Below are 57,671 nucleotides of genomic sequence, written 5' to 3' on the forward strand. Positions count from 1 at the left end.
ACCATTTCTTAGTGCGGCAAAAATCCGTATTTGGGTTCCGGGTAAATAGCCAATGAACTCGGTCCATTTGATCAATAATTGACAGCAGCTTGTTTTTAACAGTTTTAGAATAGTTCATTTAGTGCCTCCTTGAAAAAAGATTTGTCTTTAATTTCAAGGGCCGCTTTCGCTACTTCTAAATACAATTCGTAGCGAAAGCGGCCGCACTTTTTCAGTCATCTGTCAACTATTTTTTAATAAAAAAAGACCTCTATACCATTTCTGATATAGAGATCTTATTCCGTCATCTTATCTTAATGACATTGTCATTTTCGAGACTTCTTTTTTTGTGAGTCAACGGGGACGTTTCACTTTGACTCATTTTGTGCTTACGCCTTTACCGGAACCCAGATCTCAGAGTAATATTCAGGATCCTGCGCTCCTTTTGGATATTTCTTTTCATCTGTATAGAATTCAATATTAAAACCTGCAGCTATCTCATAACTACTGGCAGGAAGCCACTCGTTAAAGACCTGTGTATTAACGCTCTGCAGAGCCTGTGGCATTGCACCTTTGCATGGGAACACAGCCCAGGTGTACTCCGGGATCTCTTTTACCTCATAGCCTTCTGACTTTGCCTTGTCTTCGTCGTAATCATCCGCGATCATGTAGCGGAACTGATCTCCCTTGATTTCATCATCAAGGCATACTCCGTATACGCCCATGATCTTGTTTGCGGGACTGGCAAATACCTCATCCCAAAACTTAGGTATTGTGCTGTAGCCATTACCATAATCGATAATCTTTGAAACTCCCATTACTTTAAATGCCGGTTTTTTCTCAATCCTGTATTCCATTGTTTTCCCTCCATCTAATGTCAGTTTAATGTGCAGCGGCGCAAAAGCTTTAATGCTTGCACCATTTTGTCTTACATCAGTTGGAGTATTTCCGTGAAATCTTGTAAACGCCTTGGTGAAGCTGTCTGCCGAGTCATAGCCATACTTCATGGCAAGGTCAATCACCTTGATGTCTGAAGAAGTCAGTTCTTCTCCTGCAAGAGAAAGCCTTCTCATTCGGACATATTCACCGACAGTGTATCCGCACAGCATGGAAAAGCCCTTCTGGAAATAGAATGCGGATGTGTTCACTTCCTGAGCAATCCTGCCAACCGTCAGATCTTCAGTGATATTCTCCTCGATAAACCTGATGGCATCTTCAATGATCTTTGTCCAGTTCATATGTAACCTCCAACTTGATTGTAACTATAGTATAGAGGTCTTGTACATACTTCTCCCGACAAAAAGTGCTCACTTTTGTCTGATCAGTCTGATCAAAGTGAGTCAATTTGAAACGTCCCCAGTGACTCAAAATGAGTCAAACTGAAACGTCCCCAGTGACTCATTTAGCTGGCCAGGTCTCTGCGGTTAAAGACTACAAACGCCATAGCTGCGCAGCAGACCGTGACTATAGCTGCAGTTACAAGTGCAGCAGCTTCTACTTCTATTCCAGAGAAAATCTCAGATGCGTTCGCGTAAGAGTACGGTCCAATAAAGAGATAATCCTTAAGGTCCGGAACAACTCGTCCCATTAGATCATAGACATAACAGAGCAGCACTATTCCAAGTCCCATACCCATCTTGCTCTTTCCGGAAAAAGCTGAGATTCCGAAGCATATTGCTGCAGTCTCGATGTTCATCAAAAACTGCCTGAGCATGAATGCAGTAAATTCCTGAGTAGGAACATTTTCCCCAAGATAAACAAAACCGCAAATGTAGAACACGGCGCAGATCACAGTAAACAGCGTGAGCAGGATAACCACGCATGCGCCCTTTGCTGCAAGAACCTTGCTCCTTGAAACCGGGAGCGAGAACAGAAACTCTCCGCTGTGCTTATCCTCTTCCTTGGACAGAATGTCGATCGCCAGAATTGCAGCAAACATGCCACTTCCAAGACCATGTACCGTGCCGACCTCCGTCGCAAAGAATCCTTCAATCGTAGCAATACTCAAGGTGCTCATACCAAATGCATCGGAAAATGCTCCCATGTTGGAGAACATATCCGCCATGTCCTTCATGTCTCCTTCCATGCTCTGATAAAGAAGGATGCAGACTAGCCCCATGGCTCCTACAGAAATACTCCATATCAGAAATGTCTTTAAATTAAGCTTCAATTCTCTAAGTAATATGTGTTTCATAGCTGCCTCCTTTCTTTAATCTTCATAGAACTTAAGGAACGTATCGTCATCAATTCCAACATCTTCAAGCATAGTGAGCCTTCCCTCTCTCATGATGGCCGCATGCCTGCAGTACTTGTTGACCTCAGTAAGTACGTGTGTGGACAAAAGACATGTCGCCCCCTCGTCCACGTATTCACTGACCAGTTCAAAGAACGTCCTCTGCATCAAAGGATCCAGACCACCGGTCGGCTCATCAAATATAAAGAGCTTTGGCCTGTGCTGCATCGCACAGACTATGCTGACTTTCTTTCTGTTTCCGTAAGAGAGCTGCTTGATCTTTTTATCCTTATCAACCTTTAATCGCTCACATAATTTCTCAGCCTCGGCAGAACAGTCAAGGCCTCTGACATCCGCTGCATACTTAATGACATCCTTAACCTTCATGGAATCGTAGAACCAGGCTTCAGATGGCATGTAGCCAACATTCCTTAGAATCTCCTCATGCTGCTTAATACTGTCCATTCCAAGTATCTTTATTTCTCCGCTGTTGATCTTAAGAAATCCCAGCATAGAGCGGATTGTCGTAGACTTTCCGGCACCGTTTGGCCCGAGAAACCCGAATATATCACCCTCTTCAATGCCAAGAGAGACATCTATGACTCCGCGGTTTTTTCCGTAGCTCTTTGTAAGGTTTTTAATTTCAACCACACTACTCATATTTTCCCCTCCTGTTTTTCATCATTTTCGTATCTCTAATTTATGATTAACACAAAGAAAAAGCGGGAACAATGGCTGTTCCCGCAAGGTGCACTTTAATTCCCCTAAGATTCACTTTTTATGTTCGGACTGGAATATCCGAAGGTCCTCATTGAGTCTTTTATCATCAATATAGCGCTTCGATTTATAGATAAAATAAACGCAGATGTAAGTCAGCATCAGATAAGCAGCAAAGATAATCGTTGCCATGGGCTTTCTGTCAAACCACCCAAATGCATATGACAGCGCGCTGTATGCCGCCGTGCATATCACCATTCCCAACAGCTCTTTTCCCCCAAGACTATCCGCCTCATCAAAGTTCCACAGAAGATAAACCTGGATGTATCCTATAACATAGCACGCAAGTATAATCTCCAGCATGTGCAGCATATCTGCAACAAAAGAGCCACCGATAATCCTCACCACACAGTAGAAGAACAATATTGCAAAGAAGTAGAGACAGGCCTTAAATTCTATGCCGATCTCTTTTGTGAGATAGAGCTCCCACAAGGTAACACGCGACTTGTCTTTCTTTTTATCACCCATCTCATCTTTCTCCTTTCAATAGTCTTCTGAAATCCACAGCGTATCTTCTTGATATCATGATGTGCTCTCCGCCTTCCATGGTTGCGTCGATCCTGTTGGAGGAAAGGCTCTTTAGTGCCCTCACCTTTCCAACATTAATGATCATGGATTTACTGCACCTGAAAAATGTCTCATCCTTAACTTCATTCATAAAGGAAACCAGTGTCCCTTCAATTCTGGCCACAACATCTGTCGTATATGCAAAGAGCTTATCGTCCACCGTTTCCAGATATAAGATGTCTCCCAGTTCAATGGAGACGCTCCCCGACTCTGTCCTGCCCCAGAGCTTACCGTCGCCGTCTTCCAATATTCCTATTATTCTCTCAACTGTAGGGTTTAGCTCCCTGTACCTGATGACAATGCTCTCTTCCCCTTCAGTGATCTTATGAATGTCAATATTCATGGCCGTTTCTCCCTATATCTAACATAACACAATGTAATCCTTGCAAAAAGACACATTTTTGTGGTATTATTTCGTCGTTTTGAGATTTAGAATTCGAGGAAAAAAACATGGGAAGAGTTTTTAAAAATATACGTAAAATCGACACCGTTCTGTGTATCGCATGGATACTGGCCATTATATCTGCATTCTTTGTTCACCCGGGCAGAGAGTACCTTGGCTACATAGATTTCAGGTCCCTCGGCATCCTCTGGGGACTTATGGTTATCATCCAGGGCTTTAAAGAGAATTCAGTATTTGACAGGATTGCGGGATTTCTTTTATCCAAAGTGACAAAGAGCTGGCAGCTATCAGCAATGCTCATCTTCATGTGCTTCTTTGGAAGCATGCTCATCACCAACGATGTGGCGCTCATCACCTTTGTTCCCTTTGCTCTGATGATACTTCATGACTGCGGACGAGAAGACATGATGATCCCAACCGTTGTTCTTCAGACAGTTGCAGCAAACCTTGGAAGCATGCTGACTCCCATCGGTAATCCCCAGAACCTGTATCTGTACGGACTTACAGGCATGAGCCTTATCCACTTTGTCATGATCATGCTGCCCTTTTCTCTTGTCTCTGCAGTTCTCCTTGTTCTCGGCCTCCTTATCATACCGGGCAGGGAAAAGAGCCTTAAGAAGAGCAACAATTCTTCCATCATCAGTAACTTTGGAAGCAAGCGCCAGATAATCATCTATGCAGTGCTTTTTGCGATAGCTCTTTTAACAGTAGTAAGGCTCCTTCCCTGGTACGTATTTGCGATCATCGTTCTCGTAATTGTTGGCGGAATGGATTACAAGATTCTCTTCCGCGCAGACTATATTCTGCTCCTGACCTTCATCGGATTTTTCATTTTCACCGGAAATATGGGCAGAATTGAAGTTATCAGTTCGTTCCTACAAGAAGTCTTGATTGGTCGCGAGTTTGGAATATCCGTTGCACTCAGCCAGATAATCAGCAATGTTCCTGCAACTCTTATGCTCTCCGGCTTTACTATCAACTACAAGTCACTGCTTATCGGAGTTAACGTAGGCGGCCTTGGAACACTCATTGCTTCTATGGCTTCGCTTATTTCTTATAAAGCCTACAGCAAGGAATACAAAGAAAACAGCGGAAAGTATCTCCTGGTTTTCACCGCAGTGAATGTAGTGTTCCTGATTGCTCTGGTTCTGACATACGTAATTATCAGAAGTTTATGACCCTTCGTAAATTAGTTTCTGATTTTTGTTGACGAAGGCAGATAAACATGTTACAAATGTAAGTGGTTAGTTTCCCAAGCACAATTTTGGAGGTAGAGAGGGATGTTGAATAGGTGATATTGATTCAGTAAGTAATAGCAGTAATTGACCCGCGAGGGTGTTATTTGCGTTGCGCGAATCGTATCATTCTATTGCAGATCTTTTCTAATTCCGGATAGGTGCTTTTTTTGTGCCATAGCTTAAATACCAAAACACCGGGATAATTAGATTTTGAGATAGACAAGGTCCGTTTGCGTAATGCATACGGATCTTTTTTATTTTATATTTCGACTTACTTAGGAGGACATCATGGAAAAGACAGATTCAAATGATCTAGAAATTAGAAAGCCCCTGTGGACAAGGGACTTCACAATAATAACCGTGGGCAGCGTAGTCTCCATGCTGGGAAACAGCATGGCGGGATTTGCCCTTAGCCTTATGGTGCTGGATTACACCGGCTCCACAATGCTCTACGCGATCTACCTTATGACCTACACTGTTCCGCAGCTCATTGTTCCTATTATTTCAGGCGCAATATTGGACAGGTTCTCAAGAAAAAAGATGATCTACACCCTGGACTTTATGATGGGCGGCTTATATCTGCTGCTTGGAATACTGCTCTCCCACGGGTGGTTTAATTTCCCGCTCTTTGCGCTGTTTAGTTTAACGGTAGGATCAGTAAACAGTATCTACATGGTTGCTTACGACAGCTTTTATCCGCTGCTTATATCTGAGGGAAATTATTCAAAGGCATATTCCATAGCCAGCGTCCTTGAGACTTTTGCCATATTCATGGTACCGGTAGCGACCTTTTTCTATAAGCTCTTTGGTATGGGACCACTTCTTATGATCAACGCAGTTTGCTTTTTAGTGGCTGCAACTTTGGAAACCCGGATCAGAGCTGAAGAAAAATACATTGAGAAACAAAAGAAAAGCATTGAAGGTGATGATCTTTCAAAAGTCTCCAGGGTTCTTGTCGACATTAAAGAAGGTTTTAGATATCTCTTTTCCGAAAAAGGACTTATGGCGATTGCCATTTACTTCCTGTTCAGTTCCATGGCAGGAGGCGCATCGAATGTAATCTGCCTTCCCTACTTTAAAGGGAATTTTGAAAACGGCGAGTATCTGTTCATGATGGTATTCGGTATGAGCTTTGTGGGAAGAGCTCTGGGCGGCGCTTTCCATTACAAGAAAAAGCTTGATGCCGGCAATAAGTTTTATATCGCGCTTTTTGTTTACATCATGATCGGAATATTTGAAGGACTCTATCTCTATACCCCATTACGTGTTGCGATGATACTGAGTTTCTTTGTGGGCGTCGGTGGAGTTACGAGCTATACCATAAGAATCTCATCTACACAGAGCTATGTTCCCGATGAGAACAAGGGAAGGTTCAACGGCGCATTTCAGGTGCTATCAACTTCAGGCTCACTTATCGCCGAACTTCTTGCCGGGTCTCTTACACTGGTTATGGATCAGCGAGCAGTACTGCTGCTGTTTGAACTTGCCAGTGTTGTTGCTGCCATCCTGATCATCGGCGGAAACAGAGAACACGTTAAAAAGATCTACAACAGAAATATGTAATCCTTCGAAAGGAGGCACTGATGTCTAAAAAACTACTGATTGAAGCAGAAAATATAGAAGTAACTTACGGCGAGCAGACAGTTCTCAACTTTGAGAGGTTCTACCTCTACGAAGGCGAGAAGGTCGGGCTTGTCGGAATAAACGGTGCAGGTAAGACAACGCTCTTAAAGGTATTATCGGGAAGCATCGAGCCTACACGAGGCAAGGTTTCCCAGTACTGTACTCCCTTTTATTTTGAGCAGTTTGGTGACGGGCTAAGCTATGACGATGCCGACTACTCAGAAGCCGGTAAGCTTGGCGTCTCAGACCAGCTCTGGCAGGAGAATGTCAGCGGCGGTGAGAACACGAGGATACGACTTTCACAGCTCTTTTCCAGTCAGAGGGCCGTGGCCTTTCTCGATGAGCCAACCTCTAACCTGGACAGCGCGGGAGTGGAGCTTTTGAAAAAGAGACTTTCCGAGATCGAGACTCTTGTCCTGATAAGCCATGACAGAGCACTCTTAAACGCAGTCTGTGACAGGATTATAGAAGTTTCCTTCGGGGAGCTGAATTTCTTTGACGGTAACTACGATGACTATCTTGAGCAGAAAGCTCTTTTGAAAAAGAGCCAGTACGCGGAGTATGAAAATTATCAGGCCGAGAAAAAAAGACTCCAGGGCGTTTATCTTCAGAAAAAAGCCAAGGCAAAAAGCGTTGTGAAAAAACCAAAGAACCTGACATCCAGCGAGGCCAAAGCCATTGCTCTTTGCGGAAACAGAAAGCCCGAGGATAAGGCGCGCAGTCTTGAAAAGAGTGCAGAGAACGTGCTCAAGAGGATCGAGCACATGGAGGTCAAGGAAAAGCCTAAGGAAGAGCCGGTTGCGAGACCTGACTTACGCCTGACCAATCCTCCGAGAAATCCTATCGTCATAAGAGGAGAACACCTCTCCTTTGGATATGATGAAAAGCTGATTTTTGATGATGCAGACTTTATAATTAAAAATGGAGCTAAGGTAGCTCTTGTCGGAGATAACGGCGCAGGAAAAACAACGCTTATTGAACTCATCAATAAGAGAGAAGGCATCTATGTTGTTCCCGGTGCCAAGATCGGCTACGCAAGGCAGAACATGAGCCAGATCGATATGGACAAAACGGTCCTTGAAAATGTCAGGGATGTCAGTATCCAGAAGGAAAGCATCGCACGTATAATTCTTGCGAGACTTCTTTTAACAGAAAGAGATATTCAGAAGAAGGCATCTGACTTATCCGGCGGCGAGAGGATGAAGCTGTCCTTTGCAATGCTCTTTGTGTCTGATGTGAATTTCCTGATACTGGATGAGCCCACCAACTACCTTGATATCCCTTCAATTGAAGCGCTGGAAAAACTCCTTATGGAATATGAGGGAACTCTTATCTTCGTTTCCCACGATAAAACTTTCGTGGAACATGTTGCTACTGAAAAGCTTTTGATTCAAGACGGAAAGATAATTAAAAGTGAATAACAAAGAATCTTTATACAGGAAAATATGGGTAGTTGCTCTGCCCATCATATTTCAGAATATCATCGACGCATCCGTTAACAGCGCGGATGTACTGATGCTTAACTATGTTGGCCAGGATGCCATAAGTGCCGTGTCCCTTGCAAACTCTCTTGTGGGAATTCTGTTTATGCTGCTCTACGGGATCGGTACAGGAATCGCAATGCTGGCAGCCCAGTATTATGGCAAAGGCGATCTTGTGACCATCGAAAAGATTGAGGGAATCGGCCTTAAGTTTTCCTTGTCGGTTGCTGCCCTGGGTGCATTTTTCTGCATGACGATACCTCAGAAGCTTATGTATATCTACACTTCTGATCCGGTACTTATAGAACTTGGTGCCAGGTACCTTCGCTTCATTGCCCCGGGCCTATTGTTCTGGGCTATAAGTGCAGTGTACATGGCTATCCTGAGGTGTATCGGCAGAGTCGGGACAAGTACAGTTATTGAGACTACTGCACTAATAGTTAATGTCTGCTTAAATGCTGTGTTTATCTTCGGACTTCTTGGCGTTCCAAAGCTGGGTGTTATCGGTGTTGCAATCGCTACTACATTGAGCCGCCTGATACAGCTAATATTCTGCATCGTAGTTTCTATATCCGGTGCCGAAGTGAAGCTGTCACTAAAGCCCATGTTTGAAAGACACAGGCTTTTGGAGAAGGATTTCTTTTCCATGGCTCTGCCGGCTATAGGAAATGACCTGTCCTGGTCACTGGCTTTTTCCATGTACTCCGTGATAATCGGTCACCTTGGAAATGACATGGTTGCAGCCTATTCCATTACAAATGTCGTGCGAAACCTCGGAACAGTCTTCTGCTTCGGAATGGCTTCAGCTACTGGCATCATAGTAGGTCAGATCCTTGGAAGCGGTCAGAGAGATGAAGGAATAAAGGCAGCACACACGCTCTTTCGCCTGACTATCCTGGCAGGAATCTTAGGCGGAATAGTTGTTGCTCTCGTCATGCCCTTTGCACTTACCCACGCTTCCCTCACTCCACAGGCTCTTGATTATCTGAAGTTCATGCTGCTCATCAGCACCTACTACATCATGGGAACTGCAGTAAATACCTGCCTTATCGCCGGTATCTTCAGAGCAGGGGGTGACAGCAAATTTGGATTTATCTGCGACACAATAGACATGTGGTGCTACGCTGTGCCACTGGGACTTCTTGCAGCCTTTGTCTTTAAGCTCCCGGTAAAGGTAGTGTTCTTCCTGCTATGCACCGATGAGTTTGTGAAATGGCCCTGGGTACTTAAGCACTTCTACAGTCACAAGTGGGCAAGGAATATTACCAGAGAAGAGTTGGACTGATTGCGTTCAAAAAGGTACTATATATTTCTTTTCGCACATATGATAACGTCATATTAGGAACATTTTATTTATGATATGAGCACGAAAAGGAGTATATCTATGAAAAAAAATATACGTACCGTTTTACTTGGAGAGCTTGTACTTTTCCTTGTAGTATTTTTTATCAGCACACTAGGAACCAGTTTTGGTTTTTCAGCTGTGACATGGTTTCTTGACTGGCCTTCTCTCATACTTGTTCTGCTGATTCTGATTCCCGGACTTATTATCATGGGAGAATGGAAAGATTTTTTGAAGTCATTTTCAGTAGGCATAAAAGATTTCAGACTGCTGGAGCTTAAGAACATTATTGAAGCAGTGGGAGCTGCACAAAAACTTACTATCTTTGGTGCACTCTTTGCCATCATAATATCAGCAATACTTCTTATGGGACATCTTTCCGATCCTGAAACAATAGGACCGAACCTGGCTGTCTGTTTTCTTGCAGGCTTCTATGCAGTTATCATCGAGTTTTTCCTTCTGCCGCTTAAGCTTAATGCTGAGCGCAAGATGAATGAAGAGATGGATATGGAAGATGATTGATCCTGGAATTACGAAAGAGCAATATCTTAATATAGCCCGTAATTTTGGCCTTACTACGAGGGAGCTTGAACTCGGATACCTTAAAGTGTCGGGGTTTTCAAATCGTAGAATTGCATATATGCTCGGAATTTCTGAACAGACAGTAAAAAACCATTTCACTCACATTTATGAAAAGGCTTGGGTTCCCGGAAGAAAGGAATTCCAGGAGCTTTTTAAACAGGATGGATAGTGATTATGAAGAGATCGGTTAATAGAGCTATCATAATAATTTTAATTGCAAATGTCATCCTGATAGTTGCTGCCATTTGCGGAAAAATACTGAGTAGATTCGTTTACGAAGACCATCTTGATGAGCCTTTGATCACAGTCGATGATACCGAGATAACTTTAAGAGAATTTGGTTATTACATATATGAAATAGAAGAGTTTGTCCAGAATCAGGCTCTTTTATATGATCCTGAGAATCCAAAGCACTGGTGGAATACTCATTTTTCAGCCGGCATGGATTCTCAGTTTGTTTGTGATTATGCCAAGAAGGTGGCAGTAAACACCTGTATATCTGATGAGATTTATTATAAAAGAGCTCTTTTAGAAGCAGTCGCATTAAGCAGCGCGGAAGAAAAACAAGCAATGGTCGAAGCAAAGATGATTTTTAGTGGTATGACGCGTGATCAGCTTGCAAGGACCGGACTTGATGAAAACATCCTCACCAATATGAGGATAAAACAAGCTATCGCAAAAAAGTACTCCGATAACCTTACAAAAACTCAGAGTTTTATTGGATACACAGAAGATCCGGATAAACTTGTTAACTGGGACGGAGCATATTATCAGGAAAAGATTTTACCGGAGCATAACGTTAAGACCAATGATAAGGTCCTTAATAGAATAACGCTTGGAAAAATAACAGTGAATTATGAGTAATTCTATTTGAATGTGTTAGAATTATTTCATGAAAACAAGAGAAGAAGCATTAAAATACGGATTATCTTTTCCGGATACTTATCAGGAAGCGCCCTTCCACGATCCTAACTGGCAGCTGGTGCGATATAAGTATAATAAAAAAGCATTCCTTTGGACTTATGAAAGAGAAGGTTTCATAAATCTCAATGTGAAGGTTGATCCCGAGACAGCTTTTTTCTGGAGAAAGGCTTACAGCTCAGTGATTCCCGGATACCATCAGAATAAGGAGCATTGGAATACAATCATCCTCGATGGAAGTATCCCGGATAAGGACATTAAGCTCATGATTGCTGAGAGCTATGACCTAATAGCAGATTCTCCGACTAAGAGAATTTATGATGCTGTTACCAGAATCCCAAAAGGGTGCGTTGCAACTTATGCGCAGGTTGCAGAAGAAGCTGGGGATAAAAAGATGGCAAGAGCCGTAGGAAATGCTCTTCACAAAAACCCTGACCCAAGCACGATTCCATGTCACCGTGTAGTAAACTCAAAAGGTGAACTTGCCGGCAACTATGCATTTGGCGGAGCCTGGAAGCAGGGAGAAATCCTGCAATCAGAAGGTGTCGAAGTAAAAGACGGAGTTGTTGATCTACATAAATATCAATGGCGAAATAAATAATAAAGCCCCTGACCTTACGGCAGTGTTCATAAGACAGTAACGCAAAATGAGCACTGTCGCGGTGGATTGGCAAAAAAAGAAGAAGTCTGAAAGGAACATACCTTCCAGACTTCCTTTTCTTATTAAAATAATGAGATGGTTTATGCCTTTACATCAACCTCGCCGCCTATTATCTTGGCAATCCTGCGTTGGGCGGCAACCATATCAACCACAACATTAATGGTAGGAACGTTTGGTTGGTTGAACGACCCTCCAAATTTGGAGGGTCATATTTGAAAAAGTCACTCCGCTCTCGGCAAGTCTCTTGCAATACTTCGCAGATCTGAAAATATCTATGTCATTATGCATGGTGAAATGATTGCTACGTGCTTCATACGGGCGCCTTTCTAAAAGTTTTTTAAGAATCGCCTTCGGGCTTTAGTCAGCCTTTTTTGCGGGACGCGTATTCATAAAAGGAATCATTTGAACGAGGCGTACCAATCTGACCACTATAAAGTGAACCACCAATGCACAAATCACAGTCAACACTATAGAGCAAATAATGAAGACACCTGATTTAAGCTTGGGCAATAAGGTATATACCATTTTGAATACTCTTCCGTGTAAGAGATATATTTCAAATGATATCTCACCAAGAAAAGAATTAATCTTATTTCCGTATGATACTTTTACGTTTGTCGCCAAAACAAATGCGGTAATTGCTACGCCAAGAATTACTTTAAGCAAATAATCACCGGCAAAGAACACAGGCTTAAACTTAAGGTATGCCATACCAAAGCACAAAGCTACCACCATAATAACGATTGTTTTAATAATCCATTTGGAGCTCATTGCCTCAATGAATCTGTCTTTGAATCTATACAGCAATATGCCCCACGCAAAACCGTAGCATTCTGTAGGCCATATTGTGTTTACAACGATACCTTTATGTTTCAGGAAATACATTGTTAAACTGAATGCAACTACCAACGCTATACAGATAGCATCGTTTAATACGTTTGTCTTAGTCTTAAATAAATGCGTAATCCAAAAGAAGAAGTAGCAGATTATCAGCCAAAGTACCCATCCGCTTACTCTGAAAATGCCTAATATGTTAGGCTGCTTATCTAAGAAGATGCATGCCAAAGGCTCAAAAATAGCAGCAATAACCCACGTTGTAATTAACAGTTTCGGTAAACGTTTGCGCCAAAACATTTTTAATGAAGACTCGCTTTTGGCATAGCTTAAAGCCAGTCCGTACCCTGAAGTCATGAAAAAGAAGGTCACGCCTATATAGGCAAAACTGCCTATCATGTCCTGAATACGGTTTTGATATGCGGCAGGAACGTGAACCAAAATAACAATAAAACACCAGAAGCCTCGCATTGCCTTTGAATTGCTCAAATCAAAGAAATGCGAAGAATCTTCCTTAATCTTGGCCTTAAACAAAATGTCAACAGCCAAAAACAGCAGAATACCCAACATAATAGCATAATCCATAACACCATTCTCCTTTTTTACACGTTTTTATAATCAACTTTTTCTTTTCTGATACAATGATATATTTTGCGCAAAACCCAGAACCATTCAAATCTTTTACATCTAAGTGTAAAATACCTGAATCCCGAAATCTTTCTGGCCTTATGGGAATCACATAATAAACGCTTAAACTTCGCCAGTCTCAACTGCTCATTGCAGAGTTGAACGCCCCTCCAAATTTGGAGGGTCGTATTTGTCGTTTGCACCGGTTTGCATAAAATCCTTCAGGATGCCGATCTCTTCGCCATTTTCATCAAGGATACCGATCCCGATAAGATTGGCGATAAAATACTCATCCGCAGACAGCACATCCATATCCAGTATGACGGATTGGGATTCATCCCTCTGAATGAACTCTTAGCACAAGAAAAGGCGTGACCAAAGCCACGCCTTCCCATTCTTAAATTCTTAAACATTACTGTCTTATGACGCTCCCAGCTTGGTCAAGGGCTTTTGTTTTATCCTCTTTTGGAGATTAGTTGAATCCACTATATGGTGTACTTAAAGAATGATGTTTATATGGGCATGCCATATGATCAAAATACAATAGTGGAAGATTATCCAGAGAAGAAAGCTTTATTGTGGCTGTTTTTCCTGAATCAAAACGAGTATCACTATAAGTGAAATCCGTTTCTTCAAGATAGCCTTGCTTTACTTCCCAGATTGTAACTGTGTTAAGATTTTCTACTTTACTTGAAAGAATCCCATTTATATCTGTAAGACTATACCTAAAAATTAAGTAATTACCCGATTTTACGTGATGGCCTTTGGGAGCATTTCTTCCAATAGCAGTTTTAATCTCAATTCCCATATTTCTACTATCTGTCGGTAACAAATCCGGATAAGTGTTAGGCTCATTTCTGTAGTATCTATTATTACTATATTTTACAACTCCTGATCCTAGTATATTACCAACAACTGAGGATAGATTTGCCTTTTCAACCAAAAGTGAAAATTTATCAGAACCATTATCCGATAAATTCTCGTCAATTATATCTAAGGTAGTATATAAATGACTAATACATCCACGTATAATCTCAGGTGAAACTAACATAGAAGAATTGAAATTATCTAGTCTAAGAAATTTTTCCTCAAATTTCCTCATAATAGCAATTAAAGCTGAATTGCAGTCTTGAGAGCAATCTCCATCATATCTGTAAATCCGGTCTCACGCTCTTTTGCTGTGAGCTCTTCTGTCTTGAAGAGGTGATCTGAGCATGTAAGGATTGTAAGAGCATTCTTCTTAGCTTCTGCTGCGTTCATGTAAAGAGCAGGTGTCTCCATCTCTACTGCAAGAGCGCCCATGTTTCTGTAGAGCTCACTCTCGTTGCACTTCTTGTAGAATGCATCTGAAGAAAGAACATCACCTACGTGATACTTAACGCCTTTCTCCTTAGCGATAGCAACTGCTTTCTCGAGGATATTGTAGCTGCATGTAGGAGCGAATGTTCCCGGAAGTCCGAACTGGAATCCGTAGTTGGAATCTGTGTGTGCTCCCTGAGCAAAGATGATATCCATAACATTTACATCGTCCTGAAGTCCGCCTGCGCTGCCGACTCTGATGATGTTGTCAACATCGTAGAAATTAAAGAGCTCATAGGTATATATACCGATTGAAGGAATTCCCATTCCGTGTCCCATTACAGACACCTCTTTTCCCTCGTACTTACCGGTAAAGCCCAGCATTCCTCTTACTTCATTTACGCACTTAATATCTGTAAGGAAGTTCTCTGCAATAAATTTCGCCCTGAGTGGATCCCCGGGCATAAGAACGGTCTTGGCGAAATCGCCTTTTTCTGCTTGATTGTGTGGTGTTGCCATAACTACCTCCTTTTTTTAATTATCCGGATAGTTTATCATTCCCTGCATCCAGATATTTCCTTTAAATCTTCTGCCTACAGCCGGCTCTCCGAGAAGGTCTGCCTCGTTGATGCACACGTCAAACTCAATCTCGTTGCAAAGGATCCTCATAATGTAGACAGCTTCATCCGTGAAACGATTGATGACCTTCTGACTATCAACAACCTCTCCCAAAACAGAATACTGATCGCACTCAACACCATAAGGCATAAAGTAAGTATCAACCAGGCTGTAGATATCCTGCTTCCTGATCTTCTTGGAAAGGGTCGTGTAAAGATCCATGTCATCAAGAGTCAGGGACTCAATGGCTGTTTCGTCCCCTCGTCTTGCATTGTTTATAAGTTTATTTCTGTAATTTAGTTTTTTCTTTGCGACCTCTTTCTCTTCTTCGGTCTTTGCAATCGGCATCATGATCTGACCCTTGATTGAAAGAGCTGAAAGAGAAAGCGTAGTTCCCTTGATTGGAAACTTGTTTTCGTTCTCATACTTGATGTAAGGAACCATGTTCTGAAGATAGAAAATAAGTGTCACGCCAAGCCTTGGTTCATTGCAGACTCCTGCGTATGAATATGTGGCTGCATGTCTCTCAATATTGATATCTTCTTCGGTACTTACAGCAGATGGGATAAGGTACGGGTAGTAGTACTCGTAGATGAACTTATCTTCATCATCAAATTCACCGCATACTGCTACTCCGATCCTGTCAGCAAAGTCCCTGGCAAACTCCGCCAGGATCACGTTCTCATTGTTGGTCACATAGGACCTCTTCTGAGCATTCTGAATAGAACTCGTGATAAGCGCAGTCAGTTCTTTTCTATCTTTAATTTTTGAAAAACCAACAGCTCTTAAAAACTTGTGCAAAAAGATTATACCTCATTTCCGATTACATTGATCTCATGCCTTAGCATTGGGAACAAGAACTTCCTTGCCACCCATGTAAGGACGAAGAACCTCAGGAATCTTAACCGTTCCGTCAGCCTGAAGGTTGTTCTCAAGGAATGCTATGAGCATTCTTGGAGGAGCAACAACTGTATTGTTAAGTGTATGAGCAAGATAGTTTCCATCCTTGCCCTTGATTCTGATACGAAGTCTTCTTGCCTGAGCATCGCCAAGATTTGAGCAGCTTCCAACCTCGAAGTACTTCTTCTGTCTTGGTGACCATGCTTCTACGTCGCAGCTCTTGCACTTAAGATCTGCAAGGTCTCCTGAACAGCACTCAAGAGTTCTGACAGGAATATCCAGTGATCTGAACAGATCAACTGTGTTCTGCCAGAGCTTGTCATACCATGTCTTTGAATCCTCAGGCTTACAGATAACTACCATCTCCTGCTTCTCGAACTGATGGATTCTGTAAACACCTCTCTCCTCGATACCGTGTGCACCTTTCTCTTTTCTAAAACAAGGTGAATAGCTGGTAAGAGCCATAGGCATCTGATCTTCAGGAACAATCTGATCGATGAACTTACCGATCATTGAATGCTCACTGGTTCCGATGAGGTAAAGATCCTCACCTTCAATCTTATACATCATAGCCTCCATCTCAGGGAAGCTCATAACACCTGCAACAACATTTCCGTGGATCATGAAAGGAGGAACACAGTAAGTGAAACCTCTGTCGATCATGAAGTCTCTTGCATAGCTGATAACTGCTGAGTGAAGTCTTGCGATGTCGCCCATGAGATAGTAGAAACCATTACCTGCTACTCTTCTTGCAGCATCAAGATCGATTCCGTTAAAACTCTCCATAATATCAGTGTGGTATGGAATCTCAAAATCAGGAACAACCGGATCACCATACTTCTGGATCTCAACGTTCTGTGAATCATCCTTACCGATAGGTACTGACTCATCGATGATCTGAGGAATGATCATCATCTTATTTGTTACCTGCTCATCGAGCTCTTTCTGCTTAGCCTCAAGCTCTTCAAGACGCTTAGCTTCCTTGGCAACTTCATCCTTAAGTGCCATAGCTTCGTCCTTCTTGCCCTGAGCCATAAGTCCACCGATCTCTTTTGAGATCTTGTTTCTGTGAGCTCTTATCTCATCTGCTTCCTGCTGATTGATTCTTCTCTGCTCGTCAAGTGCAATAACCTCATCAACAAGAGGAAGCTTCTCATCCTGGAATTTCTTCTTGATGTTCTCCCTAACTACGTCAGGATTCTCTCTTAAAAATTTAATGTCGATCATTTTTGATCTCCTCCACTTAAATATATTTTATGCAATTATATTTTATAAATCTTATCTTCTGTTAACACTTTCAAGTGCCATATCAAGAGCTTTCTTTTCTTCACCGCTAAGTTCCACGTCAGCGATTCCGGCTTTTATATCTTTTGAATAAGAATAGTTTAATCCGTCTGTGCTGTGAACTGAGTTAAGAAGCACTCCGTTGTCGCTCTCATCCAAAAGGCAAAGTGCAAAGCTGAGCTTACCACCACTTTGATTGAATGCATCATACTTATGAAGTCCAACCTTTTGGAAGGTTCTTGCCATTCTTCTGTTGATATCAATAATATCTTTTCGGTTCTTTTCGTTCTCACTTCTTATAAGTCTGTTATCATGGAAAAGACCTATGATCTCATCTTCTAATGAGTCAGCTTCTTTTCCCTGCATGAACTTATTGTATTTTCTTTCCAGCTTTTTAAATTTCTTCCCCTGAAGAACAACCAGTACAATAAGAACAATTAACAGAAGGATCAAAACCAGAAAAAGAATTCCCGGATCTAATGCGCCTAGCCCGATAGCATTAAAAATATTGCTGTTCATATTTCCCCCAAATAAGTTTTATTCTCTGCAGATTCTATCGATGATTTTCTCAAGGTCATCATTGTTGTAGAACTCAATCTGTATAAGTCCTACACCATCTCCCTTGGATGTAACTTCAACCTTGGTGCCAAGTGCCTGTTTGCACTTCTCGGAAACTTCTGCATAAACTGCATCGATGCTTGGATTAGACTTAGTTGCAGTCTTTTTCCTTGATGCTGTCTTTCCAAGATTCTTTACAAGTTTCTCAGTATCTCTAACATTTAGTTTCTCATCAAAAACTTTCTGAGCCAGTAGATACTGTTCATCAAGATCATCAACAGGAATTAATGCTCTTGCATGTCCGGTTGAAAGCTGCCCATCAATTACCATTTGTCTTACTTTTTCACCAAGCTTTAATAGTCTTAATGAATTGGTAATTGTTACTCTGCTCTTTGAAACTTTCTCAGCAACTACATCTTGTGTATATCCAAAGTCCTCAATGAGTTTTTTATATGCCAGCGCTTCTTCAATGGGATTGATGTCTTCTCTCTGAATATTATCAATAAGAGCAATCTCAGCAATCTCATTCTCTGTTAAATCTTTTATAATAACCGGAACTTCTTTAAGTCCTGCTTTTCTTGCTGCTCTCCAACGACGCTCACCACCAACTATTTCATAGTGGTCTTTTTTATCTGTTACAATAATAGGATTAATTATTCCAAACTGTTTGATTGATTCAGCCAGTTCCAAAAGAGCATCTTCATCAAATGTCTTTCTGGGCTGATTCCTGTTTGGTTCAATCTTTGTAATGTTTAACTTTACTACCTGACCTTCTATATGCTGTTCAGTCGGTATTTCTTTTTTCGCATTAGTTACCTTGGCTGGGATCATTGCATCTAATCCCTTTCCAAGTCCTCTTTTTGCATTCTTTGGTGCCATGTTATTCCTCCAACCACTATATTAGTCAAACTTTCTATTGATAACTTCCTTTGCAAGAAGTCTGTATGCCTCTGCTCCGGCAGACTTTGGTTCATACTGATTTATGGGCATACCATAACTGGGAGCTTCAGCAAGTCTGATATTTCTTGGAATGATAGTCTTGTAGACATTCTCCTCAATATGTTCCTTAACGTTCTCAACTACCTGAAGAGAAAGATTTGTTCTGGAGTCAAACATCGTAAATACAATGCCCTCCATCTCAAGCTCAGGATTAAGTCTCTCCTTTACAAGGTTTACTGTGTAAAGCAACTGACTAAGTCCTTCAAGAGCATAATACTCACACTGAATTGGAACCAATACTGTGTTGGCAGTTGTCATAGCATTGACTGTCAACATACTAAGTGATGGCGGACAATCTATGATAATAAAATCATAATTATCTTTAACATTACTGATTGCATTTCTAAGAATGAATTCCTTATCATCAGCATCGATAAGTTCTATCTCAACCGCTGCAAGATTTACATTAGAAGGTATGATATCAACATTCTTAGCTACCTCTTTAGTAATAGCTTCATCTGTTGTAATCTCACCTATGAGCAATTCGTAGATAGTATTCTCTATCTCGTTTTCATCAAGACCAAGTCCACTGGTTGTATTTCCCTGAGGATCAGTATCGATTACCAGGACCTTTTTCCCTGCTTCACCAAGTGCAGCAGACAAGTTAATAGATGTGGTGGTCTTTCCTACACCACCTTTTTGGTTCGCTATCGCTATAACTCTTCCCATTATTCCTCCACCTTTTTTAAAAACGCTATATTGATTGTAACACAATTTCTTATTTATTGAGCACACCAACCAAACTTTTTATCTATGTCTATATGTTGTGGCTTAAATTGTGTTATCCAATTATACAATAATCAATAAAATAAATGTTTCACATGAAACATTTCTATATCTTGTACCTTAATGTTTCATGTGAAACTATTTTTTGGGTTTGAATTGTTTATAATTGTAATGTTTCACATGAAACATTATTTTTCGAACCACTATATCTATGACAACGGCTGTTTCGAAGGTATTCCCGCCTTCCTTGGATATTTCTTAGAAGTATTCTCCTTCTTCTCAACAATACATATTGTCCTACTAACATCTGAGTCCGGTAAAAGAAATTCTTCCGCAGCAACAAGTTTACCACCAAGTAAGTGAATAGCTCCCTTTGCATTCTTAAGTTCTTCCTGAGCTTTCTCACTTTTGTATGCAATGAAGGATCCACCAACCTTTACATATGGTAGACAATACTCAGATAGAGTTGCCATATTAGCTACCGCTCTGGAAACAGCAATATCAAAAGTCTCCCTCAGTGAACCTTCCTTAGCAAGACAATAATCTTCTGCTCTACCATGAAGAGTCTCGATTGATCCTCTCTCATTAAGTCCAAGCTGATCTATTACTTCATTAAGGAAATTGAGTCTCTTATTAAGAGAATCCAAAAGAGTAATATGCAGATCAGGAAAAACTATCTTGAGTGGAATTCCCGGAAAGCCGGCTCCGGTTCCAATATCTACCAGTGAATAATCCTTCTTTGAAAAATCGAAGTACTTACATCCGGAAATACTATCCACAAAATGTAACTTACATACGTCGTTAAACTCTGTTATAGCTGTAAGGTTCATAACCTCATTCCATTTGATAAGCAGTTGGTAATACTTATCAAACTGGTTAAGCTGCTTATCTGTAAGTTCAATATCAAAGGAAGAAAAATCCTTTATCATCTGACTGTAATCATTTGTCATTCTCTGTTCCTCTATGAAGTGAATCAAGGTATATGATCAGCACCGAAACATCGGCAGGATTAACTCCACCGATTCTTGAAGCCTGACCAATATTTGTAGGTCTGAACTTTTCAAGTTTTTGCCTGGCCTCTAACCTTAAGCTGGATACATCATCATAATTTATATCCGCAGGTATCAATTTCTTTTCAAGCTTTCTGAACTGATCAACCTGTCTCTGCTGTCTTTCTATGTATCCTTCATATCTGATGGTAATTTCTACCTGCTCAATTACATCGGCCGGAAGCTCTTTTCTATCAGGGTCTATTTCAGCGATCAGATCATAATTGAGTTCCGGTCTGCATATAAGTTCAGCAAGAGATGTTGCAGTCTTAAGAGATGAGCTTCCACACTTCTCCATGAATTCCTGGATCCTTGCATTAGCTCCGACTGTTGTCTCTTTCAATCTCTTGACTTCAGCGTTTATCATCTCTTCTTTCTTAAGAAGCTTTTCATATTTTTCATCGCTGATAAGTCCTACTTCATGACCTTTTCCTCTGAGGCGAATATCAGCATTGTCCTGTCTGAGCAATAATCTGTACTCTGCACGGGAAGTCATCATTCTGTATGGCTCAAAGTTTTCTTTTGTAACAAGGTCATCTACAAGAACTCCGATATATCCTTCAGACCTGTCGATTGTCAGATACTCTTTTCCGAGAATCTGCATCGAGGCATTTATTCCTGCATAAAGTCCCTGAGCAGCAGCTTCTTCATATCCGCTACTTCCGTTAACTTGTCCGGCACTAAAGAGTCCTCTTACATTTTTGATTTCCAGAGTCGGATGAAGCTGTCCGGGACAAAGGCAATCATACTCAATTGCATAAGCAGACTTAACAATCTTACAATTCTCAAGACCCGGAACTGTTCTATACATTGCAATCTGAACATCCTCAGGAAGTGAAGAACTCATTCCGTCAATATACACTTCATTGGTATAAGTTCCTTCCGGCTCAACAAAAACATGATGTCTGTCATGGTCAGGGAACTTGACAACCTTATCTTCAATAGACGGACAATACCTTGGGCCGACACCTTCAATGATACCTGCATATATCGGTGATCTATCTATGTTTTTTCGTATTATTTCATGTGTTTTTTCATTTGTATATGTGAGATAACATGAAACCTGAGGTCTCTGCACATCGGCAGGATCTGTATCAAATGAGAAAGGAATAACAGGTGTATCTCCAAACTGCTCACTCATCTTGGAATAGTCAATCGAATTGCCATCCATTCTGGCAGGAGTTCCTGTTTTAAATCTCCTAAGCTCGATACCTGCTTTAATCAGAGAATCAGATAAATAGTTAGATGGTAAAAGACCATTAGGACCACTGTAAGTAATCGCTTCACCGGTAAGACATCTGCTCTTAAGATAAGTTCCGGTACAAATAATTACAGCTTTGGCCTCATAGATAATTCCAGAAAAGATCTTTACACCGGTTATTACTTTTGTGTATCCTTCTTTCTTAAGATCCTCATCATCAGTATCTTCGAAAAGAAGTTCTGTAACTTCTGCCTGTTTGATGTAAAGATGCTCTTGCTCTTCCAAAACTTTTCTCATGGCTTTGGAGTATTCCATCTTATCAGCCTGACATCTGAGTGAATGTACAGCCGGACCCTTTGAAGTGTTCAGCATCTTAGACTGAAGGAAAGTCTTATCAATGTTCTTTCCCATCTCTCCGCCAAGAGCATCGATCTCTCTTACAAGGTGTCCTTTTGATGATCCACCGATATGTGGATTACAAGGCATAAAAGCAATATTGTCAGCACTCATTGTAAACATAACAGTCTCAAGACCAAGCCTTGCACATGCAAGTGCTGCTTCACAACCGGCGTGACCGGCTCCGATAATTGCTACATCAATTTTTTCTCTTACTTCGATCATAAATTATTTACCCATACAGAATTTGGAGAAGATTTCTTCTGCCAGGTCGTCACCTATTTCTTCTCCTATTATTTCACCAAGATATACATAAGCGTTTGTAAGATCAACGGTATAAAAATCTTCCGAAAGATCTTTTTCAATACTATCTATTACAAGAGCCAGACTTTCAACAGTTTTTGAAAGAAGCTCCTTATGTCTTAAGTTAGTAATATAGATTTCCTGCTTCGGAGCAATCTCACCACCAAGGAAAAGCTCAGTAATGGCGCGCTTTAGCTCCTCTATACCCTCTCCATTCAATAATGACGTGGTGATTACAGGAAAATCTACAGGTTCGCTTCCTGAAAACAGCATAGGAAGGATATCTTTTGATATTTTTATATCACCTGTCAGATCATTCTTATTAAGAATTACAATAGTCTTCTTATCTGCACAGAGACTGCTTATCTGCTTATCTTCTTCATCAATCTCAGATGTGGAATCAATTATATAAAGACAAAGATCAGCTTCTTCTACTTTTTCTTTTGCCTTATCAACTCCGATCTTCTCAATGAGATCTTCAGTGTCTCTTATTCCTGCAGTGTCTATAAGATTAAGAATTATATCATCAAGTCTTACCGTCTCTTCAATGACATCTCTAGTTGTTCCGGCTATATCAGTTACGATTGCCCTTTCATTTCCGGAGAGTGCATTTAAAAGAGATGACTTACCTGCGTTTGGTTTTCCAATGATAACAGTTTTAATTCCGTCTTTTCTGATCTTACCCTCATCTGCTGTCTTTAAAAGCTTTCTTATTTTTTCTGACATTGCAGTCACTTTTTCTTTTAGTTTGTCAGAGTATCCGGTAAGATCGTAGCTCTCGGGATCATCAATTGCAGATTCAATATAGGCCATCTGATAGAGAATGTCTTCCCTTAGGGCCTTAACTTCTTTGTAGATACTTCCCTGAAGCTGGGCTCTTGAGCTGTCCAGAGCAAATTTGTTCTGTGCTCCAATGATGTCCATTACTGCTTCTGCTTTGGTAAGGTCAATCCTTCCACTAAGGAAAGCTCTTTTTGTAAACTCACCGGGCTCGGCAAGTCTGCAACCCTTTGCCAGAAGCAAGGACAGAATCTCATTCATCACCAGCATTCCACCATGGGAATTGATCTCAATTACATCTTCCCTGGTATAACTATGAGGTCCTTTCATAAAAGAGATCATGACTTCATCAACAATATCTCCCTGATCATTGCAGATGTATCCGTACTTTATGGTATTTGGTTTGTGGGTTAAAAGAGTGTGCTCCTTCTTTGGAGAAACATAAATCTTATCACAGATTGTAAGGGCCTCTTTTCCACTGACTCTTATAATACCAATTCCGGCATCGGACATGGCAGTTGCTATTGCGCAGATTGTATCATCATTAAAGTTATTTAAAACACTGCTCATAATTTTTCCCTAAATAAAACCCCTCAAGACCAAGGCTTGAGGGGCAATCTAATCTTCATCCAAAGATTATTTCTTTAAAGTAACAACTACTCTTCTGAATGGCTCATCACCTTCACTGTGAGTTGTAACAAATCTGTCGTTCTGAAGAGCTGAGTGGATGATCCTTCTCTCATAAGGATTCATTGGCTCAAGAGCAACTGACTGTCTTGTTTTCTTAACCTTTATAGAAATATTCTTTGCAAGGTTCTCAAGAGTAGCCTTTCTTCTTTCACGATAATTCTCTGTATCAACTTTTACATGAATGTACTCTTCTGTCTCTCTGTTAACTACAAGAGAAATCAGGTACTGGAGTGAGTCAAGAGTCTGTCCTCTCTTACCGATGAGAACTCCCATCTCATCTCCTGAAAGCTCTACATCAAGGATGTTCTCTTTGTCATTGAATTTGGAGTTTAAGTTAACTTCCATATTCATTGCGCCGAACACATCCTTAAGGAATGCGTTAGCCTTTGCTACAAGCTCATCTCCGTTGATGTTTGAAGAAGCTTTTTTCTCAGCCTTAACTTCTTCCTTAGGAGCTTCCTTCTTTTCTTCCTTCTTTTCTTCCTTTTTAACTTCTTTCTTTACTTCGGGCTTTTCTTCTTTTTTAGGCTCTGCTTTTACTTCCTCTACTGCAGGAGCTTCTTCTTTGATCCTAGCTTTGATAACAGCAGGCTTTGAAGCGATTCCCAAAAATCCTGAAGATCCGCTTGATACTACTTCATAATCAAGTCTGTCGCTGGTAACCATTAATGTCTCACATGCTTCAGTGATGGCATCATCAAGGTTTTTTGCTGTAAACTCTCTATATTCCATTATAATATAACCTCCCGGAAAGATTACTTATTATTCTTTTCATTAAAGTCTTTTACCATGTTTGCTTTAGCAAGAAGTGAATCCTTACGGATCTCCTTATTGTTGTAAACAGATTTAACCTTCTCAAGCTTCTCTTCCTTCTCAGCTTCTGAAATGCTTGAATCCTTAGCTGAAGAGAGGTCGTTGTTCTTGGTTGAAAGGTTAGCATAAAGACTCATCTGCTTGGTTGTCTTGTTCTTCTCAAGCTTCTCTTTATACTTAGCTGTGTTCTTGGCAATCTCAGCATCGATGTCGATCTTGTCAATGTGTCTGTTGATAACAACCTGCTGGATTGATCTGACAACAGCACCGGCGATCCAGTAAATACCCATACCTGCAGGAAGACTAAGACAGAATACTGCTGACATGATAGGCATCATGAGGTTCATGGTCTTCATTGACTGCTGCATCTGAGCTGTAGGATCATCAGCATTTGCCTTGCTGTTATCTGAAGCAGGCTGTGGCATAAGCTTAGTGTTGATCCACTGTGTAAGTGCTGCAAGAACAGGAACCATAACACCACCGAGCATCAGAAGGAATGCCTTATCAGCAAAACCTGTCTTGATCATGTACATAGGAGTATCACTGATGTTAAGACCAAGGAAGTAGTTGAATCTGGTAAGTGCTGAATGTGTGTTTTCAATTGATGCTGAAAGTGATGGGAACTGAGCTGTTAAGCTGTTCCAGTCAGCTGTTGATGCTTTATTAAGAACATCAATAAATGTGTTCTTAATATAAGTAGGATCACCTGATGTAAATGCTTCATTTGTAAACTGATTCTTGAACATTGAAGCACTTGAAAGTGTCTGTAAGAAATCAGCAGCACCTGTTGTTGCTAAAAGATCTTCTACAAGAGGTGAGAATGCATTCTTAACGATAGTTACGTAAGCAGGAATCTGGTAAATAACACGGTAAAGTGCAAAGAGGATAGGCATCTGGATAAGAAGCTGAAGACAGCTACCTGTCTGAGATACGCCGTACTTAGCATAAACCTCTTTTGTCTCCTGCTGCATTGCAAGCATTGAATCGTTGTCTTTCTTACCTTTGTACTTAGCCTGAATAGCCTGAAGCTCTGGGCTCATCTTAGCCTGAAGCTTGGAAAACTTCTGCTGCTTGTATGTCAAAGGTAAAAGACATAAGTAAATAACAATAGTAAAGATAATGATGGCAAGACCAATGTTTGGAATACCAATAGCATTTAAAACATTGAAAATACCATTCATAAGATGACCGAGAAGCCATGCAACCGGTCCTACAATTTTACCCTGATACTGGGTAAGTAAAACTCCCTTCAAATCATACCTCCTAACGAATTATGGAACCGGATCATATCCACCGCTGGAAAAAGGATTGCATCTGAGAATCCTCCAGGCAGCAAGTAATCCCCCTTTGATAGCTCCATATTTTTCTATTGCTTCTAGTCCATACTCGGAACATGTTGGTATGTATGGACATTTTGTTCTCTTTAATGGAGAAATATACTTCCTATAAAGTTTGATCAAAAAGATTAATATCTCTTTCATCTCATTCACCGCCATTTTTTATTATGCGGGCCTTACCTGCCAGGCTTAAAAGAGATTCCTGTATGTCAAAAAAGCTGGCATCTCTCGCACAGGCTCTGGCAACGACTACTATATCCAAACCACTATTGAATACATTTTCATGTAGTCGGTACGCTTCTCGAACCAGTCTTGCAAATCTGTGCCTTACAATACTGTTCCCTATTTTTTTACTACATGAGATTCCGATCTTATTATTAGAACCGCCATTTTCCCACACATAGACAACAACGAATTTATTGGCATAACTCTTGCCGTTCTCATAACAGTTTCGAAACTCTTCTGTCTTTTTCATTGAATCTGAAAAAAGCATTTTCTAATTCCTTTATTACAGATGAAAAAAGGTCACATTATTATGTGACCTTTAAAATCATGCTGATAGTCTCTTTCTTCCTTTAGCTCTTCTGGCAGCTAAAACTTTTCTACCGCCCTTTGTAGCCATTCTTGCTCTGAAGCCGTGTACTCTGGCTCTCTGAAGCTTATGAGGCTGAAATGTCATCTTCATATTCGGAAACACCTCCTTCTTAAACAAACTAACCTATTTAAAGGTCCGTTAAATGAGAAGAAACTTCTCACAATTATCAATGATTACATCCAGTGTGGAAAAAATCTTTATAATTATAATAAATAAAATCCGCTTGGTCAAGCCATTAATGGACGGTTTTTCATCCTATTATATTTTAAATATTTTTTTCAAAAATTTTCCACCAAGATGTAGTGCTATAAAAAATTATCCACAGCAAAATGTTGATTTTGTGGATAACTTGTGAATTAATAATTTTTTTTAAAAGATATCCACATTTTTTTTAATTTTTGTGGAAAAGATAGTTATTCTTTAGTGGTTAATATCCTAGAAATGCCGTATTTAAGCCATTTATAACGGTAGATAGCTTAAAGTGGATAAACACCTATTTTTCCACAGAGATTTTTTTCGTAAGTTTTTCTCACATTTTTAAAAAAAGTTATCCACAATTTTCGTCTGATTGATATTTAAAGTCATTTAATATAAAATAGAAAAAGTCTAAATTTATGCTTTGTTTGGGGAAATCTTATATGCAATCATCTACTGAAATCACCGAAATATTAAGAACAAATTGGGAATCTATCAAGAATACCATCAAGAATGAAGCCGGTATTACTGATATTTCTTATAAAACCTGGATTGATCCTCTTACTGTATACGGATTTGAAAACAATACAGTTAAGATCTTAATCCCTTCGGATAACTCTATTGCTCTTTCATACATAGTAAATCATTATGTTGGATTCTTTCAGGTAACAATTTCGGAACTGCTTGAGACAGTTATAGAAGTATCTTTCATTTTAAACAAAGATATTATTAATAATGAAGAAACACATGAAAATGTAACTGAAGAAAATAATTCACCTCAGTATTCATCAGGTATTTCACACGAGAATTCAAATCTTATTCCTAAATACAGATTTGATACCTTCGTTGTAGGAAGTAACAACAAGTTTGCTCATTCAGCTGCTCTTGCAGTTGCTGAATCTCCGGGAACAGCTTACAACCCTCTTTTCCTTTATGGAGGACCGGGACTTGGTAAGACTCACCTTATGCATTCAATAGGTCACTTTATTATTGAACATAATCCACAGGCCAAGGTTATATATGTAACATCTGAGCAGTTCACCAATGAAGTTATCGAATCTATCAGAAGTAACAGACCTGAGAACATGAGTAAGCTCAGAGAGAAATACAGAACTGTTGATGTTCTTATGGTCGATGACGTTCAGTTTATTATAGGTAAGGATGCAACACAGGAAGAGTTTTTCCACACTTTCAATGCTCTTCATCAGGCAGGTAAACAGATAATCCTTTCATCCGATAAGCCTCCCAAGGAAATGGCTACTCTGGAAGAGAGATTCAGATCTCGTTTCGAGATGGGACTTATTGCTGATATCCAGTCTCCTGACTACGAGACAAGAGTTGCAATTCTTCGTAAGAACGCTGAAGACTATGGCAGAAGGATTGGCGATGATGTAATCGACTACATCGCTACCAATATCAAGTCAAACATCAGAGAGCTAGAAGGTGCTTTCACTAAGATCATCGCATACTCAAGACTTAACAATGTTGATATCACACTTGAGAATGCAATGGAAGCTCTTAAGGATATCATTTATCCTGACAAGACCAAGGTTATTACTCCGGCTCTTATCATGGATACCGTATGTGAACAGTACGGAACCAAGAAAGAAGACATTGTTTCTAAAAAGAGAAATGCAGAAATCGTTCTTCCAAGACAGATCATCATGTACCTTTGCAGAGAACACACAGATGCTTCCCTGGAAGAAATCGGAAGGATCCTTGGTAAGAAAGATCACACAACTGTTATGAGCGGAATCAATAAAATCAAGCAACTTATTGCTTATGATGATGACCTTAACAGGAATTTAGATGTTATAGTTAAAAAATTGAATCCTTCTTTATAAAAAATAGACCACAATTTGTGGATAACTTTTTAGAAATTATGTGATTTAAAAGAGGATTAAATGTTGATTGAGGGTGGATAAGTTTTTCCACCCTTTTTTACTAATATTTGCCTTGTTTATAACTTTAGAATTTTCAACATCAATTTTTTTGTTTTCAACACCTAAAAATTTGTAAAAAAGCCTTTAAAATTGTATAATAGAATAGGTTTTACACTTATCAACATCTATTAATACTGTTTTTATTATTAATTAATAAATATTTTATATTATAGTTTTGTGTTGAAGGGAGTCGAGGATTAAATGAAATTTGTTTGCTCAAAATCTAATCTGGTAAGCGGATTACAGATTGTATCAAAAGCAGTACCTTCTAAGACAACAATGTCTATATTGGAGTGTATCCTTGTTGATGCAACAGAAGGAGTTATTAAGTTTATTGCCAACGATATGGAACTTGGTATCCAGACCGTTGTTGAAGGTAACATAATAGAGAGAGGTTTTATTGCAATAGATGCCAAGATCTTTGTTGATATTGTAAGAAAGCTTCCTGACAATGATGTAACCATTGAAACAGATACATCTAACAAAGTAACTATCAGCTGTGAAAAGGCTAAGTTTAATCTACCCGGAAGAAAGGGTGATGATTTTACTTATCTTCCTGCCATTGAGAAGATCGATGGTGTCAGCGTTTCTCACTTTACACTTCGCAGTGTTATCCAGCAGACTATTTTCTCTATTGCAGAGAATGATGCCAACAAGATGATGGGTGGCGAGCTCTTTGAAGTTGACGGAGAGAATTTAAAGCTTGTATCTCTTGATGGACACAGAATTTCCATCAGGAAGGTTAAGCTTTCAGGAAGCTATCCATACAAGAAAGTTATCGTTCCCGGTAAGACACTGGGAGAGATCAGTAAGATCCTCAGTGACAGCACAGACAAGATGGTCAGCATCTACTTTACAGACAAGCACGTACTCTTTGAGTTTGATAAGACAACCGTTGTATCAAGACTTATCGAGGGCGAGTACTTCAGCATAGACCAGATGCTCTCAAGTGATTATGAGACCAAGATGAGCATCAACAGGAAAGAGCTTCTTGAGTGTATCGACAGAGCAACTCTTCTTGTAAAAGAAGGCGACAAGAAGCCTGTCATCATGTCAGTTACTGACGAGACAATGGAACTCAAGATCAATTCCGCTATAGGTAGCATGGATGAGGAAATAACAATCGAGAAGCAGGGAAAAGACATTATGATTGGCTTCAACCCTAAGTTCCTTATTGATGCTTTAAGAGTTATAGAGAACGAGACTATCGATATGTATTTTGTTAATCCTAAGGCTCCTTGCTTTATCAGAGATAAGGATTCAACTTATATCTATCTTGTACTTCCTGTTAACTTTACAACAGTTGATTAACAAAGGACACTAATGGAAACAATAAAACTTAGAGAAACAGATGAATTTATAAAGCTTGGCCAGGCCCTTAAAAAGGCCGGCCTTGAGAGCTCCGGTGTAGATGCCAAGATGGATATCCAGTCAGGGCTTGTTAAAGTAAACGGAGAAATAGAAGAAAGAAGAGGCCGTAAGCTTTACGACGGAGACATCTTTGAATTTAACGGCAAACAGGTAAAAGTAGAAAAATGATAATCAAATCATTAGAGCTGGCCGATTTCAGAAACTACGACAATCTGAAAATAGATTTTAGCAGCGGAACCAATATTTTATACGGTGACAATGCCCAGGGTAAGACCAATATCCTGGAAGCTATTTATGTCTCAGCAACCACTAAGTCACACAAGGGCAGCAAGGACAAAGAAATAATTAACTTTGGTAAAGAAGAGGCTCATATCAGAACCATCTTAGAGAAAGATAACGCTGAATACCGCGTAGATATGCACCTTCGAAAGAACAAATCCAAAGGTATAGCAATTGATGGTCAAAAGATAAAAAGAGCTTCAGATCTGATCGGAAGACTTAACGTGGTCTTCTTTTCTCCTGAAGATCTTAGCATTATTAAGAATGGTCCGTCCGAAAGGCGCAGATTCATGGATATGGAGCTGTGTCAGTTAGATCATATATATCTAAACAGCCTTTCTAAGTACAACAAGCTTGTAGTCGAAAGAAATAAAGTTCTTAAGGATCTATTCGAAAAGCCTGAAAACAGTGTACTTTTGGATGTTCAGGATAAGCAGCTTTGTGAGTATGGATCCGTCATTATCAAGGCCAGAGAAAAATTCATCAAAGAGCTTAATGAAATAATCAGTCCTATTCATGAGAAGCTTACAGGAGGAAAAGAACTTCTCTCTGTTTATTATGAGCCCAATGTAAGCTTTGAAGAATTCGAGAAGAAACTTTCAGCTTCCAGAAAAAAGGATATGTATGCCAAGCAGACCACCATTGGTCCGCACAAGGATGATTTTTCATTCATTGTAAAAAAGGCACAGGATCCGGAAAAAGAAGGAATCGATATCAGAAAGTACGGCTCTCAGGGCCAGCAAAGAACAGCATCTCTTTCACTAAAATTATCAGAGATTGAGATTGTAAAGAAATCCAAAAAAGACAATCCGGTGCTTCTTCTGGATGATGTTTTGTCAGAACTTGACAGCAACAGGCAGAATTATCTTTTAAACACCATAGGTGATATTCAGACCATCATAACATGTACCGGACTTGATGAATTTGTAAATAACAGATTTGAAATAGATAAGCTGTTTAAGGTTACAGAAGGAACAGTAAGCAGCGAGAATTAAGGAGTAGAGAATGAGTAACGAAGAAGTACAGTATGGCGCCGATCAAATCCAAATTCTTGAAGGACTTGAAGCGGTAAGAAAAAGACCCGGTATGTACATTGGTACTACAGCAAGCAGGGGACTTCATCACCTGGTTTATGAGATTGTTGATAACTCAGTAGATGAAGCGCTTGCAGGTTTTTGTGATCATATTGAAGTTACCATCAATGAGGACAACACCATTATCGTCAAGGATAACGGACGTGGAATTCCTGTTGATGTAAACCACAAGTCAGGCCTTACCGGAGTAGAGGTAGTATTTACAATTCTTCACGCCGGCGGAAAATTCGGCGGTGGAGGATACAAGGTATCAGGCGGACTTCACGGTGTTGGAGCTTCAGTAGTTAACGCTCTTTCAGAGTGGCTGGAGGTTCAGGTAACAAGAGACGGTAAGGTTTATCAGCAGCGCTACGAAAGAGGTAAGGTTTGCTATGCCCTTAAGGAAGTAGGCACTGCTCCTGAAGGAGTGACAGGTACAAGAGTTTACTTCAAGCCTGATGCGCTTATTTTTAAAGAGACAACCGTCTATGATTACAACATCTTAAAGCAGAGACTGCGTGAAATGGCATTCCTTACAAAGGGACTTCGCATCACACTTACAGATATGAGAGTAGAAGAAGGCGAGGATCCTATATGCCAGACCTTCCACTACGAGGGTGGAATAAAAGAGTTTGTCCAGTACCTTAACAAGTCTAAGACATCTCTTTATCCTGATATCATGTACTTTGAAGGAAACAAGAACAATGTTGCTGTTGAAGTATCTCTCCAGCACAACGATTCCTACACAGAGAGTATTTATACCTTCGTTAACAACATCAATACTCCTGAGGGCGGTACACATCTTGAAGGTTTCAAGGCAGCACTTACCAAGACCTTCAACGATTATGCAAGAGCCAACAAGATGCTTAAGGATAACGAGGAGAACCTCTCCGGAGAAGATATCCGTGAGGGACTTACAGCTATCATAAGCGTAAAGATAGAAGATCCTCAGTTTGAGGGACAGACCAAGCAAAAGCTCGGTAACTCAGAAGCAAGAGGAGCTGTAAACAGCGTTGTAGGCGAGCAGCTCACATACTTCCTTGAGCAGAATCCAAGTATTGCCAAGCAGATCCTGGATAAGGCTATCCTTGCTCAGAGAGCAAGAGATGCTGCAAGAAAGGCAAGAGATCTCACAAGACGTAAGTCAGCTCTTGACGGACTTGGACTTCCCGGCAAGCTTGCAGACTGTTCCGACAAGGATCCTAAGAACTGTGAAATCTTCATCGTTGAGGGAGATTCCGCCGGCGGATCAGCTAAGACAGCAAGAAGCCGTGCAACACAGGCTATCCTTCCTCTTAGAGGTAAGATACTCAACGTAGAGAAAGCAAGAGTAGACAGAATCTACGGAAATGCCGAGATCAAGGCTATGATCACAGCCTTCGGTACAGGTATCCATGATGATTTCGATATCAGCAAGCTTCGTTATGACAAGATCATCATCATGACCGATGCCGACGTAGACGGTGCTCACATCGCAACACTGATGCTGACATTCCTCTACAGATTTATGCCACAGCTCATTAAAGAAGGTCATGTTTACCTGGCTCAGCCACCTCTTTACAAACTCGAGAAGAACAAGAAGGTGTGGTATGCATACAGTGATGAGGAGCTCAACAAGATCCTCACCGATGTAGGAAGAGACCAGAATAATAAGATCCAGCGTTACAAAGGTCTTGGTGAGATGGATCCCGAGCAGCTTTGGGAGACAACCATGGATCCTGAGAGAAGAGTACTCCTTAGAGTCAACATCGACGAGGAATCAGAGTCTGATATTGACGTTACATTCACAACTCTCATGGGTGATAAGGTTGAACCAAGAAGAGAGTTCATCGAGAAGAACGCTAAATTCGTTAAAAACTTAGATATCTAAAAGAAGGACGATTAAATGGCCGAGAATAATAACAATAACAACAACGAAATGCCGGAGGATGTTTTTGATAAAACAACCACCGACAGAATAAAAGAGGTCGATCTCCAAAAGACCATGGAAGCGGACTACATCGATTATGCCATGAGCGTAATCGCATCCCGTGCCCTTCCTGATGTAAGAGACGGACTTAAGCCGGTTCAGAGAAGAATACTCTACTCCATGATAGAGCTCAACAACGGTCCCGATAAGCCACATCGTAAGTGTGCTCGTATCGTCGGTGACACAATGGGTAAATATCACCCACACGGTGACAGCTCGATCTACGGAGCATTGGTTAACATGGCTCAGCCCTGGTCCATGAGATACTGCCTTGTTGACGGACACGGAAACTTCGGTTCTGTGGATGGCGACGGCGCAGCTGCCATGCGATACACTGAGGCTCGTCTTACCAAGATTTCAATGGAGATGACAGCAGATATCGGAAAAGATACTGTTGATTTCACTCCAAACTTTGATGAGACAGAGAAAGAGCCTGTAGTTCTTCCCAGCCGTTATCCTAACCTTCTGGTAAACGGAACAACAGGTATTGCCGTAGGTATGGCAACCAATATTCCTCCTCACAACTTAAGGGAGGTTATAAATGCCGTAGTTAAGATGATCGACAACAAGGTACTTGAAGACAGAGAGACCGAAGTTGATGAGATTCTTGAGATAATAAAAGCTCCTGATTTCCCTACAGGCGGAATTATCCTCGGAACAAGAGGAGCAGAGGAAGCTTACAGAACAGGTAGAGGAAAAGTTATTGTAAGAGCGGTTACTGATATTGAGCCCATGCAGGGTGGAAAGAACAGGATCGTTGTTACAGAGCTTCCATACCTTGTAAACAAGGCTAACATGATCGCTAAGATTGCTGAGCTGGTTAAGCTGAAGAAGCTTGACGGAATCACAGCACTTAGAGATGAGTCAGACAGAGAAGGTATGCGTGTAGTAATCGAGCTCAGAAGCGATGTTAACCCTAACATCATGCTGAACAAGCTCTACAAGCATACACAGATGCAGGATTCCTTCGGAATCATCATGCTGGCTCTTGTTAACAACCAGCCTAAGGTAATGAGCATCACCGAGATGCTTACTCATTACATCAAGCACCAGGAAGAGGTTGTTACAAGAAGGACCAGATACGACCTCAACAAGGCAGAAGAGCGTAACCACATCTTAGAGGGATTGCTCATAGCCCTTGATAATATCGATGAAGTTATTAAGATCATCAGAGGCAGTGAGACAGTAGCAATTGCAAAAGAGCAGTTGATGAGCCGTTTCGGTCTCTCAGAAGCTCAGGCACAGGCTATTGTTGATATGAGACTTCGTACTCTGACAGGTTTGGAGAGAGACAAGCTTGAACAGGAGCACGCTGAGCTCTTAAAGAGAATTGAGGAGTTGAAGGCTATCCTTGCAGACAAGAAGGTACTTCTTGGAGTAATAAAGACTGAGATCCTTGAAATCTCCGATAAGTACGGCGATGACAGAAAGTCTCAGATCGGTCATGACGATTCTGATATCGACATGGAAGATCTTATTCCTAACGTAAATACAGTTATTGCAATGACAGATCTCGGCTACATTAAGAGAATGTCCATTGATAACTTCAAGTCACAGAACCGTGGCGGTAAGGGAATTAAGGGAATCACCACAATTGACAATGACTTTGTGGAAGATATCCTTATGACCACAACCCACAACTACGTAATGTTCTTTACCAATACAGGAAGGGTATACAGGCTCAAGGCATACCAGATTCCCGAGGCATCAAGAACATCCCGTGGAATGGCTATAGTAAACCTTCTCCAGCTTGCACCCGGAGAGAAGATTTCTGCCATGATCCCTGTTACAGGCTTTGAGGATGAAGATAAGTCCCTGTTTATGGTAACCAAGAAGGGTACTGTTAAGAAGACTCCTATCACTGAGTTCTCAAATGTTAGAAAGACAGGACTTGCAGCCATCAACCTTCGTGATGATGATGAGCTCATCGAAGTTAAGACTGTAAAGAAAAAGTCAGAGATATTCCTGGTTACCAAGAACGGTATGTGCATTCACTTTGATGAATCCGACGTTCGTTCAACCGGAAGATCTTCTATCGGTGTAAGAGGAATGATGCTCGATGATACCGATGAGATCGTAGGAATGCAGATAGATACTCAGGGAGATTCACTGCTTATCGTATCTGAGAATGGCTACGGAAAGAGATCAACACTCTCAGAATTCCACTCACAGTTCAGAGGCGGAAAGGGAGTTAAGTGCTACAAGATCACCGAGAAGACCGGTAGCGTTGTAGGCGTAAAAGCTGTTAACGATGACAATGAGATCATGATGATCACAAATGCCGGAATCATTATTCAGCTTAGAATGAATGACATTTCCGTACACGGAAGAGTAACCTCAGGTGTTAAGATGATCAACCTTGATAAGGGTGTAACCGTTGCCAAGATTGCAAAAGTAAGAGAAAAGATATCTGACGGTGAAAAAGAGATCGACAATATCGATGATATTGAAGAATCCAGTGAAGAATAAATGAGGGGCTTATGAACATCGGACTGCTTATATCTGAGATTGAGGATAAAGAAGTTAAAAAGATCATAATAGGTGCAAACCAGGCGGCGAAGGACAAGGGTGTATCCCTTGTCGTCATCCCCGGTAAGTATCTTATTTCAGATGCCGGTGATATTAATGCAGGCTTTGAATACCAGTATTCTGCGCTTTTTGACTATGCTGTTACCTCGGATTTTGATGCTCTTATCATTGATATCGAGCGAATCGGATCTAAGACAACTATCCTCAAAAAGGAGGCCTTCCTCAAAAAGTTTGAAGGCATTCCTGTGCTTACCCTTACTGAAACAGATGGCTACAAGAGTGTTAATCCTGTAAACACTGTTAAGAATCAGTTTGAACAGCTGGGATATGAAGCAGTAAGCGATGCTGTATTTTATGCCAAGAATCAGGTACTGCCACCATTAGAGCCTGCTCAGGAATTTACTTTTGTTAATGGTTCTGAAGCTGATGCACTAAGAGCAGTACTTGGAGTCAGTGATATTTTCCTTCACAAGAAATATGCGGATGACAAATTGTCAGAAGCCTTTTCACAGATGGCTGCGAATGCCGGAATTTCCACATGCGGAATTCTTCTCTATGAGAAAAATGCCAGAAATACCATAAAGTATCCATGGACAAGACCTGAGGAAATCAGCGTAAAGAGTGCTATCATCGATGGCAATAATATTTCCTTTAAGGATGAGGGAATGACTCTTTCAACCAATAAGGTAATATCCACCTTTGCCAAGAACCCCGGAAGGTCCTATATTCTCGGAGATATTTATGCCGGAGAATATCAGCTTGGAATCATGATTTCCGAGCTCACAGAGGGTATACTTATCGATTATTGCTTTGATAATATAATGGCTCTTGTTACCGGAGCATGCAGACTTTCATCTCTTGAAAAAGAGCTTCAGAAGACAACGGAAGAACTCTATGAAGTTCAGGAAGAGCTTGCAAGAGATGACTCAGTTCTCGATCACATCGGAGAGAATGACTATCTTACAGGAGGTCTTAACAGAAGAGGATTCTTCTCCAGGGCTTATGACCTTTTGAAGGAGAAGTTTGTTCCGGGAAAGAGTGCATTGGTTGCTTATATCCACATGGAGTCACTTAAGAATATCAACAGCCTCTATGGTCATGAAGAGGGTGACAGAGCAGTTAAGAGAGTAGCCCAGATCCTTGAAGAAGTCTTCAGTGACGGTGTTTATGGCAGAATAAGAGGCGATGAGTTCGCTGTTATCGTGGTAGCAGATGAAGAAGGAAAGGCAGAATCCTTAAGAGAAGAGATGTCTGAGCAGAATGCCAAGCTTTTATCTGAGCGAAGCAGATATTTAAATCACCTTCAGTATTCCATCTGCGAGTTCAGTCATGAGGAGAATCTGTCTCTCAGAGAGATGTTAAAAGAAACTGACGAAAACCTTCAGAGAATAAAAGGAAACTTATAAATTTATGAGCAAAAAGCTTGTATCATGGAATGTAAATGGCCTCAGAGCATGCGTTTCAAAGGGATGCTTTCAGGAATTTATGGATAAGGAAAACCCTGATGTGATTTGCCTTCAGGAGACCAAGCTCCAGGAGGGACAGATTGAAGTTGATCTGCCCGGGTATGAGGAGTACTGGAACTATGCAGAGAAAAAGGGCTATTCCGGAACAGCAATCTTTACAAAAGAAAAGCCCATATCAGTCAGCTACGGACTGGGTATTGAGGAACACGACCACGAGGGAAGAGTCATAACGGCAGAATATCCCGACTACTATCTTGTTACGGTTTATGTTCCTAATGCCAAGGAAGACTTATCAAGACTTGAGTACCGCCAGCGCTGGGAAGATGATTTCCTGAAATTTATAAAGGGCCTTGAAGAGAAAAAGCCTGTTATCTACTGCGGCGATCTAAATGTAGCGCACAAGGAAATAGACCTTAAGAATCCAAAGCCCAACAGAGGACATGCGGGATTTACAGACGAGGAGAGGGAGAAGTTCGACAATGTGGTTTCTTCCGGACTTGTAGATACCTTCAGACATTTCTATCCAGACCTTGAGGGAGCATATTCCTGGTGGTCATACAGATTCCAGGCAAGAGCCAAGAACGCCGGATGGCGTATAGATTACTTTGTGGTATCCGAGTCTCTTTTACCGAAACTTGAGGATGCCAAGATTTATTCAGATGCTCTGGGTTCTGATCATTGTCCTGTAGGACTTATACTGAAATAAAAAAACCTTCCCATTCTTCTTCGGATGGGAAGGTTTCTTTTTAAGGTCATGATGTTTAGCTAAAGAGCTTACCAATAAAGGTATCAACCTTGTTCCAATAGTTTACAGGGTCTTTTACGACTCCTAATATGTGGCCAGCTCCGAGGATCATGCAGTACTGCTTGGGACATTTGGCTGCTTCATAAAGTCTTGAGCACATGTGGGGATCAACGAAAGTATCGTCATCTCCGTGAATGAACAATGTGGGTGTCGTCGATCTTGCAACAGCATCTATTGGTCTTACGTCATTGATGTCATATCCGGCTCTTAACAATATGCTGAGCCTTAAGATGATAATGGCAAGTGGCGTCGGAACAAAAGAACCTTTGAATTTCTTATAGGCTGAAGCAAACTGTTCGGGAAGTGTTGTAAATGAGCTGTCTGCAATTGCTCCCTTAACATTTTCCGGAAGAGTTTCGCCTGTAGTCATTAGTGTTGTGGCAGCGCCCATGCTCATTCCGTGAAGGATTATCTTTGCATCCGGATCTCTTTTAACGATCCAGTCTATCCACTGGAGAGTATCAAGTCTGTCATCAAGGCCGTATCCGATGTAATTTCCCTCACTTTTTCCAAAGCCTCTAAGGTCGATCATCAGGCAGTTATAGCCCTTTTCAAGATAGTGTTCTGCGTAGATGCCGTTACATTCGTGATTATCCCAGATACCGTGGATAAGTAAACAATAATTGTGGGTATCTTCCGCAGCCGGAATGAAGCTGGCGTGAAGACGGAGATTATCGAGACTTTCAATAAATTCGTCTCTCCTGCGCGGATGATTTCTCACAAAGGACCTTCCCTTAGTGATAGCCGGGTCAAGATCCTCACTGTCATCTGTGTGCTGACGGGGAACGGTTGACGTCTTATATGCATAATCGGAGAAGGCAAAGGCTCCTCCAAGCAAAGCCGTAAGGGCTGAAAGCTTAAGCAGTGTATTTTTCTTACTCATGTAAAATCTCCATTTTTCCTAAAAAAGATATATCTATATTAACATTTTTTTCAGAAAGATGGCGAAGTGTGTTATACTCTTTTCGAGTTTACACGTGGAGAAAACGAATGGGTTTTAATTCCTTTACATTTATACTGGCCTTTTTGCCGATATTGCTAATAGGCTGGCATCTTTTAAACAGGGCAGAGCTTTTCAGGATAGCTGATGTATTTCTGATTGGCCTGTCTTTATACTTCTACTATTCCTTCGGGGTATCATTTCTTGTGATACTCCTTGTCAGTATTGCCGTAAACTTCTGTTTAAGCGCTGTCATGGAGAAGGCACCTTCTTCCAAAAAGCTTCTGAAAGTCATCGGCGTGTTATTTAATCTTTCCCTGCTTTTTTACTTCAAATATCTGGGATTTTTTGTGGATAACTTAAATGCTCTTGTGGGTTCACATCTTTCTGCAAGAGAGATACTAATGCCAATAGGAATCAGCTTTTTTACCTTCGGACAGATATCGTTTATCGTGGATAGAGCAAACGGCGAAGCTCCGCACTATTCCTTCATCGATTATGCGCTCTATACCGTGTATTTCCCTAAGCTCATTCAGGGACCAATTGCGTTCCACAAGGAGATGATAGATCAGTTCAGGGAAAAGAGCCTTAGGCGCTTTGATACTGGCACCTTCGCCAAAGGACTAATGTCTTTTATCATAGGTCTTGGAAAAAAGGTCATCCTGGCAGATACTCTTGCTAAATCCGTGGACTATGGCTTCCACTACACATATTACATGGATACGCTTACCGTGATTGCTGTAATGCTCGCCTATGCTTTCCAGATATATCTGGATTTCTCGGGCTACTGCGATATGGCAAACGGCGTCAGCATGATGCTTGGCTTTAAGCTGCCTGTAAACTTTAACTCACCCTACAAGGCATCAAGTGCAAAAGAGCTGTGGCAGAGATGGCACATGACTCTGTCCAGATTCTTTATCAAGTATGTCTATATTCCTCTCGGAGGAAGCAGAAAGGGCAAGCTCAGAACCGTAATCAATGTTCTTATAGTCTTTGTGTTGAGCGGACTCTGGCACGGCGCCGGATGGACCTATATCTGCTGGGGCCTTATGCAGGGGCTTTTGGTAGTGTGGGACGATCTTGGAATTGTAGGTGTTAAGCCTCCAAAGAGTGAGGAAAATAGCGCTAAGCCAAGAAGATATCTCCTTAGGGAAAAGCCTTTATTCATGGTGCCAAGGGCAGTGGGAAATGCTCTGACATTCTTTATGTTTGTGGTATCTCTTGTCTTCTTCAGGTCACAGGATATGACTTATGCAATTCAGATGTTCAAGCAGTTCTTTGTCTGGACTTACCCGGGATTCCTCTACAGGACAGCATCTCAGCTGGTCATTGCTGAGAACTATATCCCGAGACAGCTCTTTTCCCAGCTTGGTATAGCAGGGGGAGAGACGATAGTATATATGGCGACACTTATCATATTACTGATAGTCAGCGCCTTTATCATGACAAGGAAGAACACGCAGGAACTTGTTGAGGAGACGTATTTTAGCTTTAAGACCGTACTTGGGCTGACAATTGTTTTCGTATGGTCCTTCATATCTCTTTCCAATGTCAGCACATTTATTTACTTCCAGTACTAATTGAAACGGTAACAATACATGTCAGATAAACAAAACTCAAAAAACTTCATAAAGAGGCTGGCTATAGCAGTTCTGGTACTTCTTGTTTTTATCGGAGCAGTGGTCTTTGCCTTTGACCCCTTCTATCACTACCATAAGCCGTGGTTTGGGATGAAGGCGGTTTTAAATGACAAGGAATATCAGTGTGTCGGAACTCTTAGGAACTTTGATTACGACGCTCTTCTTGTTGGGTCTTCAGTTATGGAGAACAACGATAACTCCTGGTATAACGATGCTTATGGTGTCAATGCCATAAAGGCCATAAGGTCTTACGGAGCCACAGCGGATCTGTGTTATCTTCTGGATGTGGCCTACGAAGAGCATGATCTTAAATATGTCTTTTACAATATTGATCCATCCTCGCTCTACGGAGAAGCTGAGACTACCTACGAATCCACAGGGTGTCCCATGTATCTCTATGACCGCAATCCGTTTAATGATATTCAGTACCTCTACAACAAGGATGTGCTATTTGAGAAGATTCCCTATGCAGTGGCCAATTCCTTCATGGGAGATTATGATGAAAATCTCTCCTACAACTGGGCCAAGTGGAAGAGCTTTGGGCCGGACATGGCTCTGGGCCTGTACTTCAGGCCTACTGAGGTAAAAGAGATGCTCCCCGAGGATGCGTATCTGGATAAGGTAAATGCAAACATTGAACTTTTGACAGAGCAGGTTAAGGCCCATCCTGAGACGGAATTCATTTTCTTTTATCCGCCTTATTCAATGCTCTGGTGGGATATGAGCTTTCGGGAAGGCGAGAAAGATGCAATTATCCGATGCGAAAAAGAGATGACGAAGGCTCTTTTGTCCTATGACAACGTCAGGATTTTCTGCTTCCAGGGCGAGAGGAAAGTTGCAACAAACCTTGATAATTACATGGATACCATTCATTTCTCTCCGGAGATTAACAGGCTAATGCTTGATCACATCATTGCCGGGGAGTATGAGATGACTCTGGATAACTACGAAGAAATGCTGGATGAAGTGAGTGCCTTTGCTGATGATGTGGTCAATGATTATATCCTTTCATACGAGAAGGAAGGCCTTCTTAAGTACGCATCAGAGGAAGAATGACTTTTTACATGTTCTAAAAAATGATATACTTATACAGCAAGTAAGCTTGGAAGAAGGATAAGAAATTGAGTGAGAGAGCAACTAAGAAAATTGTACTTACAGGCGGCGGAAGCGCAGGACATGTAACACCTAACATTGCCCTGATACCGGCCCTGAAGAAGGCAGGATTTGAAATATACTATATCGGTTCCTACGAAGGCATTGAGAAGAAGCTTATTGAGGACTACAACATTCCGTATTTTGGGATCTCAACAGGTAAGCTCAGAAGATACTTTGATCCCAAGAACTTCTCAGATCCCTTCAGAGTTTTAAAGGGAATGTCCGAAGCAAGAACTCTTCTTAAGAAGATCCAGCCTGACATTGTCTTTTCAAAGGGCGGATATGTCAGCGTGCCAGTAGTAAGGGCTGCAGGCCTTCTTAAGATTCCATATATTGTCCATGAGTCGGATATGACTCCCGGACTTGCTAACAGACTCAGTATGTCCGGAGCAAGCAAGATCTGCTGTAATTTCCCTGAGACCATGAGACTTCTTCCCGCTGATAAGGCGGTTCTTACAGGAACACCTATAAGAGAAGAGCTCGGTATGGGATCCAAGCAGGCAGGAAAAGAGCTGTGTGGCTTTACAGATGACAAGCCGGTTCTTATGGTTATCGGAGGATCTCTCGGTGCACAGTCTGTCAACGAGACAGTAAGATACGCACTTCCAAGACTCCTTCCCAACTTCAACGTAGTGCATCTTTGCGGAAAAGAGAAGATGGACAACCTCAAGCTCACAGTACCGGGATACAAGCAGTTTGAGTACGTCAAGAATGAGCTTAAAGATATCTTTGCAATGGCTGATATCGTTGTTTCAAGAGCAGGTGCTAACTCAATCTGCGAACTGCTGGCTCTGAAAAAGCCCAACATCCTGATCCCACTCTCAACCAAATCCAGCAGAGGCGATCAGATGCTCAACGCAAGGAGCTTTGAACAGCAGGGATTTTCTATGGTCATCGACAATGACGACCTTGATGAGGACATTCTTGTTGAGACAATAGAAGAGCTCTACAACGACAGAGAGAAATATGTTGAGGCCATGAGCAAGAGTAATCTTCACAGTGCCACCAACACAATTGTTAAGATAATAAACGAAGAAATTCAGTAACAAAGAGGAAACATCATGATATACAAGACAAGAGGAACCTGTTCAACCCAGATAGATATTGAGGTTGACGGAGATATTATTAAATCGGTCAAGTTTACAGGCGGCTGTAACGGAAACCTTCAGGGAGTATCCAGACTTGTTGAGGGCATGAAGGCAGAGGATGCTATTGCAAAGCTCCGCGGAATAAAGTGCGGCTTTAAGCCAACATCCTGTCCGGATCAGCTCTCCTACGCAATCGAGCAGGCAATGAATGCATGACAAAAGGTGGCTCACATGACAGAGCGCAAAGACTTAAACGGATTAACTGAAAAAGAGTTTTTGGAAAAGTACACAGATACGGTGTATGATAAGCCTTCAGTTACGACGGATATTCTCGTCCTTGGTGTGGACGAGACTTTCGCCCATTTGAAGGCTCTTTTGATAAAAAGAGATGAACACCCATACCTTGGCTTCTATGCTCTGCCCGGAGGATTTATCAAAAAAGACGAGACGGCTTATCAGGCTGCAGCCAGGAAGCTCAGTGAAGAAGCCGGTATCAAGGATGTGTATCTGGACCAGATTTATACCTTCACAAGGCCCGGGCGAGATCCGAGAACATGGGTTATGAGTATCGCATACCTTGCCCTTGTCGGCGATGTGTCAGAGATAAAGACCACAGGAGAGTGGTTTGATCTTGAGTTTGAGGATGACAAGATACGCCTTTATAACGATGAGTCCGGAGCGGAGATTGTTTATCCCGTCAGTGTAAAGAGATTTAAAAACGGCCGGATAGAGTATGAAAACAGGGTGGCTCTTGATAAAGGTAAAAGCGAGAAGCTTGCTTTTGATCACGTGGAGATCATTATTGAATCCATAATGAAGCTCAGGACTTTCTTTGAAAACTCAGACCTTGCCTTTAACATGGCGGGGGAAACCTTTACTCTTCCCGATCTTCAGGCTCTGTATGAACTGGTCCTTGGCAAGAAGTTCTATAAGACCAATTTCAGAGCACTGGTAGCGCCCAAGATCGAGGCCACAGGGGAAAAGATAAAGTCCAGGACCAGCAATAAGATGTCTGCAGAATACAGATATATTGGATAACTATAGCGAATGAAAACCTTGAAAAAGAAATTTTTCGAGGTTTTTTATTTTGCCTGTTGACAAAGTAGCAAATTGCTACTAATATGTAATCAAGAAATAAATAGTAGTAAATCGCTACTAATAAAACCTATAAATTAAGGAGGGGCAGGATATGAAATTTAAAAAGTTTAGTCCAAATGATTATGTAATGGTGGTTAAGAACGGAAAGATAGTGAAACAGGGACTTGGTCTTTCACTTCTTTACAACGAGCTGACAACGAATATTATGGTAGCGCCTTCTACCGCCTTTGACGGAGCATTTGCATTTGATGACCTTGTTACCAGCGATTATCAGAGGGTTTGTGTACAGGGTGTTACGACATACATGCTCACTGATTACGAGAAGGCAACACAGATGCTGGACTTCTCTTACAACAAGGGAGCTGCGGTATATGAGAAGATAGCAGTTACAATGGCACTTCTCGAAAAGAGGATCAACAATATCATCAAGGCGATCATCATCAGGGAAGTCAGCAGGAAAGATGTAAGGACCGTGATAAGATGTGCCGATGAGATGGCCAAGGTGATCGTCGATAAGCTTGAAGCTGATGAATCTATTACAAAGCTCGGCGTCAGCATCGTGGGAGTTAATATCCTGGGCATCAATCCAAACGCTGAGACAAGAAAAGCTCTTGAAGCAGCAGCCAGAGAGGAAATCTTAAAGGAGCAGGATGATGCGATCTACATGAGAAGAAATGCAGCCATCGAGCAAGAGCGTATCATCAAGGAAAATGAGATCAACACCGAGATCAAGGTTGCCGAGAAGGAACGTGAGAAGCAAGAGAAAGAGCAGGATATGAAGAAATATGTCCAGCAGTGTGAACTGGACATGAAGAAGGAAGAGCAGGAGAGAGAGCAGGCAATGAAACTCAAGGCCCTTCAGGCAGAGCTTACCATGAACAATGAGAAGCAGGAAAAAGAGCAGGCTATGAGGCTCAGAGCCCTGAAGGCAAATCTTGCACTTGATACAGAGAAACAGGAAAAAGAACTGGAACTTAGAGAAAAAGCGGCAACAAAGAAAATGGAGATCGACAATGAAGAGATGCTTGGAAAAATCGAACTGGAGAAGAAAAACAAAGAGTATACAGCTCTGGAAGCCGAGAATGCTAAGATCAAGGCGGACCAGGAAGCCTATGCAGTTGAAGGCATTGTGAGAGCATACAACAACCTAAACGTAGCACTGGTTGAAGCATGTGCAATGGCTCAGATGGATCCCGGAACCCTCATGGCAAGGGCATTCATGAACATCGGAGAAAACGCTGATAAGATCGGTACCTTCAACATGACACCTGATCTTCTTCAGACAATAGCAAACGGAATCGGAGAAAACCTGGTAAAAAAACAGGCATAAGTTTTAGGAGGCGGACATGGCTGACAGAGGAATGAACAAGGTAGTTCTCATTAAGAGACGCACCAGATATGAAGAACTTAAGAGGCGCTACAACACAGTAGAGCAGGCAAGATTTTACATAGAGCATCTGGGTGCCGATTTTACTGACTACGAGAGAGAGGACAAGATTTACAATGCAGTCCTCGAGCAGGTAAGAAGCTATGTCCGCCCGGTAGCAAGACTCCAGGAGATCGACAGGGAGTATATTCCCAACATGATCTTCGGAGAGAAGGATATCGTTATCGCCGTAGGCCAGGACGGTCTTGTGGCAAATGTCATGAAGTACCTGGATGGCCAGCCCCTCATAGGAGTAAACCCCGATCCCGAAAGGTGGGACGGGGTGTTGCTCCCCTTTGAAGCAGGGGATATGGAGAGAATCCTTTCACGAGTAATAGATGAGAAATTCAGTGCAAAAGATGTTACAATGGGTAAGGTCACATCAAAGGACGGACAGGTTCTTTACGCAGTAAATGATTTCTTTGTGGGCGTAGAGAATCATACATCTGCCAAGTATCACATAAATTACAGGAATCGTATTGAAAATCAGTCGTCTTCGGGTATCATTATTTCAACAGGTTTTGGAATGACCGGCTGGCATAAATCTGTAATGGCTGAGTTTAAGGGAATGGCAATGGCCTTTGGCCTGGGAGCGATCAGAGAACCGGAATATGACTGGAGCAGCAGAAATCTTACTTTCCAGGTAAGAGAGCCCTATCCAAGCCGTTTTACACAGGCGGACATTGTTTACGGACAGATCAAAGAGAAGGAAAACCTGATACTCACTTCGGACATGAGCGAAAAGGGAGTTGTCTTTTCCGACGGAATTCTTGATGACGCCATCGAATTCAACGCCGGTATGCAGATAACAGTAGGCGTTGCAGAGCGCAGAGGAAGGCTGGTTACAGCATGAGTATGGAAAATTTGGTTAAGTCACTGGGCTTGTTGAAATCAAGAGAACAGGACTATGTAGAAATAAAAAACAGATTCTATGCAAATTATAAAGGAAATTGCATTGTTATCGGATATAGATGTGCAAAGCATAATTTCCGTGATGAGATTATTGTTTGCTCTGAAATATGCTATGCATACAGGTTTGACCCTGAAGAGGAAGCTTTTGATGTATTGGATACAGCTATAAAACAGGCTTCGATTAAGCCAAGCTTTTACCATGATTACAACGGGAATGATGAATTATTGCGTTCTCCACAGAAATATGGATATGCTGAGATACACGATATCAGAAACCTTGATAAAAGCTCTTTCGAAGAGAGTATTGAACGTGAGAAAAAGAAATTTAAAGACCTGAATAAGCTGTCTTTGGCAATGGTACTGTCGGAGTTAAAAAGTGATATCCCGCTTGACATATATGAGTATAAAAATTATGAAAAAAGAGAAAGGATCCTAAAACTTATGTCAGAATGGGAATGTCTTCTGTTGTTTGAAGATCAGGAGGTCAGAGAGTTGTATATTCAGAAGAAGAGGTTTTTGGAACTTTGCTGGTCAAATTATATGTCAATTCATCGATGAACGAGGAAACAAAAAAGGAGGGTTATCTTATGTTAGAGGTTGGAACCAAAGCACCGGAGTTTGAGCTTCCGGATCAGAATGGAGAAATGCATTCACTTAAAGATTACAGAGGTAAGAAGGTAATACTTTATTTTTATCCTAAGGATAATACCGCAGGATGCACCAAGCAGGCCTGTGGTTTTTCTGAGAGATATCCTCAGTTTACGGAAAAGGGAGCTGTTGTACTTGGAGTAAGTAAAGATACTGTAGCGTCTCACAAGAAATTTGAGGAAAAATATGGCCTTGCTTTTACGCTTTTAGCTGATCCTGAGCGTAAAGTGATAGAGGCTTATGATGTCTGGAAAGAAAAGAAAAACTATGGAAAAGTATCCATGGGCGTAGTAAGAACAACATACCTAATCGATGAAGAAGGCATCATCATAAGGGCTAATGACAAAGTCAAAGCAGCTGATGATCCGGAAAAGATGCTGGGAGAACTTTCATGAGGATAATCCTTTCCCCTGCCAAGAAAATGAATGTTGATACCGATAAGCTTGAGTATCAGGGACTGCCTATGTTTCTGGAGCAGACACAGGAAATTCTTGAGTGGCTACGGAAGCAGTCTTTTGAAGATCTGCAAAAATTGTGGGGCTGTAATGACAAGATAGCCGAGCAGAATTTTAGGCGTATCAAGGAAATGGATCTTAGCAAAAGGCTGACGCCTGCAATACTGGCGTATGAAGGAATCGCATTTCAATACATGGCACCTGCAGTTTTTGAGGATAGCTCTTTTGACTATGTTCAAGAGCATCTGCGGATACTGTCAGGTTTTTATGGTGTACTAAGGCCCATGGACGGTGTAACACCGTACAGGCTTGAGATGCAGGCGAAAGCGGAGATTGGCGGACATAAAGATTTATATGAGCTGTGGGGTTCTCGCTTGTACGAAGAAGTGAGGGATGAGTCCGGGGTTATAGTTAACCTTGCCTCAAAGGAGTACTCAAAGTGTATTGAGAAGTACTTGTGCGCGGAAGACCATTATGTGACAGTTACATTCGGAGAAATGGCGAAAGGGAAATTCGTAACTAAGGGTACCTATGCCAAGATGGCCAGAGGCGAGATGGTTAGGTTCATGGCTGAGCGCGGAATAGAGGATCCGAAAGATATCAGGTCTTTTGACAGACTTGGATATGTATATAGAGATGATCTTTCAAGCGATACAGAGATTGTGTTTGAAAGAAAAATGAGCCACTGACTCCGTCCCTAGGGCTCAAAAAACACTTGCGTTTTGATGAATGTGTGATACAATTGCATTGTACACAATGTAAAATTAAATGGAGGTCTACGCATGAGTTTTCTTGAGGAAGTAAAGACAAGGCGCAGTGTCAGAGCATTTGACGGCAATTATCCGTCTGATGATGTTATTAATGAGTTAAAAGAGTATGCTGAGAGCATCACAAATCCTTACGGAGTAAATGTAAGATTTGTTTTCCTTGATGCGAAGGAGAATAACCTTTCAAGCCCGGTGCTCAGCGGCGAGAAGTTATATGTATCAGCTGTAGTTAAGAAAGAAGAACACATGGAAGAGGCTTACGGATACGCTTTCCAGAAGCTTCTTATGAAGGCACATCAGCTGGGACTTGGTACAGTATGGATCGGCGGAACAATGCCAAGAGATAAGTTTGAGACAGCTTCAGGCCTTAAGGACGGAGAATACATGCCATGCATGAGTCCTCTTGGAGTTACAGCGGCTAAGATGTCAGTTAAGGAAGTCCTTATGAGAAAGGGCGTTAAGGCCGATAGCAGAAAATCTTTTGAAGAGCTCTTTTACAACGGAAGCTTTGCTACACCTATAACCGAGAGTGCTTCCATGGGAATGGGACTTCATGATGCTCTTGAAGCAGTTCGTCTTGCACCTTCAGCTGTAAACAAGCAGCCTTGGAGAATTGTTATAGAGGATAACAAGGCTCACTTCTTCGAGGCTCATGACAAGGGATACATTACTCCTGATTATGACCTTCAGAAAATAGATATAGGTATTGCCCTTTATAACTTTGAGACTCAGCTTCTTTCAGAGGGAAGAAAGCCCGTGCTTTCATGCGACAAGCCGGATGTTACTGCTCCTGAGGGAATGGACTTTGTAGCAACCTATACCTTTTGATTCATGAGGATCTTGTAATGGTTTTATTTAATATTTTTGTGATTTTGACAGGACTGCTTTATATAGCAGTCCTTGAACTTTCTAAGAACATGATCGTCGGCTGGATAGTGGGAATTCTCGCAACCTTAGCCTTGCTTTGTTACCGGATTGTCTTTTACAAAAAGATCGGAAGTAAAAAGAACTCGCTTCTTGCCTTTCTGATATTTGTAATAGTCCTTTTGCTTAATCTGTTTCTGACAAAGCCCCCTGTTAAAAGAGTTCCTGCTGTAGATAACAGAAATCCCGATGTCACAGATGTAGTCGAGATTGAGCAGGGACAGCTGACAGGTGTCTATAACAAGGACCACTCAGCAAGAGTTTATGCCGGAATCCCTTATGCCAAGCCCCCTGTAGGAGAGCTCAGATTTAAGGAGCCCCAGAAGGCTGACGGCTGGGATGGCGTAAGAGCGTTCGACCACTTCGGACCAAGAGCTATGCAGACTCAAGGCTCGGTCTTTTACGATTCTCTTTCGCACATCCTTGGCTGGCATGATTACCAGGTGAAGTTCGGGGATGAGTACACAGAGGAAGTTAGTGAAGACTGCCTTTACTTAAATGTTTTTACACCGGGAGACGACAGAGCTGAACTCCTTCCTGTCATCTTCTATGTCCACGGAGGATCCCTTACCACAGGTCATTCCTCGTATTCCGAATACAGGGGCGAGAACCTGGCAGCCAAGGGAGTTGTATTTGTTGACTTTGCTTATAGACTTGGCGTGTTCGGTTATTATGCAGCCGATGACTTAAAGGCAGAGTCCCCCAATGGAACTACCGGTAACTACGGACTTCTTGATCAGATAGCAGCTCTTCAGTGGGTTTATGACAATATCGAAGCTTTCGGCGGTGATAAGACGAAGATCACCATCGCCGGAGAATCAGCCGGTGCATCTTCAGTAAACGCACTGTGCGTATCGCCACTTACCGAAGGGCTCTTCAGGTATGCGATAGCCGAGTCCAGTGGTATTGTGGCAAAAGAGCCTTTCCACACCTTCAGATATTACGAGGATGCTGTTGCAACAGGCGACGAGGTCAGAGAAGAGTTTGGTGTATCATCATCAGCTGAACTGAGAAACATCCCAGCTTCCGAGCTGGTTAAAACCCATACTCAGAATTCATCAATGACTGTTGATGGATATGCAATAACAGAACAGCCCTACCTCACCTATGAGAGAGGCGCGAACCACGAGCAGGCTCTGCTTAACGGTTTTAATGCAAAAGAGGCTGATGCCTTCCTGCTGGGAACTGAGGCAACCAGAGAGAACTATGAGGACCTAATTGAAGAAGATATGCCGGACTACGGCGATGAAATGGCGGAGGTTGTACCCTGGGATCTTCCTCCAAGGGACCAGTCATTTATTGTTGATGCGAAGGGCGAAGCCAAGGGTGCTCTGAATACGGCGTACAGCGCCATGTGGTTTAGCTATTCCCACTATGTGTGGAACAATTACATGGTCTCTCAGAACAGACCGGCTTATGAATATTACTTCACCAAGACTAACAATATCCTCTCTAATTACCACGCCGGTGAGCTTCCCTATGCCTATGGCAATCTCTGGAGACATCCGGGACTCTACAAGGATGAAGACTATAAGCTGTCCGAGATCATGCAGAGCTACTGGGTGAACTTTGCTTACAACGGCGATCCCAACGGATATCTCTTAGGCCCTGATGGTTCTTCATCAGGCGAGATCCTTCCGGTTTGGGAGAAGAGAGAAACCGGCCAGGATCAGCTCCTTGAGCTTGGCGCACAGATAAAGATGACAGATGATCCAAACCTTGCAATCTATGAAGTTATAGATGAGTTTATGGAAACAAGAGAATCCAATTAAAAAACATTTAGAAGGAATCAATGAATGCTGCCCTGGGGCAGAAGTTGATTCCTTCTTTTTTTGTGCTATGATATGAACTGATAATTTTTTGAGGAGCATATAATGAGCAGTAATTTTGATAAATACTTTGAGAATGGCGGAAGCCTTAAGCAGGGAGTTTTGGAGGAGCACGTATGGCTTCGCTTTCTCACATGCACTGACAATGTCTATGTAAATGCAGAGAGACTTGAGAGCATGGGAAGCCTTTCCGGAAGAGAGACTCTCATGTATGTCATCAGAACCCTTGATATTCTCGACGAAGTTGCAGGGAGAGATAAGCTTGGCAGCAGGGTAAAAGAAATTGTGGAGACAACCCTAAAGTGGTCGGAAGTAGCCAAGGGAGGTCTTTCCAAGGAGAGGAAAACCTGGATTGAAAAGGGTTATCCACTGGATATCCACAATATTGCCTCAGCTGAAATTTACAAAGACGTTACCGGAGATGCAGGAACAATCTATACTCTCATAAAGACTCACGGAATAGTTGGTCAGTGTATCAGAGGAGAGATCTCCGTATCAGCTAACGCGCCTCTTATTGATATTAAAGATGATGAGAAGAAAGCTATCCTTATGTCTCTTAATGAGTGCATAATCAGGGCAGCCAGTGAAAATATCTGGAACAACATTAAGAAAAGCGTGGAGTCCTTAATTGACAGGATCATTGCAGGAGACTTATCTGAGTTTACTGCCCAGTACAGACTCCAGAAACTGTGCCCCAGAGAAATAGAATTCTTCGAAAATGATGTAAAGTTTTTTGAGAAAAACATCTTCCCGAAATTCGAGCTGTGGTATTTTGAATCAGCGCTCTCTGATTTCAACATGGGTCAGATAAGAACAATTCTTTCAAACACTTTAGATGCTATAAACAGATCAGGAAAAGAAGTAAGACACCTTAACTTCAAGCCTCTCTCAGATAGTCTCTACTACGACTACGAGGGCAAAAAGCATGTAAACATCTACAAGAAGAGGATCATAGAGAAATACATTCTCGACTCTTCAGTCCAGAACGTGGACATAGATGTGAAGATAGAAAATGGTTCTGCCTTTGTTGACTTTAAGTTCTCTTCTGTCTGTGAGAAACTCATAGACTTCTGCGTGGAAGCTGAAAGGAGCGGACTTCTCACCTTTGAGAAGAGTATAATCGTTCTCTATGACATGTTCGGCTTCAGACGCGATGCCTTTGACAGGCTCAACAACGAGGATAAATATCTTAAGACCATGAATGATGTAACTTCCAGCACCAAGGACAGCATCATCGACTACGTGGTCGGAGAGAGCGTTGTGGATGTTGGATCCGGCGGAGGAATCCTTCTTGATAAGCTGGAAAAGAGCTATCCAGACAAGAAGGTAATCGGAACAGACATATCAGCTAATGTCATAGAGACCCTTAACCAGAAGAAAAACCGTGATGGCCATAAATGGGAAGTTCAGGTCCACAACTTTGTCGATGATACCATGGACCCCAAGGTTGGCAGCATTATCTTTTCCTCAATACTGCATGAAATCTATTCCTACACGGAGACGGATGGCGGAAGGTTTGAGATTGACAGTGTCAAAAAAGCGCTTAGAAATGCTTATGACAGCTTGAATAAGGGCGGAAGGATAATAATAAGAGACGGAGTTAAGACAAAAGGCTCATACCCATTAAGCATCAGGTTTAAGACCGAAGCCGGCCTTGATTTCTTTAAAAACTATATGAATGATTTCAAGGGGCTAAAAGACATTCCGGAAGAGAAAAAGGTTTCCTCTATTGATGAGAAAACCCTTACTGTAACCGGAGATGTGAACTTTATCAGAGAGTTCCTCTACACCTATACCTGGGGTGCTGAGAGCTACGCCCACGAGGTACAGGAGCAGTTCGGATACTTTACCTTAAGTGAGTATAAAGAGTTCTTTAACGAGCTGGGGGCTAAGATCATATTTGCTGAAGAGCTCCTTGAGCCAGGATATCCTGATAATCTCGGAAAACTCGTGGAACTCCTTGATGAAAAGGGCAATCCGGCAGAATATCCGGACTCCAACTGCATAATCATCGCTGAAAAACAAATTACTTAAATTCATCTGAATAGTAGGGCACTACAAGACTCTCGCCGGCATTGATACGGCCGTCTTCACCCAGACTGTTTATTGCGCAGACTTCTCTTATGTAGGAGTCTGCGTCTTTGTATTCTGAGGAGATGTAATCCCCTGCAATGCTTCCAAGGGAGTCACCACTGTGAACGGTTATAGTTGTGTAGTATTTAAATCTTCCGTTCTCGGAATGAGCTGACAGCACCAGCTTGGAACACAGAAATGCAAAACTAAAAACTACAAGTGCTATCACAAGACCGAGGATGATCCTCTGGCGTCTTACTATGCGAAGACGTCTCTTTCTGTTCTCTTCAATTCTGATCTCTCTGTAAGCAAAATATGCTGCATCCATAAAAAACACCTCCTTTGCGATGACTAGATTGTCGCAAAAGAGGTGTCCTATATACCGTACTTATTCCCAGAAGAGCTCGTCCAAAGTCTTGTCCAAAGCCTTGCATATTGCGATGCAGAGGTTGATGGTCGGGTTGTAGTCCCCCTTTTCTATAGCGCTGATAGTCTGCCTTGATACTCCGCAGAGGCTGGCGAGCTGATCCTGGGAGAGATCCTTGCCGGCTCTTGCGGCTTTTAGTCTTAGATTCTTCATAGATCAGTCCTCCTCATTTTCTTTTGTATCGAAGGCTTTCTTAACAAGGGCACAAATGCCGATCACTGCCATCCAAATAAGAACGATCACATTCAGAAGCGGAAGTGAATTAAAGCCTTCTTTTGCAAGTGTTCCGTTTGCGATTGAAGCAATAACAGGGATGAGGTTTAAAGCTATTGCTATAACTATGATTGCTGTATAGCGCTTGCGGTTGTTGTTAAGTCCCCAGTAGGTTCCGTTCCAGATGCTGTGTACACACAGAACTGCAAAAGAGATGAGTAATACAATAAAATGTACCAGATATCTCTCAATTCCAAATGAGATGTCACCTACCTCGAGGATTGCGAGAGCTGCTTCCAGGCAAGCCAGAGTGTAGAAGCTGTACTTGTATCCGCGACCCTTAATGGATTCCTGTCTCTCGTCGTACTGTGTCTTAAACCTGTGATCTTTGTTTGCAAACTTAAGAAGTATTACTGCAATAACAAGACCAATCATTAAACCAAATACCATTCCATATGATGCAACTGCGTTCATTATATTTCTCCTCCTGATAAAGAATGAAACAATGTTTATATGTTAACTACTTATCTGTCAGCTGATAATCATATATTAAAACCACAATAGAATAATGTCAAGTATATTTTACAAAAATCTTTTCTGAATATCAAAATTCATATAAATATCAGGAAAAATTTGGCACAAAAAAAGAGGACTGCCACGGAAAATGGCAATCCTCAAAATCTGCTTTATGCAAAAAATGAATAATTATCCAAAATATCTCTTAAGGAGACCTGCGAAAGCTTTTCCATGTCTTGCTTCGTCTCTTGCCATCTCATGAACTGTGTCATGAATCGCATCAAGATCAAGAGCTTTAGCTCTCTTTGCAAGGTCTGTCTTTCCTGCTGTAGCGCCGTTCTCAGCATCTACACGCATTTGAAGATTCTTCTTTGTGGAGTCAGTTAATACCTCACCAAGAAGCTCTGCGAACTTAGCAGCATGCTCTGCCTCTTCCCAGCCTGCCTTTGCGTAATAATCACCAATCTCGGGATAACCTTCTCTATATGCCTGGCGGCTCATAGCAAGGTACATACCAACTTCAGTACACTCTGCGTTGAAGTTCTGACGAAGATCCTCAATAATGTCTTCCGGAACGCCCTTAGCAACGCCAACTACATGCTCAGCAGCCCAAACCATTTCGCCTTCCTGTTTGGTGAACTTCTCAGCCGGTGCCTTACATACAGGACAAGCCTCCGGAGGAGTGTCGCCTTCATGAACATAACCACATACCTGACATACCCATTTCATAATAAGAAATCTCCTTTCCTGCGCATTGCGCTTAAGTGTATAAATACACAAATAACTGCCGTAAATTCAGAATATCATAAAGAGACAGAAAATACTCTTTATTTTATAAATATTTAAGAAACAGATTCGTAATTGTTTGAAAATTAATTTCATTTCGTTATCAAAAATGCGATATACTAGTAAGTGGGAGAATTTTATGTATGGAGGCTGCACATGAATATCGTAAGTGAAAAAATTAGAAGTAGTTATGATGAGCTGCCCTCTTCCGAGAAGCTGGTGGCAGATTATGTTCTGGAACATAAGGACGCGCTCTTTAAACACCCAATAAAAGAGCTGGCGGAAATGTCGGGGACTACTCAGGCAGCCTGGACAAGATTTGCTCAGGCTATAGGGTATGATGGTCTAAAAGACCTGAAAAACGCATATTACGCTGAGGCTAACACAAACCTTGAAAAGGTAGGCGAGAATGCGCCTAAGATTGCCTTCAAGGATATAAACGAATATACATCGCTACAGTCAATTGCCGACAATATCTGTGCAACCAGTGTTCAGGCCATACAGACTACATACAGACTCTTTGCTGCAGAAGCTTTCAATGATGCGGTTGAAGCAATCATCGGAGCAAAGCAGATACAGGTATTTGGCGTAGGAACTGCGGGAATAGCTGCCTACGATCTTTACTGCAAGCTTCTTAGAATACACTACAATGTAGTTTTCAATCAGGATCATCACATGAACCTCATGACAGTTTCCCAGATAGCACCTGATGATGTGGCAATCTTTTTTGCAGACAATGCTAAAAATACTGAAATTATGCAGCTTTACAATATTGCAAAAGAGCGTAAAGCTGCTACAATAGCAGTTACAAAGCTTGGTAACAATGCTTTGACCACCGGCTGCGATCAGGTTCTTTTTGCAACCTCTCCAGAGATTGATAAAAAGAGCGGACTGAACAGTTCAAGGTTTGCTCAGCTCTATATCGTAGATACGCTCTACACGGCTATTGCAAACAGGGACTACGAGAATATCAAAGAGTATTTAAAAGACTCCTATGATGTATTCCACAAGACAGCCAGAGAATAATTAAAAGGAGAGAAATATGGATTTAATACCTAGTTTTTCAGTTGATCACAACAAGATCATACCCGGAATCTTCATCAGTAGACAGGATCAGGTAGGTGATAATGTCATAACAACTTACGACGTAAGAGTGACAAGACCTAATAAAGAACCTGCAGTTGATGTAGCAGCCATGCATACACTTGAGCATATCATTGCTACTTATCTTAGAAATGACCCCGATTGGAAGGATGAAGTTATTTACTGGGGTCCTATGGGATGCCTTACAGGTTTTTATCTCATCCTTAAGGGCGGACGTGCTCCAAAGGAGATCCACGATCTGCTTCTTAGAGCATTTAAGTCAGTTGCTGATTCAACAGAAGTTCCCGGATCTAATGAGGAGAACTGTGGCAACTATCTGATGCACAACCTCTGGCTTGCTAAATGGCATGCAGAGAGATTTGCTAAGTACCTTGAGGACAATGCAGATAATCAGGCTATCTTTGAGTATCCCAAGACAGACAGACTTGTAACTGATGACGGACGTCAGTTCTTCGATTCATAATAGGAGAAGTTCATGAAGATTGGTATTATCGGCGCCATGGAGGTCGAGGTAGAATCTCTTAAGAGCGCTATGACTGTTAAAAGAACTATCAGCAAAGCCTCAATGGATTTCTTTGAGGGCACCATCGGAAATACCGAAGTTGTCGTTGTAAGAAGCGGAATCTGCAAGGTTAATGCCGGAATCTGCGTTCAGATTTTATCGGATGAATTCGGAGTAACCCACGTTCTCAACACAGGAGTTGCAGGATCTTTAGATGCAAGGATCAATATCGGCGACATCGTACTTTCAACCGATGCAGCTTATCACGATGTTGATGCTACGGTTTTCGGATATAAGAAGGGCGAGATCCCTCAGATGGGAGTACTGTCTTTCCCTGCAGATAAAGAGCTTATTGAGAAGGCAAAGGCTGCTATAAAGACAGCAGCACCTGACCTTGGAGTATTTGAAGGAAGGGTATGCAGCGGTGATCAGTTCATTGCGGAGAAGGACGTCAAGGACTCCATTATAAAAGATCTCGGCGGAATGTGCTGCGAGATGGAAGGCGCCGGAATCGCTCAGGCGTGCTATCTCAACAAGATCCCGTTCGTTATCATCAGAGCAATCTCAGATAAGGCTGACGGATCGGACGTAATGGATTATCCGGAGTTTGAGAAGAAGGCTGCAAAAGACTGCGCGGCTCTTGTAATGGAAATGATGAAGTCCATGTAATAACAACAAAAAGCATATAAAAAAGGGAGCTGAGAATCAGCTCCCTTAATTTT

59 protein-coding genes are annotated in these 57,671 nt (G+C 41.6%); 32 read left to right on the forward strand and 27 right to left on the reverse strand.

Going from position 1 to position 57,671, the window contains the following annotated elements; translation table 11 throughout:
- Positions 1–368 precede the first annotated feature (368 nt).
- From G632_RS0111100 to G632_RS0111120, 5 genes are all read right to left on the reverse strand, one after another.
- Complete coding sequence (locus G632_RS0111100; protein WP_022769252.1) at positions 369–1,217, reverse strand: AraC family transcriptional regulator; 849 nt, start codon at positions 1,215–1,217, stop codon at positions 369–371.
- Positions 1,218–1,381: 164 nt separating this feature from the next.
- Positions 1,382–2,173, reverse strand: coding sequence for an ABC transporter permease subunit (locus tag G632_RS0111105; protein ID WP_022769254.1), 792 nt, complete (start codon positions 2,171–2,173; stop codon positions 1,382–1,384).
- Positions 2,174–2,188: 15 nt separating this feature from the next.
- Positions 2,189–2,872: an ABC transporter ATP-binding protein gene (locus G632_RS19765; RefSeq protein ID WP_022769255.1), complete on the reverse strand. Its 684-nt coding sequence runs from the start codon at positions 2,870–2,872 to the stop codon at positions 2,189–2,191.
- Between the two features lie 111 nt (positions 2,873–2,983).
- On the reverse strand, positions 2,984–3,457 hold the full coding sequence (locus G632_RS0111115; protein ID WP_022769256.1) for a DUF3021 family protein: 474 nt from the start codon (positions 3,455–3,457) through the stop codon (positions 2,984–2,986).
- A gap of 1 nt (position 3,458) precedes the next feature.
- Positions 3,459–3,899: a LytTR family DNA-binding domain-containing protein gene (locus tag G632_RS0111120; protein WP_022769258.1), complete on the reverse strand. Its 441-nt coding sequence runs from the start codon at positions 3,897–3,899 to the stop codon at positions 3,459–3,461.
- A gap of 107 nt (positions 3,900–4,006) precedes the next feature.
- On the opposite strand from G632_RS0111120, the gene G632_RS0111125 reads away from it, so the two are divergent.
- The 8 genes from G632_RS0111125 (at position 4,007) to G632_RS0111160 (ending at position 11,747) form a co-directional block, all read left to right on the forward strand.
- A complete protein-coding gene (locus tag G632_RS0111125; protein WP_022769259.1) occupies positions 4,007–5,137 on the forward strand; it encodes an SLC13 family permease in 1,131 nt (376 codons plus the stop codon).
- Between the two features lie 348 nt (positions 5,138–5,485).
- On the forward strand, positions 5,486–6,760 hold the full coding sequence (locus tag G632_RS0111130) for an MFS transporter (protein ID WP_022769260.1): 1,275 nt from the start codon (positions 5,486–5,488) through the stop codon (positions 6,758–6,760).
- A 20-nt stretch (positions 6,761–6,780) separates the two neighbouring features.
- Positions 6,781–8,241, forward strand: a complete 1,461-nt coding sequence (abc-f, locus tag G632_RS19770) for a ribosomal protection-like ABC-F family protein (RefSeq protein ID WP_022769262.1) — start codon at positions 6,781–6,783, stop codon at positions 8,239–8,241.
- Positions 8,234–9,586: an MATE family efflux transporter gene (locus G632_RS0111140; RefSeq protein ID WP_022769263.1), complete on the forward strand. Its 1,353-nt coding sequence runs from the start codon at positions 8,234–8,236 to the stop codon at positions 9,584–9,586. Before abc-f ends, G632_RS0111140 begins: the two co-directional genes overlap by 8 nt.
- Positions 9,587–9,685: 99 nt before the next feature.
- Entirely contained in the window at positions 9,686–10,165 is a 480-nt protein-coding gene (locus tag G632_RS0111145) for a hypothetical protein (protein WP_022769264.1), read from the forward strand.
- Positions 10,158–10,394 (forward strand): helix-turn-helix transcriptional regulator, encoded by a 237-nt coding sequence (locus tag G632_RS0111150; protein ID WP_022769266.1) that lies wholly within the window; start codon positions 10,158–10,160, stop codon positions 10,392–10,394. Before G632_RS0111145 ends, G632_RS0111150 begins: the two co-directional genes overlap by 8 nt.
- A 5-nt stretch (positions 10,395–10,399) precedes the next feature.
- Positions 10,400–11,089 carry a hypothetical protein gene (locus G632_RS0111155; protein ID WP_022769267.1) on the forward strand — a complete coding sequence of 230 codons (690 nt, stop codon included), beginning with the start codon at positions 10,400–10,402 and terminating at the stop codon, positions 11,087–11,089.
- 28 nt (positions 11,090–11,117) lie between these two features.
- Positions 11,118–11,747, forward strand: coding sequence for a methylated-DNA--[protein]-cysteine S-methyltransferase (locus G632_RS0111160; protein WP_022769268.1), 630 nt, complete (start codon positions 11,118–11,120; stop codon positions 11,745–11,747).
- Between the two features lie 417 nt (positions 11,748–12,164).
- Here the strand turns inward: G632_RS0111160 and G632_RS21760 are convergent, their stop codons facing one another.
- From G632_RS21760 to rpmH, 17 genes are all read right to left on the reverse strand, one after another.
- Positions 12,165–13,226 (reverse strand): acyltransferase family protein, encoded by a 1,062-nt coding sequence (locus tag G632_RS21760; protein ID WP_022769270.1) that lies wholly within the window; start codon positions 13,224–13,226, stop codon positions 12,165–12,167.
- A 189-nt stretch (positions 13,227–13,415) separates the two neighbouring features.
- The gene (locus G632_RS22585) at positions 13,416–13,580 is read right to left on the reverse strand and encodes a PRC-barrel domain-containing protein (protein WP_022769271.1); all 165 of its coding nucleotides are present in this window, start codon (positions 13,578–13,580) and stop codon (positions 13,416–13,418) included.
- Positions 13,581–13,740: 160 nt separating this feature from the next.
- Positions 13,741–14,319, reverse strand: a complete 579-nt coding sequence (locus G632_RS21275; protein ID WP_022769272.1) for a hypothetical protein — start codon at positions 14,317–14,319, stop codon at positions 13,741–13,743.
- Between the two features lie 59 nt (positions 14,320–14,378).
- On the reverse strand, positions 14,379–15,086 hold the full coding sequence (gene deoD, locus G632_RS0111185) for a purine-nucleoside phosphorylase (protein ID WP_022764910.1): 708 nt from the start codon (positions 15,084–15,086) through the stop codon (positions 14,379–14,381).
- 15 nt (positions 15,087–15,101) lie between these two features.
- Positions 15,102–15,986, reverse strand: a complete 885-nt coding sequence (locus tag G632_RS0111190) for a DUF3881 family protein (RefSeq protein WP_022769274.1) — start codon at positions 15,984–15,986, stop codon at positions 15,102–15,104.
- Between the two features lie 33 nt (positions 15,987–16,019).
- Positions 16,020–17,312: a serine--tRNA ligase gene (gene serS / locus G632_RS0111195; protein ID WP_022769275.1), complete on the reverse strand. Its 1,293-nt coding sequence runs from the start codon at positions 17,310–17,312 to the stop codon at positions 16,020–16,022.
- A 51-nt stretch (positions 17,313–17,363) separates the two neighbouring features.
- A complete protein-coding gene (locus G632_RS0111200) occupies positions 17,364–17,888 on the reverse strand; it encodes a DUF4446 family protein (RefSeq protein ID WP_022769276.1) in 525 nt (174 codons plus the stop codon).
- Positions 17,889–17,906: 18 nt separating this feature from the next.
- A complete protein-coding gene (locus G632_RS0111205; protein WP_022769277.1) occupies positions 17,907–18,806 on the reverse strand; it encodes a ParB/RepB/Spo0J family partition protein in 900 nt (299 codons plus the stop codon).
- Between the two features lie 21 nt (positions 18,807–18,827).
- Entirely contained in the window at positions 18,828–19,595 is a 768-nt protein-coding gene (locus G632_RS0111210; RefSeq protein WP_022769279.1) for a ParA family protein, read from the reverse strand.
- Positions 19,596–19,861: 266 nt separating this feature from the next.
- Positions 19,862–20,602, reverse strand: a complete 741-nt coding sequence (gene rsmG / locus G632_RS0111215; RefSeq protein ID WP_022769280.1) for a 16S rRNA (guanine(527)-N(7))-methyltransferase RsmG — start codon at positions 20,600–20,602, stop codon at positions 19,862–19,864.
- Positions 20,592–22,523 (reverse strand): tRNA uridine-5-carboxymethylaminomethyl(34) synthesis enzyme MnmG, encoded by a 1,932-nt coding sequence (gene mnmG / locus G632_RS0111220; protein WP_022769281.1) that lies wholly within the window; start codon positions 22,521–22,523, stop codon positions 20,592–20,594. The genes rsmG and mnmG overlap by 11 nt, the downstream gene beginning before the upstream one ends.
- A 3-nt stretch (positions 22,524–22,526) precedes the next feature.
- On the reverse strand, positions 22,527–23,951 hold the full coding sequence (mnmE, locus tag G632_RS0111225) for a tRNA uridine-5-carboxymethylaminomethyl(34) synthesis GTPase MnmE (RefSeq protein WP_022769282.1): 1,425 nt from the start codon (positions 23,949–23,951) through the stop codon (positions 22,527–22,529).
- 66 nt (positions 23,952–24,017) lie between these two features.
- On the reverse strand, positions 24,018–24,803 hold the full coding sequence (jag, locus tag G632_RS0111230; RefSeq protein WP_022769284.1) for an RNA-binding cell elongation regulator Jag/EloR: 786 nt from the start codon (positions 24,801–24,803) through the stop codon (positions 24,018–24,020).
- 23 nt (positions 24,804–24,826) lie between these two features.
- The gene (locus G632_RS0111235) at positions 24,827–26,137 is read right to left on the reverse strand and encodes a YidC/Oxa1 family membrane protein insertase (protein WP_022769285.1); all 1,311 of its coding nucleotides are present in this window, start codon (positions 26,135–26,137) and stop codon (positions 24,827–24,829) included.
- Positions 26,138–26,155: 18 nt separating this feature from the next.
- Positions 26,156–26,365 carry a membrane protein insertion efficiency factor YidD gene (gene yidD / locus G632_RS0111240; RefSeq protein ID WP_022769286.1) on the reverse strand — a complete coding sequence of 70 codons (210 nt, stop codon included), beginning with the start codon at positions 26,363–26,365 and terminating at the stop codon, positions 26,156–26,158.
- A gap of 1 nt (position 26,366) precedes the next feature.
- Complete coding sequence (rnpA, locus tag G632_RS0111245) at positions 26,367–26,714, reverse strand: ribonuclease P protein component (protein WP_022769288.1); 348 nt, start codon at positions 26,712–26,714, stop codon at positions 26,367–26,369.
- 57 nt (positions 26,715–26,771) lie between these two features.
- Positions 26,772–26,906 (reverse strand): 50S ribosomal protein L34, encoded by a 135-nt coding sequence (rpmH, locus tag G632_RS0111250; RefSeq protein WP_013282343.1) that lies wholly within the window; start codon positions 26,904–26,906, stop codon positions 26,772–26,774.
- A 548-nt stretch (positions 26,907–27,454) separates the two neighbouring features.
- On the opposite strand from rpmH, the gene dnaA reads away from it, so the two are divergent.
- The 8 genes from dnaA (at position 27,455) to G632_RS0111290 (ending at position 38,347) form a co-directional block, all read left to right on the forward strand.
- Positions 27,455–28,855, forward strand: coding sequence for a chromosomal replication initiator protein DnaA (gene dnaA, locus G632_RS0111255; RefSeq protein ID WP_022769289.1), 1,401 nt, complete (start codon positions 27,455–27,457; stop codon positions 28,853–28,855).
- Positions 28,856–29,155: 300 nt separating this feature from the next.
- Positions 29,156–30,265: a DNA polymerase III subunit beta gene (dnaN, locus tag G632_RS0111260; RefSeq protein WP_022769290.1), complete on the forward strand. Its 1,110-nt coding sequence runs from the start codon at positions 29,156–29,158 to the stop codon at positions 30,263–30,265.
- A gap of 12 nt (positions 30,266–30,277) precedes the next feature.
- Positions 30,278–30,493: an RNA-binding S4 domain-containing protein gene (locus G632_RS0111265; protein ID WP_022769292.1), complete on the forward strand. Its 216-nt coding sequence runs from the start codon at positions 30,278–30,280 to the stop codon at positions 30,491–30,493.
- On the forward strand, positions 30,490–31,599 hold the full coding sequence (gene recF / locus G632_RS0111270) for a DNA replication/repair protein RecF (protein WP_022769293.1): 1,110 nt from the start codon (positions 30,490–30,492) through the stop codon (positions 31,597–31,599). Before G632_RS0111265 ends, recF begins: the two co-directional genes overlap by 4 nt.
- A 10-nt stretch (positions 31,600–31,609) precedes the next feature.
- A complete protein-coding gene (gyrB, locus tag G632_RS0111275; protein WP_022769294.1) occupies positions 31,610–33,547 on the forward strand; it encodes a DNA topoisomerase (ATP-hydrolyzing) subunit B in 1,938 nt (645 codons plus the stop codon).
- 48 nt (positions 33,548–33,595) lie between these two features.
- Positions 33,596–36,115 (forward strand): DNA gyrase subunit A, encoded by a 2,520-nt coding sequence (gene gyrA, locus G632_RS0111280; RefSeq protein ID WP_026512543.1) that lies wholly within the window; start codon positions 33,596–33,598, stop codon positions 36,113–36,115.
- 11 nt (positions 36,116–36,126) lie between these two features.
- The gene (locus tag G632_RS0111285) at positions 36,127–37,581 is read left to right on the forward strand and encodes a GGDEF domain-containing protein (protein ID WP_022769297.1); all 1,455 of its coding nucleotides are present in this window, start codon (positions 36,127–36,129) and stop codon (positions 37,579–37,581) included.
- A gap of 4 nt (positions 37,582–37,585) precedes the next feature.
- The gene (locus G632_RS0111290) at positions 37,586–38,347 is read left to right on the forward strand and encodes an exodeoxyribonuclease III (RefSeq protein WP_022769298.1); all 762 of its coding nucleotides are present in this window, start codon (positions 37,586–37,588) and stop codon (positions 38,345–38,347) included.
- 55 nt (positions 38,348–38,402) lie between these two features.
- On the opposite strand, the gene G632_RS19795 is transcribed toward G632_RS0111290, so the two are convergent.
- Positions 38,403–39,329, reverse strand: coding sequence for an alpha/beta hydrolase (locus G632_RS19795; protein WP_022769300.1), 927 nt, complete (start codon positions 39,327–39,329; stop codon positions 38,403–38,405).
- 107 nt (positions 39,330–39,436) lie between these two features.
- On the opposite strand from G632_RS19795, the gene G632_RS0111300 reads away from it, so the two are divergent.
- The 13 genes from G632_RS0111300 to G632_RS19815 all read left to right on the forward strand — a co-directional run bounded on the left by G632_RS0111300 (position 39,437) and on the right by G632_RS19815 (position 53,362).
- Positions 39,437–40,966: an MBOAT family O-acyltransferase gene (locus tag G632_RS0111300; protein WP_022769301.1), complete on the forward strand. Its 1,530-nt coding sequence runs from the start codon at positions 39,437–39,439 to the stop codon at positions 40,964–40,966.
- A gap of 18 nt (positions 40,967–40,984) precedes the next feature.
- Positions 40,985–42,082: a hypothetical protein gene (locus G632_RS0111305; protein WP_022769302.1), complete on the forward strand. Its 1,098-nt coding sequence runs from the start codon at positions 40,985–40,987 to the stop codon at positions 42,080–42,082.
- A 65-nt stretch (positions 42,083–42,147) separates the two neighbouring features.
- Positions 42,148–43,227, forward strand: a complete 1,080-nt coding sequence (locus G632_RS0111310; RefSeq protein WP_022769304.1) for an undecaprenyldiphospho-muramoylpentapeptide beta-N-acetylglucosaminyltransferase — start codon at positions 42,148–42,150, stop codon at positions 43,225–43,227.
- A gap of 15 nt (positions 43,228–43,242) precedes the next feature.
- Positions 43,243–43,485, forward strand: coding sequence for a TIGR03905 family TSCPD domain-containing protein (locus G632_RS0111315; protein WP_022769305.1), 243 nt, complete (start codon positions 43,243–43,245; stop codon positions 43,483–43,485).
- Between the two features lie 15 nt (positions 43,486–43,500).
- Positions 43,501–44,307 carry an NUDIX domain-containing protein gene (locus tag G632_RS19800; RefSeq protein ID WP_022769306.1) on the forward strand — a complete coding sequence of 269 codons (807 nt, stop codon included), beginning with the start codon at positions 43,501–43,503 and terminating at the stop codon, positions 44,305–44,307.
- Positions 44,308–44,458: 151 nt separating this feature from the next.
- On the forward strand, positions 44,459–45,697 hold the full coding sequence (locus G632_RS19805) for an SPFH domain-containing protein (RefSeq protein WP_022769308.1): 1,239 nt from the start codon (positions 44,459–44,461) through the stop codon (positions 45,695–45,697).
- Positions 45,698–45,713: 16 nt separating this feature from the next.
- Positions 45,714–46,646 carry a sugar kinase gene (locus tag G632_RS0111330; RefSeq protein ID WP_022769309.1) on the forward strand — a complete coding sequence of 311 codons (933 nt, stop codon included), beginning with the start codon at positions 45,714–45,716 and terminating at the stop codon, positions 46,644–46,646.
- Entirely contained in the window at positions 46,643–47,263 is a 621-nt protein-coding gene (locus G632_RS0111335) for a hypothetical protein (protein ID WP_022769310.1), read from the forward strand. Before G632_RS0111330 ends, G632_RS0111335 begins: the two co-directional genes overlap by 4 nt.
- Before the next feature lie 29 nt (positions 47,264–47,292).
- A complete protein-coding gene (gene bcp / locus G632_RS0111340) occupies positions 47,293–47,748 on the forward strand; it encodes a thioredoxin-dependent thiol peroxidase (protein WP_022769311.1) in 456 nt (151 codons plus the stop codon).
- Positions 47,745–48,497 carry a peroxide stress protein YaaA gene (gene yaaA, locus G632_RS0111345; protein WP_022769313.1) on the forward strand — a complete coding sequence of 251 codons (753 nt, stop codon included), beginning with the start codon at positions 47,745–47,747 and terminating at the stop codon, positions 48,495–48,497. The genes bcp and yaaA overlap by 4 nt, the downstream gene beginning before the upstream one ends.
- 93 nt (positions 48,498–48,590) lie before the next feature.
- Positions 48,591–49,403, forward strand: coding sequence for a nitroreductase family protein (locus G632_RS19810; RefSeq protein WP_022769314.1), 813 nt, complete (start codon positions 48,591–48,593; stop codon positions 49,401–49,403).
- Between the two features lie 17 nt (positions 49,404–49,420).
- Positions 49,421–51,271, forward strand: a complete 1,851-nt coding sequence (locus G632_RS0111355; protein ID WP_022769315.1) for a carboxylesterase/lipase family protein — start codon at positions 49,421–49,423, stop codon at positions 51,269–51,271.
- A 102-nt stretch (positions 51,272–51,373) separates the two neighbouring features.
- The gene (locus tag G632_RS19815) at positions 51,374–53,362 is read left to right on the forward strand and encodes a methyltransferase (protein WP_022769316.1); all 1,989 of its coding nucleotides are present in this window, start codon (positions 51,374–51,376) and stop codon (positions 53,360–53,362) included.
- Here the strand turns inward: G632_RS19815 and G632_RS19820 are convergent.
- The 4 genes from G632_RS19820 to G632_RS0111380 all read right to left on the reverse strand — a co-directional run bounded on the left by G632_RS19820 (position 53,355) and on the right by G632_RS0111380 (position 55,289).
- Positions 53,355–53,729, reverse strand: coding sequence for a LysM peptidoglycan-binding domain-containing protein (locus G632_RS19820; RefSeq protein ID WP_022769318.1), 375 nt, complete (start codon positions 53,727–53,729; stop codon positions 53,355–53,357). The genes G632_RS19815 and G632_RS19820 overlap by 8 nt on opposite strands.
- A gap of 60 nt (positions 53,730–53,789) precedes the next feature.
- A complete protein-coding gene (locus tag G632_RS0111370) occupies positions 53,790–53,981 on the reverse strand; it encodes a helix-turn-helix transcriptional regulator (RefSeq protein WP_022769319.1) in 192 nt (63 codons plus the stop codon).
- Positions 53,982–53,984: 3 nt separating this feature from the next.
- Positions 53,985–54,515 (reverse strand): hypothetical protein, encoded by a 531-nt coding sequence (locus tag G632_RS21280; RefSeq protein WP_022769320.1) that lies wholly within the window; start codon positions 54,513–54,515, stop codon positions 53,985–53,987.
- 231 nt (positions 54,516–54,746) lie between these two features.
- Complete coding sequence (locus tag G632_RS0111380) at positions 54,747–55,289, reverse strand: NADH peroxidase (protein WP_026512544.1); 543 nt, start codon at positions 55,287–55,289, stop codon at positions 54,747–54,749.
- A gap of 210 nt (positions 55,290–55,499) precedes the next feature.
- Between G632_RS0111380 and G632_RS0111385 the strand changes: the two genes are divergently transcribed.
- The 3 genes from G632_RS0111385 to G632_RS0111395 are packed head-to-tail and all read left to right on the forward strand — an operon-like array spanning position 55,500 to position 57,618.
- Positions 55,500–56,369, forward strand: a complete 870-nt coding sequence (locus tag G632_RS0111385) for a MurR/RpiR family transcriptional regulator (RefSeq protein ID WP_022769323.1) — start codon at positions 55,500–55,502, stop codon at positions 56,367–56,369.
- 16 nt (positions 56,370–56,385) lie between these two features.
- Positions 56,386–56,910, forward strand: a complete 525-nt coding sequence (locus tag G632_RS19830) for an S-ribosylhomocysteine lyase (protein WP_022769324.1) — start codon at positions 56,386–56,388, stop codon at positions 56,908–56,910.
- 12 nt (positions 56,911–56,922) lie between these two features.
- Positions 56,923–57,618: a 5'-methylthioadenosine/adenosylhomocysteine nucleosidase gene (locus G632_RS0111395; protein ID WP_022769326.1), complete on the forward strand. Its 696-nt coding sequence runs from the start codon at positions 56,923–56,925 to the stop codon at positions 57,616–57,618.
- Positions 57,619–57,671: the final 53 nt, after the last annotated feature.

It is taken from the genome of Butyrivibrio sp. NC2007 (assembly GCF_000421405.1).
GTDB lineage: Bacteria > Bacillota > Clostridia > Lachnospirales > Lachnospiraceae > Butyrivibrio.

What these genes read in the sequence shown, in the direction of transcription:
- G632_RS0111100 (WP_022769252.1), bottom strand. Translation starts at nt 1,217, where the DNA reads ATGAACTGGACAAAGATCATTGAAGATGCCATCAGGTTTATCGAGGAG.
- G632_RS0111105 (WP_022769254.1), bottom strand. Translation starts at nt 2,173, where the DNA reads ATGAAACACATATTACTTAGAGAATTGAAGCTTAATTTAAAGACATTT.
- G632_RS19765 (WP_022769255.1), bottom strand. Translation starts at nt 2,872, where the DNA reads ATGAGTAGTGTGGTTGAAATTAAAAACCTTACAAAGAGCTACGGAAAA.
- G632_RS0111115 (WP_022769256.1), bottom strand. Translation starts at nt 3,457, where the DNA reads ATGGGTGATAAAAAGAAAGACAAGTCGCGTGTTACCTTGTGGGAGCTC.
- G632_RS0111120 (WP_022769258.1), bottom strand. Translation starts at nt 3,899, where the DNA reads ATGAATATTGACATTCATAAGATCACTGAAGGGGAAGAGAGCATTGTC.
- G632_RS0111125 (WP_022769259.1), top strand. Translation starts at nt 4,007, where the DNA reads ATGGGAAGAGTTTTTAAAAATATACGTAAAATCGACACCGTTCTGTGT.
- G632_RS0111130 (WP_022769260.1), top strand. Translation starts at nt 5,486, where the DNA reads ATGGAAAAGACAGATTCAAATGATCTAGAAATTAGAAAGCCCCTGTGG.
- abc-f (WP_022769262.1), top strand. Translation starts at nt 6,781, where the DNA reads ATGTCTAAAAAACTACTGATTGAAGCAGAAAATATAGAAGTAACTTAC.
- G632_RS0111145 (WP_022769264.1), top strand. Translation starts at nt 9,686, where the DNA reads ATGAAAAAAAATATACGTACCGTTTTACTTGGAGAGCTTGTACTTTTC.
- G632_RS0111150 (WP_022769266.1), top strand. Translation starts at nt 10,158, where the DNA reads ATGATTGATCCTGGAATTACGAAAGAGCAATATCTTAATATAGCCCGT.
- G632_RS0111155 (WP_022769267.1), top strand. Translation starts at nt 10,400, where the DNA reads ATGAAGAGATCGGTTAATAGAGCTATCATAATAATTTTAATTGCAAAT.
- G632_RS0111160 (WP_022769268.1), top strand. Translation starts at nt 11,118, where the DNA reads ATGAAAACAAGAGAAGAAGCATTAAAATACGGATTATCTTTTCCGGAT.
- G632_RS21760 (WP_022769270.1), bottom strand. Translation starts at nt 13,226, where the DNA reads ATGGATTATGCTATTATGTTGGGTATTCTGCTGTTTTTGGCTGTTGAC.
- G632_RS22585 (WP_022769271.1), bottom strand. Translation starts at nt 13,580, where the DNA reads ATGGATGTGCTGTCTGCGGATGAGTATTTTATCGCCAATCTTATCGGG.
- G632_RS21275 (WP_022769272.1), bottom strand. Translation starts at nt 14,319, where the DNA reads ATGTTAGTTTCACCTGAGATTATACGTGGATGTATTAGTCATTTATAT.
- deoD (WP_022764910.1), bottom strand. Translation starts at nt 15,086, where the DNA reads ATGGCAACACCACACAATCAAGCAGAAAAAGGCGATTTCGCCAAGACC.
- serS (WP_022769275.1), bottom strand. Translation starts at nt 17,312, where the DNA reads ATGATCGACATTAAATTTTTAAGAGAGAATCCTGACGTAGTTAGGGAG.
- G632_RS0111200 (WP_022769276.1), bottom strand. Translation starts at nt 17,888, where the DNA reads ATGAACAGCAATATTTTTAATGCTATCGGGCTAGGCGCATTAGATCCG.
- G632_RS0111205 (WP_022769277.1), bottom strand. Translation starts at nt 18,806, where the DNA reads ATGGCACCAAAGAATGCAAAAAGAGGACTTGGAAAGGGATTAGATGCA.
- G632_RS0111210 (WP_022769279.1), bottom strand. Translation starts at nt 19,595, where the DNA reads ATGGGAAGAGTTATAGCGATAGCGAACCAAAAAGGTGGTGTAGGAAAG.
- rsmG (WP_022769280.1), bottom strand. Translation starts at nt 20,602, where the DNA reads ATGACAAATGATTACAGTCAGATGATAAAGGATTTTTCTTCCTTTGAT.
- mnmG (WP_022769281.1), bottom strand. Translation starts at nt 22,523, where the DNA reads ATGATCGAAGTAAGAGAAAAAATTGATGTAGCAATTATCGGAGCCGGT.
- mnmE (WP_022769282.1), bottom strand. Translation starts at nt 23,951, where the DNA reads ATGAGCAGTGTTTTAAATAACTTTAATGATGATACAATCTGCGCAATA.
- jag (WP_022769284.1), bottom strand. Translation starts at nt 24,803, where the DNA reads ATGGAATATAGAGAGTTTACAGCAAAAAACCTTGATGATGCCATCACT.
- yidD (WP_022769286.1), bottom strand. Translation starts at nt 26,365, where the DNA reads ATGAAAGAGATATTAATCTTTTTGATCAAACTTTATAGGAAGTATATT.
- rnpA (WP_022769288.1), bottom strand. Translation starts at nt 26,714, where the DNA reads ATGCTTTTTTCAGATTCAATGAAAAAGACAGAAGAGTTTCGAAACTGT.
- rpmH (WP_013282343.1), bottom strand. Translation starts at nt 26,906, where the DNA reads ATGAAGATGACATTTCAGCCTCATAAGCTTCAGAGAGCCAGAGTACAC.
- dnaA (WP_022769289.1), top strand. Translation starts at nt 27,455, where the DNA reads ATGCAATCATCTACTGAAATCACCGAAATATTAAGAACAAATTGGGAA.
- dnaN (WP_022769290.1), top strand. Translation starts at nt 29,156, where the DNA reads ATGAAATTTGTTTGCTCAAAATCTAATCTGGTAAGCGGATTACAGATT.
- G632_RS0111265 (WP_022769292.1), top strand. Translation starts at nt 30,278, where the DNA reads ATGGAAACAATAAAACTTAGAGAAACAGATGAATTTATAAAGCTTGGC.
- recF (WP_022769293.1), top strand. Translation starts at nt 30,490, where the DNA reads ATGATAATCAAATCATTAGAGCTGGCCGATTTCAGAAACTACGACAAT.
- gyrB (WP_022769294.1), top strand. Translation starts at nt 31,610, where the DNA reads ATGAGTAACGAAGAAGTACAGTATGGCGCCGATCAAATCCAAATTCTT.
- gyrA (WP_026512543.1), top strand. Translation starts at nt 33,596, where the DNA reads ATGCCGGAGGATGTTTTTGATAAAACAACCACCGACAGAATAAAAGAG.
- G632_RS0111285 (WP_022769297.1), top strand. Translation starts at nt 36,127, where the DNA reads ATGAACATCGGACTGCTTATATCTGAGATTGAGGATAAAGAAGTTAAA.
- G632_RS0111290 (WP_022769298.1), top strand. Translation starts at nt 37,586, where the DNA reads ATGAGCAAAAAGCTTGTATCATGGAATGTAAATGGCCTCAGAGCATGC.
- G632_RS19795 (WP_022769300.1), bottom strand. Translation starts at nt 39,329, where the DNA reads ATGAGTAAGAAAAATACACTGCTTAAGCTTTCAGCCCTTACGGCTTTG.
- G632_RS0111300 (WP_022769301.1), top strand. Translation starts at nt 39,437, where the DNA reads ATGGGTTTTAATTCCTTTACATTTATACTGGCCTTTTTGCCGATATTG.
- G632_RS0111305 (WP_022769302.1), top strand. Translation starts at nt 40,985, where the DNA reads ATGTCAGATAAACAAAACTCAAAAAACTTCATAAAGAGGCTGGCTATA.
- G632_RS0111315 (WP_022769305.1), top strand. Translation starts at nt 43,243, where the DNA reads ATGATATACAAGACAAGAGGAACCTGTTCAACCCAGATAGATATTGAG.
- G632_RS19800 (WP_022769306.1), top strand. Translation starts at nt 43,501, where the DNA reads ATGACAGAGCGCAAAGACTTAAACGGATTAACTGAAAAAGAGTTTTTG.
- G632_RS19805 (WP_022769308.1), top strand. Translation starts at nt 44,459, where the DNA reads ATGAAATTTAAAAAGTTTAGTCCAAATGATTATGTAATGGTGGTTAAG.
- G632_RS0111330 (WP_022769309.1), top strand. Translation starts at nt 45,714, where the DNA reads ATGGCTGACAGAGGAATGAACAAGGTAGTTCTCATTAAGAGACGCACC.
- G632_RS0111335 (WP_022769310.1), top strand. Translation starts at nt 46,643, where the DNA reads ATGAGTATGGAAAATTTGGTTAAGTCACTGGGCTTGTTGAAATCAAGA.
- bcp (WP_022769311.1), top strand. Translation starts at nt 47,293, where the DNA reads ATGTTAGAGGTTGGAACCAAAGCACCGGAGTTTGAGCTTCCGGATCAG.
- yaaA (WP_022769313.1), top strand. Translation starts at nt 47,745, where the DNA reads ATGAGGATAATCCTTTCCCCTGCCAAGAAAATGAATGTTGATACCGAT.
- G632_RS19810 (WP_022769314.1), top strand. Translation starts at nt 48,591, where the DNA reads ATGAGTTTTCTTGAGGAAGTAAAGACAAGGCGCAGTGTCAGAGCATTT.
- G632_RS0111355 (WP_022769315.1), top strand. Translation starts at nt 49,421, where the DNA reads ATGGTTTTATTTAATATTTTTGTGATTTTGACAGGACTGCTTTATATA.
- G632_RS19815 (WP_022769316.1), top strand. Translation starts at nt 51,374, where the DNA reads ATGAGCAGTAATTTTGATAAATACTTTGAGAATGGCGGAAGCCTTAAG.
- G632_RS19820 (WP_022769318.1), bottom strand. Translation starts at nt 53,729, where the DNA reads ATGGATGCAGCATATTTTGCTTACAGAGAGATCAGAATTGAAGAGAAC.
- G632_RS0111370 (WP_022769319.1), bottom strand. Translation starts at nt 53,981, where the DNA reads ATGAAGAATCTAAGACTAAAAGCCGCAAGAGCCGGCAAGGATCTCTCC.
- G632_RS21280 (WP_022769320.1), bottom strand. Translation starts at nt 54,515, where the DNA reads ATGAACGCAGTTGCATCATATGGAATGGTATTTGGTTTAATGATTGGT.
- G632_RS0111385 (WP_022769323.1), top strand. Translation starts at nt 55,500, where the DNA reads ATGAATATCGTAAGTGAAAAAATTAGAAGTAGTTATGATGAGCTGCCC.
- G632_RS19830 (WP_022769324.1), top strand. Translation starts at nt 56,386, where the DNA reads ATGGATTTAATACCTAGTTTTTCAGTTGATCACAACAAGATCATACCC.
- G632_RS0111395 (WP_022769326.1), top strand. Translation starts at nt 56,923, where the DNA reads ATGAAGATTGGTATTATCGGCGCCATGGAGGTCGAGGTAGAATCTCTT.